Raw genomic sequence first — 57671 nt, 5'->3', positions numbered from 1 at the left:
CGGCTCTGGCTGGGATTGTACTGCAGCGCGCTGTCGAAGCCCCAATGCTCGGAGATGCGGCCGTTGGCGGCGAGCAGGATGTCGGAGCGGGCCTCGCTGACCGGCGTGGTCGAGGCCAGCTGGACGCGCTGGTCCTCGAAGTAGAAGCGCTGGCCGAACGCCAGGCGCAGCTGCTCGGCGCCGGCGGCGTCGAGGAAGCGCGACACCAGCGCGGCGGTGAGCTGGTTGGCGTCGCCGATGCGGTCCGAGCCGACGAAGCGGTTCTCGCTGAAGATCTGGCTGAAGTTGAACGTGGCCGCATCGGTGTCGAAGGTCGGGAACGCGCTCTGGTCGCGGTACGGCGTCTTGACGTAAAACAGCCGCGGCTCGAGCGTTTGCGTCATTTCCTTGTTCTGGAACGTGACGTCGCGCTCGAACACCAGGCCCGAATCGAGCGAGACGGTCGGCACCGCGCGCGACAGGTTGCGCGACGATTGCGCGCCGTAGCTGTCGAGCGAGTAGCTGGCCAGGTTGACCATGACCTTGGGCGTGATGAAGTAGCTGGGGCCGACGATCGGGTAGCTCAGCTGCGGAATGCCCACCAGGCGCGTGCCGTTGATTTCGGTCGGGTGGCTAAAACGGGTCAGTTCGCTGTCGAAGGCCCAGTCGAAGCCGCCCAGCACGTCGTACTGGCCGGCGTGGAAATTGATCGCCGGCAGGCGGTCGTACGGGCGCGTGACGAACAGCGAGCGGTCGGTCACCGACGCCGGATCCTGCAGCACCTGGTATTTCTGCACGCGCGCGGTCAGGGTCCAGATGTCGCCGTGGTAGTCGGTGCGCAATTCGCGCAGCAGCTGGCGCTCGGTCGAGCTCGAGACGGTCTTGGAGAAGTCGTTCGGATAGTTGTTGTCCGACGACGCGCGCAGGTTCCACGAGAACGCCCAGTCCTCGGTGATGTCCTGCTTGTGGCTGGAGCGCACGGTCCAGCGGTCGGTCGAGCCGCCCGGCTTCTCCGGCACGTATTTCTTGTCGTGCGGCAGGTACTCGGCGTAGGTGTCGCCCTGGTACAGGCCGCCGTCGGTCTCGCCCATGTAGCGCCCGTGCGCGCCGAGCTGGAAGCCGCGCCGCGTGATGATCTTGGGGAACAGGGTTAGGTCGCGGTTGGGGGCGATGTTGAAGTAATACGGCACCACCAGCTCGGGGCCGGTGCGCGAGCCGACGCCCGGCGTCGGCGAGAGCCAGCCGGAGCGGCGCGCGCCCGACAGCGAGAACGACAGCGCCGGCGTGCCGAGGATCGGCACGTCCTTGAAATACACCACCGTGTGGCTGGCGGTGCCGACGTCGCGCCCGGAATCGAGGTTGAGCGTGCTCGAGCGCAGGTACCAGTCCGGATTGGTGCCCTCGCAGGTGCTGTAGGTGCCGTTGACGACCTGCGCCTCGTCCTCGTTGATGAAATTGATGCGCTCGGCGCTGCCCTGGGCGTTGTTGGCCGCCATCCGGTAGGTGGGGCTGAGCATGTAGCCCTTGCCGCTGTCCATGTTGAGCTTGAGCTCGGTGCCGGTGTAATAGTCGCCCCAGCGCCAGATCTTGACGGCGCCCTGGGCCTCGACCTCGTTCTCGACCTGGCGGAAGCAGGCGTAGTCGGACTGCACCTTGGTCTGGTCCTTGACGATCTCGGCGTTACGCTCGAGCACGACCTCGCGCTCCGGGCGCCCGCTGATGTCCTCGGCCATGACGGTGGTGACGGCGTTCGGGTCCTCCACCCGCGGCGCGCGCGGCTTGGGCGCGGCGGCCTGGGCGTAGGCGTACGACGGCACCGCCGAGACGGTGACGATGGCGGTCAGGGCGTACGCCCAGCGGTGCGTAGTTGGGGGGGCCAGTAGCCAGCGCATGCAACTCATGAAAAGAAGGGAGGAAACACCATGAAAGGCGATTTTTTGATTTGAATCCCTTATTATATGGGAATCTTCACCTTACGCCGGTTTCCACGGTTCGCTTAATGTCTTTATTACAGAATTTAACTTCAGATACATCTGGAGCAACCCCCTCCACCGCAAACGCCGCCGATGTCCGCCTGGACGCGCTGGCCGCCTGGCTGTCGACGTTGGACGTGGTCGATGTGGCAACGGCGCGTCCGGCCTCGGCCGATGCCAGCTTCCGCCGCTACTTCCGCGTCGACGTGCTGGCCGCGCACCGCGCGTCGCTCGGCGCCACCTTGATCGTCATGGACGCGCCGCCGGAGCGGGAAAACGTGCTGGGCTTCGTCAAGGTTGACGAAATGCTCACGCAGGCCGGCGTCACCGTGCCGCGCATCGTCGCCACCGACTACGAACGCGGCTTCATGCTGATGTCCGACCTGGGCGTGACGACCTACCTGCAGGTGCTCGACCACGACAACGCCTCGACCCTGTATGCCGAGGCGCTCGAGTCGCTGGTGCGCTTCCAGGCCACCAGCGCGCCGGACGTGCTGCCCGAATACGACCGCGCCTTCCTGCTGCGCGAAATGAACCTGTTCCCCGAGTGGTACATCGGCAAGCACCTGGGCGCCACGCTGACCGACAAGCAAAGCGCCGAGCTGCAGGGCGTGTTCGAGGCGATCCTGGCCAACGTCACGGCGCAGCAGCAGGTGTTCGTGCACCGCGACTTCCACTCGCGCAACCTGATGTGGATGGACGCCGGCAACCCGGGCGTGCTCGACTTCCAGGACGCGCTGTACGGCCCGGTCACCTACGACCTGGCCTCGCTGCTGCGCGACGCCTACGTGCAATGGGACGAGGAACTGGTGCTGGACTGGGCGATCCGCTACTGGCAGCACGCCAAGTCGGCCGGCCTGCCGGTCAACCAGGACATCGACGCCTTCTACAAGGACTTCGAGTACATGGGCCTGCAGCGCCACCTGAAGATCCTCGGCCTGTTCTGCCGCCTGTACCACCGCGACGGCAAGCAGCAATACCTGGGCGACCTGCCGACGGTGATGGACTACGTGCGCAAGACGGCCAACCGCTACAAGGACCTCAAGCCGCTGGTGCGCCTGCTCGACACGCTCGAGGACAAGCAGCCGCAAGTCGGCTACACGTTCTGATGAAAGCGATGATCTTCGCCGCCGGGCGCGGCGAGCGCATGCGCCCGCTGACCGACAGCTGCCCCAAGCCGCTGCTCAAGGTGCGCGGCCGCCCGCTGATCGTCTGGCACATCGTCAACCTGGTGCGCGCCGGCATCACCGAAATCGTCATCAACACCGCCCACCTGGGCGACGTGATCGAGCGCGAGCTGGGCGACGGGAGCAAGTACGGCGCCACGCTGCTGTACTCGCGCGAGGCAACGGCGCTGGAGACGGCCGGCGGCGTCGCCACCGCGCGCCACCTGCTGGGCGAGGAACCGTTCGTGGCCGTGTCGGGCGACATCTATTGTCCGTACTTCGACTTCGAGCAGGTCAAGGACGTGCTCAAGGACGAGGACATGTGGGGCAAGCCCTACCCGGCCGACCAGCGCGACGTCTGCTGGCTGTACCTGGTGCCCAACCCGGACTTCCATCCGCAGGGCGACTTCGGCCTGACGATGTATTCGCTCACCAACGACAGCGCCGACGGCGCGCCGAAGTGGACCTTCGGCAATATCGGCGTCTACCGGCCGGACATGTTCGACGGCATCGCGCCGGGCGAGCACGCCAAGCTGGGGCCGCTGATCCGTTCGTTCATCGACAGCAAGCAGGTCGGCGGCGAAGTGTACCAGGGCGAATGGCACAACGTCGGCACCGTCGAACAGCTCGAGAAGCTGAACGCGCCGCCGGCCCCGATCGCGCCCGGCGCCAGGGGCGCGCGCTGATGGCGGCGGCGATGGCAACCGCGATGGCAACCCGGATAGCGACCTACGGCGCGCGCCGCGCGCGCGTGCTGGCGGCGATGCCGGCCGGCGCGGTGGCCGTGCTGGGCACGGCGCCGGAAGTGGCGCGCAACAGCGACAGCGACTATCCGTACCGGCACGACAGCTATTTCTACTACCTGACCGGCTTTACCGAGCCCGAAAGCGTGGTGGTGCTGGTGGCCGCGCGCGGCGACGATGCGCCGGCGCGCTCGATCCTGTTTTGCCGCCGCAAGAACGTCGAGCGCGAGATCTGGGAAGGCTTCCGCCACGGTCCGGAAGGCGCGCGCACCGCCTTCGGTTTCGACGCCGCCTACCCGGTCGAAGACCTCGACGGCGAGATCACCAAGCTGCTGGCCGACGCGCCGGCGCTGTACTGCGCGCTGGCCAGCAAGCCGGCGCTCGACGCCCAGATCAAGCTTTGGCTGGGCAACGTGCGGCGCATGGCGCGCACCGGCGTCACGCCGCCCGCCAGCGCGGTCGACCTGCTGCCGCTGCTCGACGAGATGCGCCTGTTGAAGGACGACGGCGAGCAGGCCATCATGCTGCGCGCGGCCACCATCTCCAGCGCCGCGCACGCGCGGGCGATGCGCGCCTCGCGCCCCGGCATGTTCGAGTACGAGATCGAGGCGGAGCTGCTGTACGAATTCCGCCGCAGCGGCGCCCAGGCGCCGGCCTACAACTCGATCGTCGCCGCCGGCAGCAACGCCTGCGTGCTGCACTACAGCGCCAACAACGCGCAAACCCAACACGGTGACCTGGTGCTGATCGACGCCGGCTGCGAGCTCGATGGCTACGCCTCCGACATCACCCGCACCTACCCGGTCGACGGCCGCTATTCGGCGCCGCAAAAACGGCTGTATGAACTGGTGCTGGCGGCGCAATCGGCGGCGCTGGCGGCCATCGCCCCCGGCCTGCCCTATTCCGGCGCGCACGACGCGGCGCTGCGGGTGCTGTCCGAGGGCATGCTCGACCTGGGACTGCTGAACAAGGATGCCCACGGCGGCGTCGACGACGTCATCGCCAACAAACACTATCTGCGGTTCTATATGCACGGCACCGGGCACTGGCTGGGCATGGACGTGCACGACGTCGGCCTGTACCGCGACGTGAACGCGGACGGCAAACCTTCGCGCGCGCTGCAACCGGGCATGGTGCTGACGGTGGAACCGGGCATCTATGTGCGCCCGGCCGACGGCGTGCCGGAGGAGTACTGGAACACCGGCATCCGCATCGAGGACGACGTGCTGGTCGGAGCGGACGGCCACACCATCCTGAGCGCGGCCGCGCCGAAGACGGTGGCGGAGATCGAAGAGGTAATGCGGCAGCGATGACGGATTTTCAAAACAATAGCGACGTCGCCATCTGCGGCGCCGGCCCGGCCGGCATGGCGCTTGCCGCGCTGCTGGCCAAGCGCGGCGTGCCCGCCGCACGCATCACGCTGGTCGACGCCAAGTCGCTGGCGCAGGCAAGCAAGGACCCGCGCTCGATCGCGCTGTCCTACGGCAGCCGCCAGATACTTGAAGAAATCGGCGCCTGGCCCATGCCCGTCGCGGCGACGGCGATCCACCAGATCCACGTCTCGCGGCGCGGACAATTCGGCCGCAGCCTGATCGACCGCGACGAACACAACCTGCCGGCACTCGGCTACGTCACCCGCTACGGCGACCTGGTGACGGCGTTGGGCGCCGTCTGCGAACGGGCCGGCATCGCGACGCTGCGTCCCGCCCGCGTGGAGGCGCTCGACGAGCTGGCCGATTCGGTGGTGCTGACCGTCACCGACACCGCGAGCGGGGCAGCGAAGTCGCTGAGCGCGTCCATCGTCGTGCAGGCTGAAGGCGGTTTGTTCAACGATCAGGAAAGCCGCTCGCAACGGCGGGACTACCGGCAGACCGCCATCATCGCGCAGGTGCGCAGCAGCCGGCCGATCGCCCACCGCGCCTTCGAACGGTTCACCGAACAAGGCCCGCTGGCGCTGCTGCCGCAGGGGGACGAGTACTCGCTGGTGTGGTGCGTGCGGCCGGAGTTCGCGGCCGTGCTGCAGGCCTTGGACGACAAGGCGTTCCTTGCCGCGCTGGGCGCAGCGTTCGGCGAGCGCGTCGGCCGCTTCACGCACGCCTCGCCGCGTCTGGCCTTCCCGCTGGGGTTGAACGCCGATCCGCGCGCCACCGCCCGCACGGTCGCCATCGGCAACGCCGCGCAGACCTTGCATCCGGTCGCGGGACAAGGATTGAATCTGGGCCTGCGCGACGTCACGGTGCTGGCGCGCCTGCTGGCGCAAGGCGCCACGCCGGCGATGCTGGCGCAGTTCACCGCGCTGCGCCGGCAGGACCGGAGCACCACGGTGCGCCTGACCGACACGATGGCGCGCGTGTTCGCCAACGATTCGCCGGCGCAGGCGCTGCTGGGGCTGTCGCTGGCAGCGATCGACATGGCCGGCCCGGCGCGCGGCGTGCTGGCCGAGCTGATGATGTACGGCCGCCGCTGAGGGTGCCCTCCCCCGCACCGCGCCCTGTGGCAAACCTTCTATTTCGACTTCTCTTTTCTTCTATTTTTCTCGCTTTCTCCCTCTTCTCTGAATTTGCGATGGAAAGAGGAAGAAATAGAAGAAAAGAGAGGAGAAAAGCGAAGCTTTACCACAGCGGACGCTTTAGGTGCGGGTGATTAGGTGCGGGTGATGGACGCGCCGCCGTCGATCAGCGACGCGGTGCCGGTGACGAACGACGCATCGTCCGACGCCAGGTACAGCACCGAGCGCGCCAATTCCTCCGGCTGCGCCACGCGTTTCAACGCATGCAGGTTGGTGATGAAGGACGTCGCCTCCGGGGTGTCGTTCATGTCGCGGTACATCTGCGTATCGACCGCGCCGGGCAGCACCGAATTCACACGCACGCCTTTTGGACCGTATTCGGCCGCCAGCGCCTGCGTCAAACCGATCAAGCCCGCCTTGCTGGCCGCGTACGCCGCCACGCCTGGGAACGCGAAGCTGTAGCCGACAAAGGTCGAGGTGAAAATCACCGAACCGCCGCCATGCTTGATCATCTCCGGAATCTGATGTTTGGCGCCGAGGAAGGCGCTGGTCAGGTTGGCGGCAAGCGTGTCGTTCCAGCCCTGCTCCGAGACGCCGGTCGTCTCGCCCATCTCGCCCAGGGTGCCGGCGTTGTTGTAGGCGATATCGAGGCGGCCGTACGCCTCGACGGCGGCGGCGACCAGTTGCGCGTTGAACGATTCCGAGGTCACGTCGCCCGCCAAGGCGATGGCCTGTCCGCCGTCGGCTTCGATCTCCGCGACCAAGGTGGCCAGTTCGGCCTGGCGGCGCGCCGCGACGACGACCTTGGCGCCTTCGGCGGCGAACAGTTTGGCGGTGGCGCGGCCGATGCCGGACGATGCGCCAGTGACGATTGCGACTTTGTTTTGTAAGCGATTCATTTTGAGGCTCCTTGTGGTGGGTTAGTGAAGCCATCATAAGATTCACCAACCCAACCATCAATCGGCCAAACAGCAATAGACCATTCACAAAATGTGAATCGAACCCTTACTCGACGGCTTTGACCATGTCTTCGATGACCTTCTTGGCGTCGCCGAACACCATCATCGTATTGGCCTGGTAAAACAGCTCATTGTCCAGACCAGCGTAACCCGACGCCATCGAGCGCTTGTTGACGATGATGCTCTTGGCCTTGTACGCCTCCAGGATCGGCATGCCGGCGATCGGCGACTTGGGGTCCTTGGCGGCCGGATTGACCACGTCGTTGGCGCCCAAAATCAACACCACGTCGGTCTGGCCGAATTCGCCGTTGATGTCCTCCATCTCGAACACCTGGTCGTACGGCACCTCGGCCTCGGCCAGCAGGACGTTCATGTGGCCCGGCATGCGCCCGGCCACCGGGTGGATCGCGTACTTCACGCTCACGCCCTTGTGCGTCAGCTTCTCGACCAGCTCCTTGAGCGAGTGCTGCGCGCGCGCCACCGCCAGGCCGTAGCCCGGCACGATGATCACGCTTTCCGCGTTGGCCATGATGAAGGAGGCGTCGTCCGCCGAGCCGGATTTGACCGGGCGCTGTTCCTTGGCTCCGCCGCCGCCCGCCTCCGCCGGCGCGCCGCCGAAGCCGCCCAGGATCACGTTGAAGAACGAACGGTTCATCGCCTTGCACATGATGTACGACAGGATCGCGCCGCTTGATCCGACCAGCGAACCGGCGATGATCAGCATCGCGTTGTTGAGCGAAAAGCCGATCCCCGCCGCCGCCCAGCCGGAGTAGGAGTTCAGCATCGACACCACCACCGGCATGTCGGCGCCGCCGATCGGGATGATGATCAACACGCCCAGCACGAAGGCGATGGCGGTCATGACCAGGAACGGCGTCCATGCCGGCGCGACGCCGCCGGCGAAGCAGAACACCAGCCCGAGGCCGACCATGACGACGGCCAGGATCAGGTTGAGCATGTGCTGGCCGGCGAAGCTGACCGGCGCGCCCTGGAACAGGCGGAACTTGTATTTGCCCGACAGCTTGCCGAAGGCGATCACCGATCCGGAGAAGGTGATGGCGCCGACGAAGGTGCCGATGAACAGTTCGATGCGGTTCCCGAACGGCAGCGGCGTGCCCACCGCCGCGATGCCGAAGGCGTGCGGCTCCGACACCGCCGCCACCGCGATGCACACGGCGGCAAGACCGATCAGCGAGTGCATCGCCGCCACCAGCTCCGGCATCTTGGTCATCTCGACCTTCTTGGCCAGCAGCGCGCCGATGCCGCCGCCAACCACCACGCCGACCAGCACCAGGCCCAGGCCCATGCCACTGCCCGCGCCAACGCCGGCCGCCACCGCGTCCGCGCGCAGCTTGAGGATCAGCGCGATCGTCGTCACCACGGCGATGGCCATGCCGGACATGCCGAAGGCGTTGCCGGTGCGCGCCGTGCCCGGCGACGACAGCCCTTTGAGCGCCTGGATGAAGCACACCGACGCGATCAGATACATCATCGTCACCAGGTTCATGGAGATGAAGTTCATGCGTGGCCTCCCGCTTTCTCGTCCACCTTCGCGGCTACCGGCTTGGCCTTCGGCTCCTTCTTGCGGAACATCTCCAGCATGCGCTGCGTGACCAAAAAGCCGCCGAACACGTTGACCGCAGCCAGCGCCACGGCGACGGTGCCGGCGACCTGCCCGATCACGCCCTCGGTGAGCGAGGCGGCCAGCATGGCGCCGACGATGATGATCGCCGAGACGGCGTTGGTCACCGCCATCAGCGGCGTGTGAAGCGCCGGCGTGACGGTCCAGACCACGTGGTAGCCGACGTAGATCGCCAGCACGAAGATGATGAGATTGATGATGGTATGACTGACTTCCATGATGTTCTCCGTTGTATTGTCTTCGTTATTTTCTTAAGAGTTCGCCGCCGGCGCACAGCAAGGTCGCCTTGATGATCTCGTCCTCGCGGTCGATCGCCAGCTTGTCGTCCTTGTCGATGATCAGCTTGAGGAAGTCGAGCACGTTGCGCGCGTACAGGGCGGAGGCGTCGGCCGCCACCAGGGTCGCCAGATCGGGCTCGCCGACGATGTGCACGCCGTGCTTGACCACCGTTTTATTCAGTTCCGACAGCGGGCAGTTGCCGCCCTGCGACACGGCCAGGTCGACGATCACGGAACCGGGCTTCATCGCCTTGACGGTCTCCTCGGAGATCAGCACCGGCGCCGGCCGGCCCGGTATCAGCGCGGTGGTGATGACGATGTCGGCCAGCTTGGCGCGTTCGTGCACCAGCGCCGCCTGGCGGCGCATCCAGTCGGCCGGCATCGGCCGCGCGTAGCCGCCCACGCCCTGCGCGATCTCTTTTTCCTCGTCGGTGATGAAGGGCACGTCGATGAACTTCGCGCCCAGCGATTCGACCTGTTCCTTGACCGGCGGGCGCACGTCGGACGCCTCGATCACGGCGCCGAGCCGCTTGGCCGTGGCGATCGCCTGCAACCCGGCCACGCCGACGCCCATGATCAGCACCCGCGCCGCCTTGACCGTGCCGGCCGCCGTCATCAGCATCGGCATGAAGCGCTGGTAGGTGTTGGCCGCCACCAGCACCGCCTTGTAGCCGGCGATGTTGGCCTGCGACGACAGCACGTCCATCGACTGCGCGCGCGTGATGCGCGGCACCGCCTCGAGCGCGAAGGCTTGCAGCCCCGCCGTGGCCATGGCCGCGTTGTTGTCGGCGTCGAAGGGGTTTAGCATGCCGATCACCACGGTGCCCGGTTTGATCCGCGCGCGTTCTTCCGCATTGGGGGCGCGCACCTTGAGCACCACGTCGGCGCCGTAGGCCTCGGCCGCGTCGACGATCTTCGCACCCGCCGCCACGTAGGCCTCGTCGGTGACCGAGGCGGCCAGCCCGGCGCCCGCTTGCACCAGTACCTCGTGTTTGGCTGCCAGCTTCTTGACTGTTTCGGGTGTGGCCGCGACCCGGGTCTCCCCCGGCCTTGTCTCGGCCGGTACGCTTATTCTCATGGTGCCTCCAATGATTAACAAACTGACTAGAATCTAACACGGAAATGCGGGCCTGCGGCCGCCCGGGGGACCCATCATACGGAATGTGTATTAATCAATACATGACGCTTTTATCACATCATTTATGACTATTTATCATGAAATGCCGTCGAAAATGCTGGATCCGGCGCAAACCACACAGTCAATCACGGTTTATCCGACCAAACCTTGTTTTTGTTCAACACGAACCCATCTTTTAGCGACCCCGGTTTCAAACCAAACGTCCGGAACAGGCTAAAATGTCGGCTCTTTCAAGGATGACTCATGCCGCGTATCTGGAAACCCTCTGTTACTGTTGCCGCCATCGTCGAAAAAGATGGCAAATTCCTGCTGATCGAAGAAGAAACCAGCGACGGCATCCGCATCAACCAGCCGGCCGGCCACCTCGACCCGCACGAATCGCTCGAGCAGGCCGTGATCCGCGAGACGCTCGAGGAGACGGCCTACGACTTCACGCCGACGGCGCTGGTCGGCATGTACATGTCGCGCTACACCTCCAACCGCACCGGCGAGGAAGTGACGTATTTGCGCTTCACGTTCTGCGGCACGCCCGGCGCGCAGCACGACCGCCCGCTCGACGAGGGCATCCTGCGCACGATGTGGCTCACGCGCGACGAACTGGCCGCCTGCGCCGACCGCCACCGCAGCCCCACCGTGCTGCAATGCGTCGACGAATACCTGGCCGGGCGGCGCGCCCCGCTGGAACTGATACAAACCCACGCCTCCGTGTTCAAGGAGGCGGTGAGCACCGCTAATGGATAGAAGGCTGGAAAAGTAATGAGCAAGAAAAAAGTCGTGATCGGCATGTCGGGCGGGGTCGATTCCTCGGTCGCGGCCTGGATGCTCAAGGAGCAGGGCTACGACGTGGTCGGCCTGTTCATGAAGAACTGGGAGGACGACGACGACTCCGAATACTGCTCGACGCGCCAGGACTGGATCGACGCGGCCAGCGTGGCCGACGTCATCGGCGTCGACATCGAGGCGGTCAACTTCGCCAGCGAATACAAGGACCGCGTGTTCGCCGACTTCCTGCGCGAGTACCAGGCCGGCCGCACGCCGAACCCCGATGTGCTGTGCAACGCCGAGATCAAGTTCAAAGCCTTCCTCGACCACGCGATGCACCTGGGCGCGGACCTGATCGCCACCGGCCACTACGCGCGCGTGCGCCAGAACGGCGACAAGTTCGAACTGCTCAAGGCGGTCGACCACACCAAGGACCAGAGCTACTTCCTGCACCGCCTGAACCAGGCGCAGTTGTCGAAGACCCTGTTCCCGCTGGGCGAGATCCCGAAGACCGAAGTGCGCCAGATCGCCGAAAAGCTCAAGCTGCCCAACGCGGCCAAGAAGGATTCGACCGGCATCTGCTTCATCGGCGAGCGCCCGTTCCGCGAGTTTTTAAACCGCTACCTGTCGTACAAACCGGGACCGATGAAGACCGACGACGGCAAGACCGTCGGCGAGCATGTCGGCCTGTCGTTCTACACGCTGGGCCAGCGCAAGGGCATCGGCGTGGGCGGCATGAAGGCGTACAAGAATCCGGACGGCAGCAGCGACGCCTGGTACGTGGCGCGCAAGGACGTGGCCAGCAACACGCTGTACATCGTGCAAGGCCACGAGCATCCGTGGCTGCTATCGTCGGACCTGCGCGCCGACCAGGCCAGCTGGATCGCCGGCGAGGCGCCGTCGCCGCGCGCGATGGCGGCCAAGACGCGCTACCGCCAGGCCGACGTGGCGTGCGAGATCGCGCCCGAAGGCGACTCGGACTTCGCGTTGAAATTCATGGATGCCCAATGGGCGGTCACGCCTGGCCAATCGGCCGTGCTGTACGACGGCGACGTGTGCCTCGGCGGCGGCATCATCGACAGCTCCACCTTCCCCCGGGGTCAAGTCTGACATTCGGACACGGCCTCAACCATATCGATGTGCTACGGCCGGCCTCGTGTCCGAATGACAGACTTGACCCCGGCGGGTGGTCAGGCGTCGCCGGGCTCGCCCGCGTCGGGCGCGGCGTCCTTTTCGGCCATCGCCGCGCGCTGGCGCTTGACCATCGCGATGACGACGTTGCGGATCGTGTTGAGCACCGTGTCGGCCTTGAACGGCTTGACGATGAAGCCGCTCACGCCCATCGCGTGCGCGGCCTGGATGGTGGCGGCGTCGAATTCGCTCGAGACCATGAAGATCAGGGTCTTGGGCCACTTGGTTTTGATCTCCTGCACCACGTCCTCGCCGCTCTCCATCTGCTCGCGGGCGATGCAGACGATGTGCGGGTTGAACTTGATCAGCAGCGCCAGGCCGGCGGCGCAGGTGTGGCTCTGGCCCACCACGTCGTAACCGCCGTCGAGCAGCACCGTGTTGAGCAGGCCGCGCGCGACCGCGCTGGAATCGATAATGACCGCTTTTAACATCTTGCAAACCTTGTTCTGTTAAGTGTGCGCGCCACCGCTTACCGCCGGTCCCAGGCCAGCATATTCCAGGTCACGCCGACCCGCACATCTGTTTTCAATTGCACCAATTGTCTCGAAAGATACAGCATTTCGCGCTCCTTTCGTAGAGTTTCGCCCAGCGTGTCCTTCAGAATGCCGGCCCCGGCCATGATGGCGTCCAGATTGCCGTAAGTACGCAACAGTCGGGCCGCCGTCTTGACGCCCACCTTGGACACGCCGGGGATCGAGTCGGTGACGTCGCCCATCAGGGCCAGCAGGTCCGGCAACTGCTCGGCCGGCACGCCCCACTTCTGCTCGACCCAGGCGTGGTCGTGCCATTCGCTCTTGAAGTGGTCCCACACGCGCGCGCCGTGGGCGATCAGGCCGTGCAAGTCCTTGTCGGTGGTGGCGATGGTGGCCTCGCCGCGGCCGTCGGCCAGCCAGCGCAGCACCACGGTGCCGATGACGTCGTCGGCCTCGACCTCGGGCAGCGAGACGACGTGCATGCCGAAGCCGGCCAGCTTGTCGTAGAACGCCGGCAGCGCCTCGCGCAGCGGGGTGGGCATCGGTGCGCGGCCCTCGCGGTAGCCGGCGTACAGGTCGTGGCGCCAGGTGCGCCCGCCGAAGTCGAAGGCCGGCAGCACGTGGGTCGGTTCGTGGTCGTGCAGCAAGGTGCGGAACGACGACAGCGCGTGGCGCAGCGCGATGTCGGCCTTTTCGGCGCTATCGGGTTCGGGGCTGGCTTCGTAGACGCGGCGCACGATATTGAGGCCGTCGATGGCGAGGAGTCGACCCATGTTCAAATTCATCCGGGCTTGGTCAAGCCGCCATTTTACCCCGCCCGCAAGCCATCGAGAAAGATGGCCGCGCCATCTGCGACCTTACTGTCCCGCCGTCGCCGGGAATAGCTGGTCGACCAGTTCCTTGATTTTCGTGTCGGCGGTGATGAACTTGGCGGTGTTCATGCCTGCGCTTTTGGCGTCGTACACCACCTCGCCGATCGGCTTGCCGTTGTTGTAGACCTTGATGTTGGCGTACACCATATACATGGCCAGATCCCATCGCCAGTTGGCCGTGTAGGTCGAGGTGATAGGGCATTGGATGATCGAAGCGTCGGCGGCGATTTTTTGCGCGGCGAACCCTTTCGCCTCCAGCGCCTGCTTGTAGGCGATTAGAAAACCCTCGCGCACGGCGGGATTGTCGACGATGCACACCGTCTTATCGGCGAAACGCTCGACCGGTTTGACGGTTTGCTGGATCGCGCAGCCGCTGGAAAGGGCGGCGACGGCCGCGAGCAAGGTGATTCGGTTGAACATGTGCGCCCAAGATGTGTTTATTAAAACAATCATCTTACCGCACAACAATTCCAATAGGAAATTTATATTTATTTTAATAACTCATACGGTCCGCCGCGCTCGATGGCGCGCTGGAAGGCCGGGCGCGCGTGGATGCGCTTGAGGAAATCGGTCAGCCTCGGCCGGCTCGCGTCCAGCCCGCCCCGGGCGGCGGCCGCCTCCAGCGGAAAACTCATCTGGATGTCGGCCGCGCTGAACTCGGCGCCGGCGAACCACGGCGCCGCCGCCAGCTCGTTTTCCAGGTACGTCAGCTGCGCGGCGATCTGCGGTTCGATGTAACTGCCCTTGACCTTGCGCGCGATGGCCTTGGCGATCGGCTTGACGAAGAACGGCGCCGGACTGGTCTCGACCCTGTCGAACACCAGCTTCATCAGCAGCGGCGCCATCGCCGAGCCTTCGGCGAAGTGCAGGAAATAGGTCCAGCGGCGGCGCTCGGCGGTGCCGGCCGGCGGCACCAGGCGCCCGTTGCCATAGGTCTCGACCAGGTATTCGACGATCGCGCCCGACTCGGCCACGACGACGCCGTTGTCGGTGATTACCGGCGACTTGCCCAGCGGATGCACCGCGCGCAACTCCGGCGGCGCCAGCATCGTTTTGGGATCGCGCTGGTAGCGCACGATCTCGTACTCCAGCCCCAGCTCCTCGAGCAGCCAGAGCACGCGCTGCGAGCGCGAATTGTTGAGATGGTGGACAACGATCATGGTGGTTTCCCGAAAAAAGAACGGCCGTGCGCCGCGACCGCGCTAGCTTAGCATTAACCGCCGGTCGCCGGCGATCGCGCGTCGATGACCGATGGGTAATGGATTCCTGCAAGAAACAGCGGTACACTCCGCTGTCAGCCGCCGCCATCCGGACCGCCCATGAATCTGTTTTCCCCGCGCTATATCGCCTTTGTCGCCGCCGTCGTCACCCTGCTCGCCGCGCTGGCGCTGGGCGCTCCTTGGTGGATCCCGCTGACCGCCGCCGCGCTCACCGCGGTCGGCGTCGCCGACCTGCTGCAGACCAAGCGCGCGCTGCGCCGCAACTACCCGATCCTGGCGCACTTCCGCTTCTTCTTCGAAGCGATCCGCCCCGAGATCCGCCAATACCTGCTGGAGGACGACACGGTGGCCGCGCCGTTCTCGCGCAACCAGCGCAGCATCGTCTACCAGCGCGCCAAGATGGACACCGACAAGCGCCCGTTCGGCACCCAGCTCGACGTCTACGCGCCCGGCTATGAATGGATCAACCACGCCATCGTGCCGGCGCCCGAACAGGGCCACGACTTCCGCATCGACATCGGCAACCACCCGGACTGCCCGCGCGCGCAGCCGTATTCGGCCAGCGTGTTCAACATCTCGGCGATGAGCTTTGGCGCGCTGTCGGCCAACGCCATCCTGGCGCTCAACGGCGGCGCCAAGGCCGGCGGCTTCATGCACGACACCGGCGAGGGCAGCATCAGCCCCTACCACCGCCAGCACGGCGGCGACCTGGTGTGGGAGATCGGCTCCGGCTACTTCGGCTGCCGCGACGCCGACGGCCGCTTCTCCGAGGCGAACTTCGTCGCCAACGCGGCCTCGCCGCAGGTGAAGATGATCGAATTGAAGCTGTCGCAGGGGGCCAAGCCGGGCCACGGCGGCGTGCTGCCGGGCGCCAAGGTGACAATCGAAATCGCCACCACGCGCGGCGTCGCGCCGGGCGTGGACTGCGTCTCGCCGTCGAGCCATTCGGCCTTCGGTACCCCGCTCGAAATGCTGGCGTTTATCGATAAGCTGCGCGATCTGTCGGGCGGCAAGCCGACCGGCTTCAAGCTCGCCATCGGCCACCCGTGGGAATTCTTCGGCATCGTCAAGGCGATGCTGGCGACCGGCATCACGCCGGATTTCATCGTCGTCGACGGCGGCGAGGGCGGCACCGGCGCCGCGCCGCTGGAATTCGCCGACCATGTCGGCACGCCGCTGCAGGAGGCGCTGCTGCTGGTGCATAACACGCTGGTCGGCGCCAATTTGCGCGACAAGATCAAGATCGGCGCGTCGGGCAAGATCATCACCGCGTTCGACGTCGCCCGCATCATCGCCATGGGCGCCGACTGGTGCAACTCGGCGCGCGGCTTCATGTTCGCGCTCGGGTGCATCCAGTCGCAAAGCTGCCACACCGACAAATGCCCGACCGGCGTGGCCACGCAGGACCAGAACCGCCAGCGCGCGCTGGTGGTGCCCGACAAAGTGCTGCGCGTGACCCACTTCCATCAAAACACCATGGCCGCGCTGGCGCAGCTGATCGCCGCCGCCGGCCTGACGCACCCGTCGCAGCTCAAGCCGCGCCACCTGGTGCGGCGCATCTCGCCCAACCAGGTCAAGCTGGTGTCGCAGTTGCTGCCGTATCTGGAGGCCGGCCAACTGCTCGATCCAAGCCAGCTGGCGCGGCTGCCGCCGGTGTTCGGCCTGTACTGGCCGATGGCGCAGGCGGAGTCGTTCAATCCGTTGTGCTAACCCCCGGGGCGGACGCAAGCCAAGGGGGGGTTTCGATATCGGCTTGCGCAAGTCGTGGTCGTCGACGCGTGTAATCGGCTAAAGTAGCGCGTCCGGCTCGCATCCGCGCGCCGCTTCACAACAGGTTGACCCAACCCGCATGAATCCTGTCACCCTCATCTGCCCGCAGTGCGGCGCGCCGTTGCCACGGCAGGCGCAGTGGCGCACGGTCGTGTGCACCTACTGCTCGGCCGAAGTGACGCGCGCCGCCAAAATCGTCAAGGCCGCGTCATTCAGGGAAGCCTACCTGCGCTCGCGCGCCACCGCGCTGGACGGCGCGGGCGGGGACGCGGTCGCCTGCAATGGCGAACGCTATCGGATACTGCTGCCGCTGGGCCACGGGACCAGCGCGAAGGTGTCGATGGCCCAGCGTTTGGGCGCCATGCCGGAGCGGGTCACGCTCAAGCTGGCGCACGCGGGCAGCCCGCCCGGACGCCTGCGACGGGAGGCCGACATCCTGCGGGAGCTGCAAAATGTCTCGCGCCCGGGCGCCGCCTATTTTTCCCAGCGCCTGCCGCAACTGGCCGGCCATGGCACGGCAAGCGCGAACAGCGCGATCGAGACCGAGGCGCTGCTGTTGCGCAGTCCCGTGGGCTATTGGGGCAGCCTGGCGGCGGTGCGCCGCAATTACCCGGCCGGCGTCGATCCGCGCCATGCGGTGTGGATCTGGCGCCGCATACTGGAAGTGCTGGGCTACGTGCACGACGCGGGCTGGGTGCACGGCCGGCTCGGGCCCGAACATCTACTGGTGCATCCCGGCGATCACGGCGTGCTGATTATCGGATGGGCCGATGCGCGGCGCCGCGACGCACGCGCCACGCCGGCGCGCGACCTGATGCAGGCGGCATGGGCGATCCGCGGCCTGCTGCACGGCGGCGAGGACGAACCGCCGATCGGCGCTGGCCTGCCGGCGCCGCTGGCGGTGCTGCTGAAAAAAGCCAGCGAGGACATCGCCTGGTGCGCCCGCCATGGCGCCGCCGGCATCGACGACGCACTCAAGGCGGCGGCCCGCGAAGCCTTCGGCGCGCCGCGCTTCATTCCATTCACCCCCACTCCATCACCTCAAGCAAAGGAACCATATGGGACACGGTAATTACTCGCACGCCGCGCACGCGGCCATCATCGCCGACCGCGCGTCCGCCTCGCGCGACGAAGTGTTCGCCCAGCGCGGCTGCCATGCCTTGATGGACCCGCACGGAATGGGGGTACGGGAGGCGCGCGACAACGCCGACCACCCGAATTCACTCGGCGTCGTCTTCGCGCTCGACGTCACCGGATCGATGGGCGACATCCCGGAAATCCTCGCCACCCGCGAACTGCCGACCTTCATGAATCTGCTGTCGGCCTGCGGCGTGCGGGACCCGCAACTGCTGTTCATGGCCATCGGCGACGCCACCTCCGACGACGCCTCGCTGCAAGTGGGGCAGTTCGAATCGACGGCCGAACTGATGGACCAGTGGCTGACCTGGACCTACCTCGAAGGCGGAGGTGGTGGCAGCGGCGAAGAAAGCTACGAGCTGGCCTTCTACGTCGCCGCCCAGCACACCGACATGGATTGCTGGGTCAAACGCAAGAAGAAGGGGTATCTGTTCCTGACCGGCGACGAGCTGCCCTACCCGGCCGTCTCCCGCCATCAAGTCAACACGCTCATCGACGACAAGCTCGATAGCGACATCCCCATCGAGGAGGTGATCGCCGCCGCCGCCGAAACCTTCCACATCTTTTTCCTGATCCCGGACCTCAAGCGCCGCCAGCGCTGCGAGCGGCGCTGGCGCGATCTGCTGGGCGACCACGTGATCTGCATGGAGGCGCCGGAACACGCGTGCGCGGTGGCCGCGTCGATCGTGGCCCTGACCGAAAAAACCATCCCCGACATGGACGGCCTGGCCGCAACCCTGGCCGGCAACGGCATCGCCGGTGATCGCGTCTCGGCGATCATGCGCACGCTGAGCCCTTACGCGGCGCTGCTCGACCCGGCGTCGTCGCGCAAGCCGCACGCGTTCAACGGCGCGCCGGACGGACCAAGCCCCTGGTGGAAACGCTTGTTCGGATGACCGTATCAATGGCGACCCGACTTGTCTCGGTGCTCGGTCTCGGCTTCGGTGACTGCGGCAAGGGCCTGTTCGTCGACGCGCTGTGCCGGCAGCTGGACGCGCACACCGTCGTACGGTTCAACGGTGGCGCCCAGGCGGCGCACAACGTGGTGCTGCCCGATGGCCGGCACCACACCTTTTCGCAGTTCGGCGCAGGCAGCTTCAATCGCGGCGTCTACACGCTGCTGGCCTACCCGGTGATCGTCCACCCAACCGCGCTGCTGGTGGAACACGACTATTTGCGGCGCGCCGGCGTGGAAGACGGTCTTGATCGATTGATCATCGACGCCCGATGCAGGCTCACGACACCGTTTCACCAGGCGGCGGGAAGGATGCGCGAGCTTGCGCGTGCGGACGGCCGGCATGGCAGTTGCGGCGTCGGCGTGGGTGAAACGGTCAGGCTCGATATCGCCCGGCCGGAACTGACGCTGCGCTACGGCGACCTGACGCATCGGGCACATGCCCCGGCCAAGCTGGAGGCGATCAGGCGCGACCTGCTTGCGGCGTTCGCCCCGCTTTGCCCGGTCGCCGCCAACGACGCCGAATACCAGCGCGAGCGCGCAGTCCTGAACGACGCCATGATGGCGCGACATTGGCTGGACCGCTCGATGGAGCTGGTGCGGATCGTGCCGCCCGCCAGGCGCGCGGACGTGGCAAGGCGATTGCAGATGCCCGGCGCGGTGGTATTCGAGGGAGCGCAGGGCATCCTGCTCGACGAATGGCGCGGGTTTCATCCGCATACCACGTGGAGCACCATCCATCCGTCATCGGTGCAGGCGGTGGCCGCCGACGCGGGACTCCACGCCAAGATACATCATCTGGGGGCGCTGCGCAGCTACCTGACGCGCCACGGCGACGGCCCGCTACCCACGCACGACACCCGTTTAACCTCCCTTCCCGAGCCGCACAACGCCTCGGGCGGATGGCAGGGAGCGTTCCGCCGCGCGCATCCGGACGCCGTGCTACTGCGTTACGCGCTGTCGGTCGCGGGCCGGCTCGATGGACTGGCGATCAGTCATCTCGACGTTTTCGGTCGCGCTCCCGGCCTGCGATGGTGCAACGCCTACGCGGCGCCGGTCGGCGACGGTGATGGACAGTTGTGCGAGCGTGACGCGGATGGCCGGATCACTGAACTGCGCGCCAGCGCGGGCCACGATTTGGCGCATCAGGCCGCGCTGACGAAGCTGCTGCACGCGGCCACCCCGGTGCTCGATGCCGAGCCGGTCGCCGACGCGGGCCAGTTCATCGAGCAAATGGAAAGGTTGACGCGGCTGCCCGTCGTGCTGGCGGCATTCGGACCGACCTTCGAGGCGGTGAAGGCCCTGCGCCCGCTATGGGGAAGCGAAGAAAATAGAAGAAAATAGAAGAAAATAGAACGCCGAACAGGAGGTTTGCCACACGCACCGCCGTGGCACCGCCCTGCCCTTTAGCGCTGCACGTGCAGCTTGATGACGCGCTTGAGCGGCGTCGACGAATCCGGGGACGATGAAGCGGAAGACGCCGCCGGCGCCGACGAGTCGCACGATCCGCAGCTGCCGCAGCCATCGCCGCAGTTGGCCTGCGTCTTGAACAACTTGGCCATCTTGTTCTGGTCGAACCCGCGCCGCGTCAGGAAATACACGATTTGCTGGCGCCACGCCGCCGGCAGGTACTTGGTGCAAAAGTGCAGCACCGCCGCCGCGACGATCAATCCAACGATAATCTGCTGCCACATATCAGCCTCCTGTCAGCTATCAGCCCATCAGCGCCATCGAGATACGGTACGTCAGGAACGACGCCACGTACGCCAGCGCGAACATATAACCCGCCATCATCAATGGGTAGCGGATGCTGTTGGTCTCGCGGCGCACCACGCTCAACGTCGACAAGCACTGCGGCGCGAACACATACCACGCCAGCAGCGACAAGGCCGTCGGCAGCGCCCACGACGCCGCGATGATCGGCGTGAGCGACTGCGCCAGGTCGTCGCCGCTCTGCGACAACGCGTACACGGTGCCCAGCGCGCCGACCGCCACTTCACGCGCGGCCATGCCCGGCACCAGCGCGATGCAGATCTGCCAGTTGAAGCCGATCGGCGCGAACACGAATTCCAGGGCGCGGCCGATCATGCCGGCGACGCTGTAATAAATAGGCGGATGCGTGGCGCCTTCCGGCGCGCCCGGGAAGGTGCTGAGGAACCAGACCAGAATCATCAACGTCAGAATCACGGTACCGACGCGCGTCAGGAAGATGCGCGCGCGCTCCCACAGGCCCAGGGCCAGGTTGCGCATGTGCGGCCAGTGGTAGGCCGGCAGCTCCAGCATCAGCGGCTGCTTGTGCGTCGAGCCCATGGCGCGCTTCATGAAGTACGCCACCGCCATCGCCGAGATGATGCCGGCGAAGTACAGGATGAACAGCACCAGCCCCTGAAGGCTCATGAAGCCGCCCACCTCGCGCTCCGGAATGAAGGCGGCGATCACCAGCGCGTACACCGGCAGGCGCGCGGAACACGTCATCAGCGGCGCGATCATGATCGTCACCAGGCGGTCGCGCTTGTTCTGGATCGTGCGCGCGGCCATCACGCCGGGGATCGCGCACGCAAAGCTCGACAGCAGCGGAATGAAGGCGCGGCCCGACAGGCCCACGCCGCCCATCAGCCGGTCCAGCAGGAAGGCGGCGCGCGGCAGGTAGCCGCAATCCTCCAGCATCAGGATGAAGAAGAACAGGATCAGAATCTGCGGCAGGAACACCAGCACGCTGCCGACGCCGCCCATGATGCCTTCGACCAGCAGGCTGCGCAGCATGCCGTCGGGCAGATAGGCGCCCAGCACCTTGCCCAGGCTTTCGACGCCGCCGGAGATCATCTCCATCGGCACCGCCGCCCACGTGAACACCGCCTGGAACACCAGGAACATCAGCAGCGCCAGGATGACCGGGCCGAGCACCGGGTGCATCACCACGTTGTCGATTTTTTCGGTCAGGTTGCCGGTGTCGTGGACGTCGTTGCTGACGGCGGCCAGGATGCGGCGCACCTCGCGCTGCGTGTCCTCGACCGAGACGGCGTCGATCGCCGACAGCGGATTCGGCTTGGCCGCCGGCAGCGGCAGCATCAGTTCGAGCGCGCGCACCAGCGACTTCTCGCCGCCGGCCTGCACCGCCACCGTCTCCACCACCGGCATGCCCAATTCGTCGGCCAGCAGGTCGGCGTCGATCTCGATGCCGCGCTTCTTGGCCACGTCGACCATGTTCAGCGCCAGCACCATCGGCAGGCCAAGGCGTTTGATCTCCAGCACCAGGCGCAGGTTCAGGCGCAGGTTGGTGGCGTTGACCACGCACACCACGACGTCCGGCGCGGCCTCGCCGGCGCGCAGGCCGGCGACGACGTCGCGCGTGATTTCCTCGTCCGGCGTGTGGGCCGACAGACTATAAGCGCCCGGCAGGTCGAGCACGCGGAAGCCGTGGCCGTGGGGCGAGCTGAATGAGCCTTCCTTGCGCTCGATGGTCACGCCGGCGTAGTTGGCGACCTTCTGGCGCGAGCCGGTCAGGCGGTTGAACAGCGCGGTCTTGCCGCAATTGGGATTGCCCAGCAGGGCCACGATCGGCGTCCGGGACGGGGAAGTGGTGGGCGCCTGCGGCACCGCGTTTTCTACAGCACCCATTGTTTATTGGTCCGGTTGAATCGAGATCAGCGCGGCTTCGAAGCGGCGCAACGCAAAAGTGGAGTTGCCGACCTTGATGGCCAGCGGCTCGCCGCCGGGCATGCCGCGCTTGAGCAGCCGCACTTTTTCGCCGGGGACGAAGCCCAGCTCCATCAGGCGCCGCGCCAGGCCGGCGCCGTCGTCGGCGAGGTCGCCGGGCGCGACATGCACCACGGTGGCGGCGGCGCCGGTGGTCAGCGCGTCCAGGGTGATCAGGGGAACAGCAGGCGTCATGAGCTAAGTCCGGTCAGGATGCGCCGCCGGTGGGCGGCGACGCGCCCGGCGGTTCGCAAGAGCGCGTTCTCGCCGGAAATAAGATACTAGCATTATAAACGGTAATGCGAATTACTACTATTTACGCTTGCATCGGCCGCCGAGTTGAGGCAGTATACGATTAATGATAATGATTCGCATTAAGTTACTTGCAATCATGTTTTTATTGCTCGTTCGGGGTGCTCGGCCCGGGGTCGAACGGCCTTTTTTCAGCAGCTAGCCAGAAGGTGCGTCAATGATTGTATGTGTCTGCAACAACATATCTGATCGTGAAATCCGTCAAGCCGTGGAGCTGGGCGTGGCCTCGATCGAAGAACTGCGCCGCGACCTGGGCGTGTCGACCTGCTGCGGCCAGTGCTTCGACTGCGCCGAACAAATCCTCAACGAGCATCTGGCAACGATCCAGGCCACCGCAGAGATCAAAGAAACCGTGCTGAAGCGTCCCGTCTTCACCAACTAATTATGAACACCATGACCTATAGCCGGACGGCGCCCTCGCTGTCCGTGAACGATGCTGGACTGCGCCAACTGAAGGCGCGCGGCCGCCGGTTCGCGCCGATGGCGGCGATCGTCGTGGGTCATGCGTTGCTGTTTTATGCGATCAATTCGGGGATGATGAGCAAGATCGCCGTCGCCGTCATGCCCAAGGTCGTCACGGTGACCTTCGTCGCCTCGCCCGAGCCGCTCAAGCCGGCCCCGCCGCCGCCGAAGACGGTGCCGGTGGTCAAGCTGACGCCGACCTATATCCCGCCGATGCCGCAGCTGGCCACGCCGCAAGTGGAGCCGACCATCACGGTCGCGCCGCCGTCGCCGCGCACCAACCAGCCGGCGACGCCGGCCGTCGCCGGCCCGGCGGCACCGCCGACGCCAGCGCCGGCGGCGCCGGCGGCGCCGAAAACCATTACGGGTGTCGAATATATCCGCGCGCCGCAACCGGTGTATCCGAGCATGGCCCGCCGCATGGGCGAGAGCGGCATCGTGATGCTGCGCGTGCTGATCGGGGAAAAAGGCCAGGCGGAGCAGGTGACGATCCAGAAATCGTCGGGCTCGGAGAAGTTGGATGAAGCCGGCCGCCAGGCGGTGCTGCGCGCGCTGTACAAACCGTATATCGAGGACGGCAAGGCCATCCCGGTGTACGCGCTGGTGCCGATCAATTTCCAACTCGGTTGAACCATGCGCCGCCGGCGGCGCATGGCGGTTACTTCATCACAGATCCAGGCGACCCTCGATCGAATCGTCGAGCGTCTTGCCGATGACGGCGCCGATCAGCATCTTCACGCCCGCCACCGCGCGGCCATGCTTGGTATCCCAATAATAGCCATAGGTCGGCGCGAACTTGATCAAGGTGATGCGCGGATCGTCCTCGCCCTCGGTAAACCACGTCTTCATCGTAAAGCTCCACAGCTCCTTGAGCTTGGCGCGGTCGCGCAGCACGGTGGCCACGCCCTCGATGTGCAGGAACTCCGAATGGGCCGAACCCTGGAAGTACAAGGTCGCTGTCGGATCGGCCGCCAATTCCTGGTTCTTCAAACTGTCGCTGGCGCTGACAAACCAGATGTTGCCCAGGTCGTCGACCTGCTGCGCCATCATCGGCCGCGCGTCGCCGGGACCGCCCTCGCCATCGTTGGTGCAGAAGAAGCAGCCCGGCGTGCTGCCGACGAAGTCCTTGATTTTCTTGACGGCGTCCTCGCCGATCAGATCCTGATGGTTTTGTTCCGGCTGGTTGGCATTGATCGAATCCATGGCGCGCTCCTGATAAGTGCTGATAAGTGGAACAGCCATGGTAGCGCTGGCGGCGCCAGCACTCGGTGGGTTGCCACACACTGGCGGCACGACGGTGGTGCGAATGTTAATTGTTTTCATTAACACCAACAATCTCACTCCGGAGATATTGATACAGTTTTACGCCGCCGGGCACGATTTACGGCCGTGCGGCTACGCCTCCCCCGCCCGTTCGTGGCAGAATGCGGGTATTCCACCACCATTTTAGAAAGCCACCCCATGAAGGGCGACCCAGAAGTCATCCGTTTGTTGAACGCTCAGCTGACCAACGAACTCACCGCCATCAACCAGTATTTCCTCCACGCGCGCATGTACAAGCACTGGGGCCTGGAAAAGATCGCGAAGAAAGAATACGAAGAATCGATCGGCGAAATGAAGCACGCCGACAAGCTGATCGACCGCATCCTGATGCTCGACGGCCTGCCGAACCTGCAAGCGATGCACAAGATCATGATCGGCGAGCACACCGAGGAAATGATCGGCTGCGACCTGGCGCTGGAAAAAGGCGCCCAGCTGACCGTCAAGGAAGGCATCGCCACCGCCGAGAAGGCCGGCGACTACGTCTCGCGCGACCTGCTGCTGATGATCCTGGAAGACACCGAAGAGCACATCGACTGGCTCGAAACGCAGCTGGACCTGATCGGCAAGATCGGCATCCAGAACTACCTGCAAAGCCAGATGAACGAAGAGTAAATCCGGGCCTGAGCTGCGGCGCCGTCACGCGGCGCCGGTCGCCTCGGTTTCTTCAAGCCGCAGGCCCTCCGCCTGCGGCTTTTTTAATTTCACGAACAGCACGGCCACCGCGCCGCACAGCATCAGGCCACCGGCCAGCCGGATCACGTTCTCCGGATTCCCGCCCAGCAGGCTGCGGTAGTACAGCGGCAGCGTGAAGATCTGGATGATCATCGGGATCACGATGAACATATTGAAGATGCCCATATAAACCCCGGTGCGCTGCGGCGGAATGCAGCCGGCCAGCATCACGTACGGATTGCCCATGATCGACGCCCACGCCAGCCCGATGCCGACCATCGGCACGAACAGCAGCGCCGGCGAATGTATCATCGGAATGCTCAGCATCGCGAAACCGGCCAGCATCAGGCACACGCTGTGCGTCAGCTTCGGCCCGTACCTGCGCGTGAACGGCACCAGCGCCAGCGCGCCGATGAAGGCGATGAAGTTGTAGAACGCGCCCACCTGCCCGGTCAGCAAACCGGCGTCGCGGAAGCCCTGCGAGGCCGGATCGGTGGTGCCGTACAACGTGGTCGACAGCGACAGCATGATGTACTGCCAGTAGCAGAACATCGCGTACCACTGGAACAGCTTGACCCACGCCAGCTGCTTCATCGTCGCCGGCATCTCGCGCACGGCGCTGACGATGTCGCCCAGGGTATGGCGCCAGCCGGCCGGCCGCGAACGGATCTCGGCCAGCTCCTGCGCCGTCAGCGGATGCTCGGGCGTCGTCTTCAAGGTCCACAGCACGGAGCTGATCGAGAACACCGCGCCGATCAAGAAGGCGACGATGACGATGTGCGGAATATGGCTGGCGTTGACGGCGTCCTTGTTCATGCCCAGCCAGACCAGCAACGACGGCGTCAGGTAGGCCAGCGTCTGCCCCAATCCGGTGAAGGCGCTTTGCGTCAGGAAGCCGAGCGAATGCTGCCTGGGCGCCAGCTTGTCGCTGACGAAGGCGCGGTACGGCTCCATGGTCACGTTGTTGGCCGCGTCCAGAATCCACAGCAGGCTGGCCGCCATCCACAACGTGGGGCTGAACGGCATCGCCAGCAGGCCAAGGCTGCACAGGATCGCGCCGATCAGGAAGTACGGCGTGCGCCGCCCCCAGCGCGTGACGGTGCGGTCGCTCATCGCGCCGATCAGCGGCTGCACCAGCAGCCCGGTCATCGGGCCGGCCAGCCACAGATACGGCAGGCTGGCCTCGTCGGCGCCGAGGTACTTGTAGATGGGGCTCATGCTGCTTTGCTGCAGGCCAAAGCTGAACTGGATGCCGAAGAAGCCGATGTTCATATTGACGATCTGCCAGAACGACAGATGCGGCTTCATGCCGCCCGGTGTGACGCCGCGCGCGCCGCTCATACCACCGCCCCGGCTTTCGACGGCATTACGCCGCCGCTGCGCCAGCAGGCGATCCACGGCTGGTAGAAGGCGATATCGGCCGGCACCGCGCCGGAGATGCCGCAGATGGCGCCGGCGAAGGCGTTGGCGCGCGCCAAGGTAAGCGGCAGCGACCAGCCCTGCGACTGGCCGAACAGGAACACGGCCGAAAAGGCGTCGCCCGCGCCGACCGTGTCGACGATGCGCGCCGGCGCGTGGCATTCCTGGTTGGCGGTGACGGCGCCGTCGGCGCCGAAGTGCAGCGCGCCGCGCTCGCCGAGCGTGACGATCAAACCCTTGAGCGAGAAGCTGCGCATCAACGCCTGGCAGGCGTCCGCCATCTCGGGGCTGTCGATGGCCTTCGTGCCCGGCTTGGTGTGGGTGTACCAGCTGAATAAATCCTTGAGCTCTTCCTCGTTGACCTTGACGATATCGGCCAGGTGCAGCGACTCGAAGGCGCAGCGTTCCGTCACTTGGCCATCGCGCACGTTCAAGTCCAGGTAGCGCGTGGCGTCCGAATTGCGCAGCATCTCCCGCACCGTCTTGCGCGAGCACTCGTGGCGTTGCGCCATCGTGCCGAAGTAGATCACGCCGGGCTTGGCCCCGGCCAGCGCCGCCAGCGCGGGTTCCGTCTCCACATAGTCGTAAGCCTGGTCGGGCAGGATGATGAAGCGGTGGCCTTGCTCGCTGCGCTCGACCACCACGCGGCCGGTGGCCTCGTTCGGATCGATCTGCAAGCCGGCCTGGCTCATGCCGAAGCGCTCGAACTCCGCGCGCATCAGCGCGCCGTTCTTGTCGTCGCCGATGCGCGTGACCATCAGCGTGGCGACGCCGAACGCCGCCAGGTTGCGCGCCACGTTGAACGGCGCACCGCCGACAACCTGCTCGGTGATGAAATCGTCGACCAGCGCTTCGCCGAATACGGCGATGGCTTTATGGGTTGTAGCTGTTGCCATGCATGTCTCCACGCCCTCTCGGGCGATTTTATATTATTCGCGCGCCAGCCAGTGCATCGCGTAGGGTGCCAGGGTGATCGTGCCCTCGACGCGGCCCGGCGCCGCGCAGTCGCTCCACGCGCCTTGCAACGCGTAGTCCTGCGGCTGGCCGGTGAAGTTCATCAACGTCAGGAAGCCGTCGCCGCGCGCCAGCGCCAGCACGCCGTCCGGCGCGTCCGCCAACAGCGTACGCGGCGCGTTGGCGGCCAGCGCCTGGTGTTTGCGGCGCACGCGTATCAGATTGGCCAGGCCCTGGAACATGATGCCCGGCGCGCTGCTTTTATCGTAGCGGTGCTTCCAGCGCTGCTCGTCGAACACGGGACGCTGCAGCCAGCGGCTGTCCATCGCGTGCCGCGGACGATCCAGATAACCGTAGTCGTTTTCCATCGCCAGCTCGTCGCCCATGTACAGCACCGGCAGCGCGCCAAAGCTCAACGCCAGGCCGTGCAGCAGCTGCATGCGGCGCAGCGCCAGCGAACGCTCCTCCTCGGTGGCGGCGGTCTGCAACCCGGTCAGCGACGCGGCCATGCCGTTGCTGCCGTGCGCCGCGTTCGGATCGGTGCTCTGGAAGGCCGCGCCGCTGGCGTAGCTGCCTTCCGCGCCGCTGAAGAAGCGCGCAACGGCGGCCAGGCGCGCCGGCGCGCCGCCCGCCGAAGCCACTTGCGCCTCGGCGCGCAGCACGTTCCAGCCGATGTCGTCGTGGCAGCGCACATAACTGAGCCAGGTCGCGGCCGGCGGCAGCGGCGGCGTTTTGCGGATCACCTCGCGCAGCACGCCGGTGTCTTGCTCGGCCAGCGCGACCCAGCCGGCCGCCATCAGGCTGCTGTGATAGGCGACATGGCATTCCGGCGCCGCCGCGCTGCCCAGGTAGGCGGGCAGCTCGCGCGTCGGCACGATCGCCTCGGCCTTCAGCAGCACGCCCGGCGCGACGATGTCGACGATGGCGCGCAGCGCTTGCAGGATCTGGTGCGCCTCCGGCTGGTTCATGCTGTTGGTGCCTTCGCGCTTCCACAGGAAGGCGGTGGAGTCGAGCCGGAACACTTCGATGCCGCGATTGGCCAGGCGCAGCATGGCCGCCGCCATTTCGGCGAAGACGTCGGGGTTGGACCAGTTCATATCCCACTGGTACGAATAGAACGTGGTCCACACCCAGCCGCCCATCGCTTCGACAAAGGTGAAATTGCCCGGCGCGACTTGCGGGAATACCTGGCCCAGGGTGCGCTCGTGGCGGTCCGGCAGGTCGCGGTCGGGGAACACGTGGAACATCGCGCGCGCCCTGGCGTCGCCGGCTTTCGCGGCCAGCGCCCATTGGTTGTCGTCGGCGACGTGGTTCAGGATGAAGTCGGAGCACAGGCTGATGCCGGCCGTGCGCAGGCGCGTGGTCAGCGCGTGCAGGTCGGCGTTGGTGCCCAGCGCCGGATCGACTTCGTCGAAGCTGGTGACGGCGAAGCCGCCGTCGTTCTCGCCTTCGCGCGGACGCAGGAAGGGCAGCAGGTGCAGGTAGCTGACGCCCAGCTCCTCGAGATATGGAATGCGTTCGGCGACGCCGTGCAAGCTGCCGCCGAAGTTTTGCACATAGGCGCAGTAGCCCAGCATGCGCTGGTTGAGGAACCAATCGGGTTCGGCGGTGCGCTGGAGGTCGAGCGCGCGCAGTTCGGGCGCGCGCTCGGCGTGCAGCTTGCCCAGGGATGCCATCAGATCGCCCAGCCAGGCGTCGAAGCCGGCGCGGTCGCCGTAAAGGCCCGCCAGCAGGCGGCGCAGCACCGGCCCGGCCGTTTTCAGGCGTTCAGCCGCCTGCGGGCGCAAATCTTCGGGAAGGGCCGCGAGCAGGCGGTCCGAGGGTACTTGAGAGGGCATAGTCGAAAGGCTTGGTGATTGATGCGTGGACCGTGATTCGTTGCTAAGGCACGTGGGGCGGATTAGGCGGGACGCCGTAACCGGCCCTACGTGCTTACGTGGTTTGGATGAACACGTGGCCGAGCTTAGAACGCGTACGACAGCGTGACCTTGGCGGCGCGGCCGGTGATCGAGCGCGCGGCGTGGCCGTCGCCTTCCACTTCGGTGTAACCGATCTTGTTGAACAGGTTATTGGCGCTCAGCGACACGGTGGCCTTCTCCGTCACGCGGTAGTTGACGAACGCGTTGACCACCGCGTACGCCGGCATTTCGATGGTGTGCGCATCGTCGCCCCACGACTTGCCGGTGCCGATTACGCTGGCGCCGACCGTCGCGTCGCCGATGGTGTAGGTCGGCGCGACCTGGTAGATCCACTTGGCCTGGCGGCGTGGCGAGTTGCCGATATTCGCCACGTCGGCGGCGGCCGTGCCGGTGATCTTGGCATGCGTATACGTCGCGCCGCCGCTGATGCGGAAGTCGCCGATCGAATACGCGCTTTCCAGCTCCACACCCTTGGCGTCGTAGTTGTTGGAGGTGCTGCGCTGCGTGGTCGCCTCGTAGTTGCTCTCGTCGGTCTTGGCCTGGAACAGCGTGACGAAGGTGCTCAAACCACCGCTGCGCCATTTCACGCCGCCTTCCAGCTGCTTGACGGTGTTGATGTTGATCGGCGCCGAACCATCGAGCGGGGTGCCGAACAGGATCCGGTCCGCATTGAACGCCACGCCATCGCTGACGCGCGCGAACGCCGCCAGGTTGTTGGTGATGCGGTAGTTGCCACCGACCGAATACGACGTGTGGTTGATCTTGTAGTTGACCATCTGCTCGGTGGCAGGATCGTAGCGCAGGCCGCCGGTGGCGATGTTGGCGCTGCCGTTGGCTTCCTGGCGGTCCTGGCGCACGCTCGCGTCCAGGTTCAGCGGACCGGCCTCGTAACCGACGTTCAGATACGGCGACGTCAGTTTGTATTCCATGTCGACCGCGCGCATGCAGCAGCCGCCGAAGGCCGGGCCGACCAGGCCTGGCGTGGCGCTGGCCGTTTGCAGCAGCGCCGGTTTATCGCCGCTCAGCTGCATCAGATACTCGTTGAAGTTCCACGTCAGCGCCAGCTTCTGGTTCGACAGATACAGGCCGGCGGTGGTGGTCAGCTTCGCGCCGTCGGCCAGCTTGAAGGTCTTCGACAGCTTGGTGTCGTTAAGCGTATTGCCGGCGTCGTCGATCGAGGTGTTGAACACCACCGCCGAGAAGGCGGCGCCGTTGTAGGCCTGGCCGCGATTCGGGCCGGTGGCGAAGGTGTAGTTGCCGTTCACGCCGTTGTTGCCGGCGAAGACGCCGGTGAAGCGGCCGCTGTTGTCGGAGGCGCGGAACTTGTTACTCAGGTTCCAGCCGTCGCCCAGGTCGAACGAGCCTTCCAGGCCGATCGAATCGCTCTTCACATGCAGGCCGTCGTTGACGTCGGTCGACACCGGCGTGTTGTTCTTGCCCAGCGTGACATCGCGCACCCAGTTCGGCGAATAGAAGCTTACCGTGCGCGGATCGATGCCCGGGATCTCGGTGATCTTGCGGTTCACCACGCGCACCGGCACCGGCAGCGCGGTCGGCGTCTTGTCGTCGACGTGCTTGAACGACAGGCGGATGAAGCCATTGTCCAGGTCATGCGTGAGATTGCCGCGAATCTGGCCGCCGCTGGCGGTGCTCATGCCGGTATCGCGCACGCCTTCGCCGGTGCGGTAGCTGCCGCCGATGAAGAAGCGGGTCTTGTCCGAGATCGGCGCGCCGTAATCGAAGTCGTAGCGGGTCTCGTCGTAACCGAGGCCGCGGCTGATGCCGATATGGCCGCCCTTCTCCTCGCCGGTCTTGGTGATGAAGTTGATGATGCCGCCCGGCGCGTTGGTCGCCAAGGTGGAGGCCGAGCCGCCGCGCACCACTTCCAGGTGATCGAGCGTGCCGTCGATCTTGACGTAGCTGTCCGGCGTGATGAAGTTGAAGTCGCCCGACTGCAGCACCGCCAGGCCGTCCTCCTGGATCTGCACATAGCGCGCGCCGCCGGCCGATACCGGCACGCCGCGCACGGTGATGTTGGCGTTGCCCTCGCCGCCCGACGACTCGGCGCGCACGCCCGGCACGGCGCGCAGCACTTCGGCCGCGCTGAGCGCCGCCGAATTCTTGATGGCGTCGCCCTCGATGGTGCTGATCGATACGCTGGTCTTCATTTTCGACGAACCGGTGGTGGTGCCGGTGACCACCACGCGTTCCATGTTCAAACCGTCGGCGGCAGCGGCGGCGGTGGCGGGAGCGGCTTCCTGCGCGGCGGCGGCGCCCATGTGCAGGACGGCGGCGGCGACGGCGGCCGACATGGCGGCCAGTTGGATGGTGCGGTGTTTCATGGTGGTCTCCAGATATTGTCGTTTTGCTCTGCTGTTTTGTTGAGCAGGTACGCCATTATTCCTTGAACGGGGATTTAATGCAATCGATTGCATAGATGCGCCGCAATATGTTTTGGAGGCAATTTTTACACAGTAGGACGACGAAGAAATCGGGAAGAAACGCGTGGCACGGTACGATTAATGGTGCGCCGCACCATTAAAATCATGCAATCGGTTGCGCAAATCCGACAATGGTCAAACGGCGCGACTGCTGGACCGCACCACCAGCTTGGTCGGCAACTGCAGCGACGGCGACGGCCGGCCTTCGACCAGTTCCAGCAGCGCCGCCACCAGCGCCCGGCCGGCCTCGCGGATCGGTTGCTGCACGGTGCTCAACGGCGGATGGAAATAGGTCGACAGCTCGATATCGTCGTAGCCGACGACGGCCACCTGCCCCGGCACGTAGAGGCCATGCTCGCGCATCGTGTTAATGGCGGTCATGGCCAGCAAATCGCTGCCGGCGAAGATGGCGTCGAACGGCACGCGCCGCGCCAGCAGCTCCCGCACCGCCTCGCGCCCGCCCTCGGGCAGGAACGACACCGACACCTGCAATGCCGGATCGACCTCGATGCCGGCCTTGCGCAGCGCCGCGCAATAGCCTTCGTAACGCTGCCCGACCTCGGGCAGGTTGATATCGCCGAAGAAGGCGATGCGCTTGCGCCCCTCCTCCAGCAAATGGGCGACGGCCAGCTCGCCGCCGGTCAGGTTGTCGCCGCCGACGGTGCAGTACAACTGCTGCGGCAATTGCGCGCCCCACACCACGATCGGCACGTGGCGCGCCGCCAGCTGGTTCAATTGCTCGTGATGGCGCCACTGGCCGATCAACACGATGCCGATCACGCGGCCGGTGTCGAACGGCCCGGCCGCCGCGTCCAGCTCCTCGGCGTTGACGCGCGAGACCAGCATGTCGAAACCCTGCTCGGTGAGCGCGTCGGCCAGGCTGCCCAGCATCCCCAGGAAAAACGGATCGGACAAATGCTGGCGCGTGGTCGGATCGTACGGGATCACCACGCCGACGGTGCGGTTCTGCTTCATGCGCAGGTTCTGCGCGCCGATGTTGATGGTGTATTTGAGCGAGCGCGCCAGCTCCATGATGCGCACGCGCGTGTCCTCGCTGACCAATTTGCTGCCGGCCAGCGCGCGCGAGACGGTCGACGTCGACACGCCGGCCAGCCGGGCGATATCGGCCATCTGCAACCGCCGCTGCTGCGCGGAGGCGCTGTCCGCGTCGGGCGGCATCGTCTTGGGCATGGTAACTTCAGGCGGATGGCACGGTGTCTTTGAACGACTGGCGCTCCGACAGTTTGTCGAACAGCTTGGCCAGGTTGGCGTGGTCGTCGCGCCAGGTGATCTCGGGGAAGCGGAACGACAGCCAGCCCAGCGTGCAACCGACCGCCACGTCGGCCAGCGAATAGTTCTTGCCGGCGCAGTAGGCCTGCTCGCCGAGCTTTTCCGACAGCGCCGCCAGGCCCAGATGGACCTTGCGCATCTGGCGCGCGATCCAGTCCTCGCTTTGCAGCTCGATCGGGCGCTGGGTGCGCTCCAGGCGCACGGTGATGGCGGCGTCCAGCATGCCGTCGGCCAGCGCCTCCCAGCACTTGACGTCGGCGCGGTCGCGGCCATTCGGCGGCAGCAGCTTGCATACCGGCGTCAAGGTGTCGAGGTATTCGACCATCACGCGCGAATCGATCATCACGCTGCCGTCCTCCATGACCAGGGCCGGCACCTTGCCCAGCGGGTTCAGCGTGCTGATGGCGGTATCGGGGGCCCACACGTTTTCCAGCTCGAACTGGCAATCGAGCTTTTTTTCGGCCAGGACGACGCGAACTTTGCGGACATAAGGACTGGCGAGGGAACCGATAAGTTTCATGGATGCACAGAGTAGAAGGTTAGCGGACAGTATAACATCGGCGGGGTCGCCCTCCGCCAATGGTAAAATCACGTTTTGCCTTCTTCAACTTCCCCTCCTCGATCATGACCACACCTGCTTACTCCACGTTGTCGGCGCTGTCGCCGCTGGACGGCCGCTACGCCGGCAAAACCGACCTGCTGCGTCCCATCCTGTCCGAATCGGGCTTCATGCACCACCGCGTCAAAGTGGAAATCTCCTGGCTGCAGGCGCTGTCGCTGGCCGGTTTCGCCGAGATCAAGCCGTTCTCGGCCGCCGGCAGCGCGCTGCTCGACAAGATCGCCAGCGAGTTCAAGGAAAGCGACGCCGCCCGCATCAAGGAGATCGAAGCGGTCACCAACCACGACGTCAAGGCCGTGGAATACTGGCTCAAGGAACAGGTCAAGGACGTGCCGGAGCTGGTCGCCGCGTCGGAGTTCATCCACTTCGCCTGCACCTCGGAAGACATCAACAACACTTCGCACGGCATGATGCTCAAAGGGGCCCGCGACGGCGTCATGCTGCCGTCGCTGCGCAACGTCATCGCCCGCCTGACCGAAATCGCCATCGCCAACGCCGACGTGCCGATGCTCTCGCGCACCCACGGCCAGACCGCCAGCCCGACCACGCTGGGCAAGGAGATGGCCAACATCGTCGCCCGCCTGCAGCGCGCCATCAAGCGCATCGAGCAGGTCGAAATCCTCGGCAAGATGAACGGCGCGGTCGGCAACTACAACGCCCACCTGTCGGCGTATCCGTCGTTCGACTGGGCGGCGTTCTCGAAGGACGTCATCGAGCAGCGCCTCGGCCTGGTGTTCAACCCGTACACCATCCAGATCGAACCGCACGACTACATGGCCGAACTGTTCGACGCCTTCGCCCGCGTCAACACCATCCTGCTGGACTTGAACCGCGACATCTGGAGCTACGTCTCGCTGGGTTACTTCAAGCAGAAGACCAAGGCCGGCGAGATCGGCTCGTCGACGATGCCGCACAAGGTCAACCCGATCGACTTCGAAAACTCCGAGGGCAACCTGGGCCTGGCCAACGCCGTGCTCAAGCACCTGTCCGAGAAACTGCCGGTGTCGCGCCTGCAGCGCGACCTGACCGACTCGACCGTGCTGCGCAACATCGGCGTCGGCTTCGGCTACACCCTGCTGGCCTACGACAGCTGCCTGCGCGGCCTCAACAAGCTGGAAGTGAACCACGCGCGCCTGGCCGCCGACCTCGACGCCAACTGGGAAGTGCTGGCCGAGCCGGTGCAAACGGTGATGCGCCGCTACGGCATCGAAAACCCGTACGAGCAGCTCAAGGAACTGACACGCGGCAAGGGCATCTCCAAGGACGCGCTGCGCGAGTTCATCCTCGGCCTGGCCATTCCGCAGGACGCCAAGGACCTGCTGCTGGCCATGACGCCGGCCAACTACATCGGCATCGCCCCGGCTCTGGCAAAAGCCATCTGATGTAACTTAGCAAGATGTCATACACTAGCCTCCGCGACACCTGTCCCGGAGGCTTTTTTATTGCCCGCCAGCACACGGCGCGTTTCTTTGGTATATTAGCCCCAACAGTTAGTCCTAACACGTACTATTTTTTGGAGTACCACCCATGCAACGCTATACCAAGACGGCCATGCTGCTGCACTGGCTGATCGCGCTGATGATCGTCTCGGCCTTCTTCCTCGGCCTGACGATGGTCGCCATCCCCGGCTTCACGCCGACCAAGCTCAAGTATTTCTCGTGGCACAAATGGCTGGGCGTGACGGTGCTCGCGCTCGCCGCGATCCGGCTGCTGTGGCGCCTGGCCAATCCGCCGCCGGCGCCGCTGGTCAGCATCCCGTCGTGGCAGCACAAGGTCGCCGACGGCGTCCACTATCTGCTGTATTTCCTGATGTTCGCCGCGCCGATCTCCGGCTACCTGTACGGCAGCGCCGCCGGCGTGCCGGTGGTGTACCTGAAGCTGGTCACCCTGCCGGCGCTGATCGGGCCGGACCCTGAACTTAAGGCAATCTTAAAAACTGTTCATTATGTTTTGGTCATGACGATGGCGGGTGTCGTAGTCGCCCACGCGCTGGCCGCACTCAAGCACCACTTTATCGACCGCGACATCACGCTCAAGCGCATGCTGCCGCGCGTGTAGCCGCGCATGTAGCCTTAAATCCCCCCTACCGGAGCCACTATGAAAACCATGAAGAAAATCGCCCTCGTCTCCCTGATGGGTGTCGCCCTGGCCGCCAGCGCCGCCGTGCTGAAAACCGATCCGGCCAAGAGCTCGGTGTCGGCCACGTTCAAGCAAATGAACGTGCCGATCGAATCGAAGTTCAAGAAATACACGGTCGCCATCGACTACGACGCCGCCAAGCCGGACGCCTCCAAGGCCACGGTCGAAGTCGAGACGGCCAGCCTGGACATGGGCGATCCGGAGTACAACAAGGAAGTGGCCAAGAAGGAATGGTTCAACTCGGCCCAGTTCCCGAAAGCGACCTTCGTCTCGAGCGCCATCAAAAGCGCCGGCGCCGGCAAGCTCACCGTCACCGGCAAGCTGACCATCAAGGGCAAGGCCACCGACATCACCTTCCCGCTGACGGTCAAGACCGAGGGCGGCAAGCAAGTGTTCGACGGCGCGCTGCCGATCAAACGCCTGACCTACAACATCGGCGAAGGCGAATGGAAGGACACCAGCATGGTGGCCGACGACGTCACGATCAAGTTCCACGTAGTAGCCGGCCAATAAGCCCGGTCAACACACCACCCGCAATCCACCCAGGGAGACCCACCGCATGAAACTGCAGATTTTGATCGCCACCTTGCTGGCCGCCTCGGCCTCGTCCGCGATCGCCGCCACCTACAACATCGACCCGACGCACACCTTCCCGAGCTTCGAGGCCGACCACATGGGTCTGTCGGTATGGCGCGGCAAGTTCAACAAGACCAGCGGCACCGTCACGTTGGACGCCAAGACCAAGACCGGCTCGCTGGACATCGCCATCGACCCGGCCTCGATCAACTTCGGTTTCGACAAGATGGACAGCCACGCGCGCGGTCCGGACATGTTCAACGTCGAGAAGTTCCCGACCATCACCTACAAGAGCAAATCGTTCAAGTTCGACGGTGACAAGCTGGTCGGCGTCGACGGCGAACTGACGATGCTGGGCGTGACCAAGCCGGTGTCGCTGAAGGTCGACAAGTTCAAGTGCATCATGCATCCGCGCTACAAGAAGGAAGCGTGCGGCGCCGACGCCACGGCCGAGTTCAAGCGCACCGATTTCGGCCTGAACTACGGCACCCCGGCGTTCGCGCCGGAAGTCAAACTGGCGATCCAGATCGAAGCGATCAAGGCCGACTAAGCAACCTCAACCACCGGGGTCAAGTCTGTCATTCGGACACGGACTCATGTCCGAATGACAGACCTGACCCCGTTTTGCTATGAATTGAACTTGGGAAGCGTGGCGCTATCGACGTATTTCAAATTGAAGAAGTGAACCAACCCGAGAATGCTGTCGTAGTCGGCACTTTCGACGACGAACACAGTGATATTGTCTGAAAAATCTATATCCAACGCCACCAGCCGTTTCTTAGCGTTCAGCTTGGCCAACTGAGTTTCGATACATTCCGCATAGTCGGACCAATTTCCCCTGTCAAAATCAGGTGGGTCGATCTCGATGTCCATGTCGTCGAGAACATCCACGACGGCATCAAAAATCTCGTCTCCCTTGTCGCCAACCACCGCGAAATCATCGATGGCGTCGGCCAGCGCGCATGCGAACAACGCCTCGGCTAATTTCGGATCAGCGAAGTCTTGTTCATATATATCGGCCAACCATGCGTAATCCGGGAAGTCTTCGATATAGGCGCCCGCATCGGTCAACGCCAACATCAGCGTGGAAACCGCGTCTTGCATGTCCTCGTGGTCGGCGCGGTGACAACTCAACATCTGCACGAGGTCGTGGCATTTTTTTTCGACTTGTTCATTCATAGCGGTTGGACTTTTCTGGTGGGTGCACACAAGCCCGCGGGCATCGCTCCGGGCGCCGTTACAAGGCTTGATTATAAGGCAACAACGGTCGACGCCGGCGCACAGGCATGAGCTCGTGTCCGAATGACAGACTTGACCCCGGGGTTGCAATTTTGTATCGTCAAAAATCTGGTTGACGTATACGGCAATGCTGCGGATACTCTCAGCGCTGTCCCCATCACCACTTTGGAAAACGAACTAAATGCATAAGACTCTGATCGCGCTCGCCATCCTGAGCACCGCCGCCCATGCCGACGAAGGCATGTGGATGCCGCAACAGCTGCCACAAGTGGCTAAAGAATTGAAAGCCGCCGGCCTCGAACTGGATCCCGCCAACCTGACCAAGCTGACCGAGTTCCCGGCCGGCGCCATCGTCAGCCTGGGCGGTTGCTCGGCGTCGTTCGTGTCGCCGCAAGGCCTCGTGGCCACCAACCACCATTGCGTCTACGGCAGCGTCGCGCACAATTCGACGCCGGAACGCAATCTGCTGGCCAACGGTTTCCTGGCCAAAAACTTCGGCGAGGAATTGCCGGCCGCGCCCGGCAGCCGCATCTTCGTGACCAAGGCCGTCACCGATGTCAGCAAGCAGGTGGTGACGCCGGCCGTCGCGAAACTGAGCGGCAAGAAGCGCAGCGACGCCATCGAGAAAAACAGCAAGGCCATTACCGCCGAGTGCGAAAAAGACGCCGGCCACCGCTGCACCGTGTCGTCGTTCTACGGCGGCCTGGAGTTCTATCTGAGCAAGCAGCTCGAGATCCGCGACGTGCGCCTGGTGCACGCGCCGCCGGAGGGCGTCGGCAAGTTCGGCGGCGATACCGATAACTGGATGTGGCCGCGCCACACCGGCGACTACGGCTTCTACCGCGCCTACGTCAGCAAGGACGGCAAGGCCGCCGACTACAGCAAGGACAACGTCCCCTACGTGCCGCGGCACTACCTGAAGCTGGCCAAGGAAGGCGTCAAGGAAGGCGACTTCATCATGGTGCTGGGCTACCCCGGCCGCACCAACCGCCACCGCCTGCCGTCCGAGGTGGCGTTCACCTTCGACTGGAGCTATCCGGCCTTCGTCAAAACGTCCGCCGAGAACCTGGCGACGATCGCCGCGATGACCAAGGATGACAAGGATACGGCGCTGAAATACGCGTCGCAGGTGGCCAACATCAACAATTACTACAAGAACCGCCAGGGCATGCTGAACTCGTATGCCAGCAGCGATATGCTGGCCCGCAAAACGGCCGAGCATGAAGCGCTGAAGACCTGGATCAACGCCGACGCGAGCCGCAAGAAGGAATACGCGTCCGACATCGAACTGGTCGAGAAGCTGATCGCCCAGCGCGACGCCGAGACCAAGCGCGACTACTACCTGTCGAGCTCCAAGCCGCGCCTGCTCAACACGGCGCGCGTGCTGTACCGCCTGGCCAACGAGAACGCCAAGCCCGACGTCGAGCGCAAGTCCGGCTACCAGGTGCGCGACGTGCCGCGCATCAAGTCGAGCGTCGCCGCGCTGCTGCGCAACTACGACGAGAAGGTCGACAAGGCGCTGGTCATGAACAGCCTGACCAAGTACGCGGCCCAGCCGGCCGCCCAGCGCAGCGCCGCCTTCGACGCCGTCTTCGGCATCAAGGACGGCATGGGCCGCGCCGACCTGCAAGCGGCGCTCGACAAGCTGTACGCCGGCAGCAAGCTGGGCGACGCGGCCGCCCGCAACGCCTGGCTCGACAAGAAGCCGCAGGACTTCAAGTCCAGCGACGACGCCTTCGTCAAGGCCGCCGTGGCGCTGTACGACAACGACCTGAAGGAAGAGGCGGCCGAGGAGGAACTGGGCGGCAAGCTGCAACAAGCCTACGGCAACTACATGAAGGCCAAGATCGCCTACATGAACAGCCTGGGCCGCGCGGTGTATCCCGACGCTAACAGCACCCTGCGCGTGACCTTCGGCAAGATCGCCGGCCGCGATCCGGGCGCCGACGGTTCGACCTGGAAAGCCTTCACCACCGTGGCCGGCGTCGCCGCCAAGGCCACCGGCGAAGGCGAGTTCAACGCGCCGAAGGCGCAGCTCGACGCGATCAAGGCCAAGGACTTCGGCAAGTATGTCGATCCGGTGCTCAAATCGGTGCCGGTCGCCTACCTGGCGACCCTGGACATCACCGGCGGCAACTCCGGCTCGGCCGCGCTCAACAGCAAGGGCGAATGGATCGGCCTGGCTTTCGACGGCACGCTCGACTCGATCATCTCCGATTGGGACTTCAACAAGGCGATGACGCGCGACATCCAGGTCGACCTGCGCTACATCCTGTGGAACATGAAGCATGTCGACCACGCCGACAATCTGCTCAAGGAAATGAACGCCGAGTAAATTCCGGCCTTCACCACAACCACGCCCCGGCAACGCGGCGTGGTTTTTTTTGCGCCTGCGGTACAGTAACGCTTCCCGTTCCATTCAATACCAGGAGAAGTCATGCCCGCCAAAAAAGTCGCCGTAGTGATCGGCAGTCTGCGCAAGGAATCGATCAACCGCAAGTTCGCGCACGAACTGATCGCGCTGGCCCCGCCGTCGCTGGAGTTCACTATCGTTGAAATCGGCGAGATGGCGCTGTACAACGAAGACCTGGAAGGTGACGGCGCGACGCCGCCGCAGGCATGGACCCATTTCCGCCAGCGCATCAAGGAAGCCGACGCCGTGCTGTTCGTCACGCCCGAGTACAACCGCTCGGTGCCGGCGCCGCTGAAGAACGCCATCGATATCGGCTCGCGTCCGTACGGCGACAGCGCCTGGAGCGGCAAGCCGGCCGGCGTGGTCACCGTGTCGCCGGGCGCGGTCGGCGGCTTCGGGTCCAACCACCATCTGCGCCAGTCGCTGGTGTTCCTCGACATGCCGGTGCTGCAGCAGCCGGAAGCCTACATCGGCGGCGCCGGCGGCCTGCTGGGCGACGACGGCAAGATCAACAACGACCGCACCCGGGAGTTCCTGAAGAAATTCGCCGGCGCCTTCGCGGCCTGGGTGGACACCAACGCCAAGCAGTAAACGACGCGCGCCGCTAGCGCCGAACCGCCCTGAACGCGTAGCCGGCCACGGTCAGCGCGGCCGCCCCGGTGGCCGCCGGCGCCGCGCGCGCCAGCGGCAACAACTGCGGCCCGTCGCGCGCCGGCAATAGCGCCAGGTCGACACCCGGCAGGCGCAGCGGCAGGCCTTCGATCTCGTCGGCGGCCAGCGCCTCGCAGCCGACATACAGCCGGTACGAGGTCCGGCCCTCGCCCATCTCGAGCACAAACCCCGCCACCTGCGCCGTTCCCGGCCGGCCGGGCATGGCCGTCACCCGCAGCCAGGTCTTATCCTTGCTTTTCGCCCGGCCTTTGCGCAGATGCAATGCGTCCCAGGTTTGCATCGGGTAGTACCGCGGACCGTCGTCGCGGCCGGGCGACGCCGGCGGCAAGGGCGGCACCGTGGCGTTGGCGGACGGCTCCACCAGGATCACCGGCAGCCTGCGCAGCGCGGCCAGCGGTGCCAGTCCGCCATAGCGCCCGACGCTGGGCGGCGTCACCAGCACCAGGTCGACCGCCGGCCAGTCGCGCACCGACTCGGCGCTGTAGGCGTCGGCGTCCGCGCCCACGGTCAACAGCCGCAGCCCCTGGAAGCGGATCAGCGCCAGCCCTTTGCCGACCAGCTGCACGCTGCCTTGCGCCGCCCCGACGATGGCGACGCCGGCGGCCGCGTTGACGTCGATCACATAGCGCGGCCCGATCTGCGCCAGCCCCACCCTGCACACCAGCGCCAGCAGCACAGCCACCAGTACCGCACCGTGTCCACTCACGTTCCACATCGCCGGCTCCTGGTTCATCACGAGAAATCCAGTAGACCATCCTGCGGATTTATTTCCTTGAACCAACTCAAACACCCGCTCCGGGCGCCCTGCCCCCGCTCAAAAATCGGGCACGAATGATACAATCGCGCCCTCGACAGCTCGCCCGACGCTCACAAGGCGTGGCGCGCCATTTCACATTGTTCCTCTGAGATCCAGACTGCCATGCACCCAGATATGCCGACGCCTTATGAAAAAGGCAATCAAAACCAAACCACCTTGTGGACCGAATGTATCGCGTTCTACGAGGAGCTGGCCCAGCGCTTCCCGCAGGTGCTGCGGTTCGAGCAGATCGGCGTGTCCGACGGCGGCATCCCGGTGCACGCCGGCATCGTCAGCCCGGACGGCGTGTTCGACCGTTCGCAGATCAAGGCCGAGGGCCGCACCGTCTTCTTCAACAACAACGGCATCCACCCCGGCGAACCCGAAGGCGTGGACGCCTGCATGGCCATCGTGCGCGACCTGTGCTACGAGCCGGCCCGCCTGGCGGCGCTGGGCGACGCGGTGCTGCTGTTCGTGCCGCTCTATAACGTCGACGGCGCGCTGAACCGCGCCAACACCTCGCGCGTCAACCAGGACGGCCCCGAGCAGTTCGGCTTCCGCGGCAACAGCCGCCACCTGGACCTGAACCGCGACTTCATCAAGTGCGACACGCTCAACGCCCGCCTGTTCAACCAGCTGGTGACCAGCTGGGACCCGGACGTCATGGTCGACACCCACACGTCGAACGGCGCCGACTATCCGTACACGATGACGCTGATCCACACCCAGGCGGACAAGCTGGGCTACGGCCTCGGCCCCTTCCTGCGCCAGACGATGCTGCCGCACATCTACGCGCAGATGGAAGCGAAGGGCTGGCCCACCTGCCCCTACGTCAACCCCGTCAAGGACAGCCCGGACGACGGCATCGCCGAATTCCTGGAAGTGCCGCGCTTCTCGACCGGCTTCGCGGCCCTGCACCACGTCATCGGCTTCATGCCGGAGACGCACATGCTCAAGCCGTTCAAGGACCGCTACGAATCGATGCGCGCGCTGCTGGACGTGACGATGGCCTTCACCGTCGCCCACGGCGCGCAAATCCGCGCGCTGCGCGCCGACGCCAAGGAGCGGGCGGCCAACGCCAGCGAATGGACCGTCGCCTGGAAAATGGACGAAGCCAATCCGTCGACCTTCCGCTTCAAGGGCTACGCCGCCAAGCGCAGCGCCAGCCTGCTGGGGAACTACCAGCGCCTGTCGTACGATCGCGGCCAGCCTTGGGAAAAGGACATCGCCTACTACAACAGCTTCGTGCCGGCGGCCACCGTGCGCGCGCCGAAAGGCTACATCGTGCCGCAAGCCTGGCGCGAGGCCATCGAGCGCCTGCAGTGGAACGGCGTCGAGATGGCGGCCTTCGACGAAGCGTCGACCATCGAGGCGCAGTACTATCACATCGCCTCCGTGACGTCGCGCCCGCACGCGTACGAAGGCCATATGTACCACGACGCCGTGGAGCTGGAAGCGCGCACCGGCAGCTTCACCGTGCAGCCGGGCGACTGGTTCATCCCGCTCAAACAGGCCAACGCCCGCTACGCCGTCGAAACGCTGGAGCCGCAGGGCCACGACTCCTTCTTCCGCTGGGGCTTCTTCAACAGCGTGCTGGAGAAAAAGGAGAATTTCTCCGACTACGTGTTCGAAGACCTGGCGCTGGATATGCTCGAAACCGAGCCGGAACTGAAAGCCAGGTTCGAAGCGTGGAAGGCCGCCAATCCGGCGCTGCTGTCGGATCAGGAAAAGGTATTGGGCTTCATCTTCGAAAACGGCAAGCGCCACGCCGAGCCGGAATGGCGCCGCTACCCGGTGCTGTCGGTCTTCTGACGACGGCCTGACAATTTAACTTCGCGTTCCCCGTGCGCGCGGCGGCGATCCCGCCGCGCGCACATGAGCATCTGAGCACCCGCTGCCCACAAGGTCACAGCCATGCACTACGCACTCAATCTGCGCACTTTCTTCTACAGCCACTATTTTTATCTTGGGCTGCGCTTCGCCGCGGGCCTGGTCGGCGTCACCGTGATCACCTTGCAGTTCGCCGACATGGCCACCGCCATGACGGTCTGCATCGGCGCCCTGTGCACCGCGCTGATGGACATGCCCAGCCCACTGCGCCACAAGTTCAACGAGATGAGCGCCTCGGTGCTGCTGTGCAGCGCCGTCACCTTGCTCATCAGCCTGTGCGCGCCGCTGCATTGGCTGCTGCTGACGATGCTGGTGATAATCAGCTTCCTCGCCTGCATGATGGTCGTCTACGGCAAAAAGTCGATGCCGCTGCAACTGGCCACGCTGTTCATCATGACCATGTCGATGGAGCACTCGATGACGGTCAAGCAGTCGTTCATCCACACCGGCCTGTTCACCCTGGGCGCGGTGGCATATTTGGCGTACGCGATGGGGATCTCGTGGATACTGCGCCACCGCATCAAGCAGCAGGTGCTGGCCGAGGCGCTGTTCGAACTGGCCGCCTACATCGACATCAAGGCCGACTTCTACGACACCCGCTACAACCTGAACGAGCAATTCAACAAGCTGGTGCGCCATCAGAGCATACTGGCCGACCGCCAGCAAGCCTCGCGCGATCTGATCCTGCGCGCGCACCAGAACAGCAAGGACGCCATCGTCGTCCAGGTCCACGTCTGCATGCTGGACCTGTATGAGCTGATCCTGTCGACCCATACCGACTACGCGCAACTGCGCATGCACCTGGCCGATTCGCCGGTGCTCAAGACGCTGCACGACCTGGCCTACAAGGCCGCGCGCGATATCGAATCGGTGGCCTACGACGTCACCCGCAAGAAGGCCTCGTACGCGGAGATCAGCTACACGCCGGAACTGGACGCCGTGGAAGAGGAACTGGCCGCGATCCAGCGCCGCATCGACGAGGGCAAGCCGCAGCAGGAAGCGCTGGCGGTGCTGCGCGCCCAGCGCAACAAGATCCGCGCCATCATCAAGATGATCGGCGAGCTGCACCAGGCCAGCCAGAAAATCTACGACACCACGCCGTTCTGGGTTGACGCCGACATGGGCCCCTTCCTGTCGCAGCAAAAGTACGAGCTGCGCATGATCCTGTCGCACCTGCGCATGGATTCGCCGATCTTCCGCTTCTCGCTGCGCGTGGCGATGGCGATCTCGGTCGGCCTGGCGGTGGCCGCGTGGCTGCCTTACGCGGCGCACAGCTACTGGATCGTGCTGACCATCGTGATCATCCTCAAGCCCAGTTTCAGCATGACCAAGCAGCGCCGCGGCGACAGGATCATCGGCACCATCATCGGCTGCGTCATCACCGCCGTGATCATCCGCTTCCTGAACCACCCCGCCGCCATCCTCGGCATCCTGGTGCTGGCGACGGTGGCCACGCCCACCTTTATCTACCTGCGCTACCGCTACGCCGCCATCGCGGTCAGCATCATGATCCTGCTGCAAATGCACCTGATCGCGCCGGGGAACGATGACCTGATCATGGAACGCCTGGTCGACACCTTCATCGGCGCGGCGGTGGCGACGGCCTTCAGCTTCGTGCTGGCCAACTGGGAATACCAAACCCTGCCGCGCCTGATCCGCGAGGTGCTGGACGTGAACCTGCGCTACATGCAAGCCAGCTTCGATCTGCTGCAAGGCAAGGGCAAGGACGATTTCGCCTACCGCATCGAGCGCAAACGGTTGATGGACAGCCTGGCCTCGCTCAGCTCCGCGCTGGTGCGCATGCTCGACGAGCCATCGAGCAAGCAGCGCGCGGTGGAGGACATCAACCTGTTCATCGTGCAGAACTACCTGCTGGTGGCGCACGTGGCGGCCTTGCGCTCGATCCTGCGCCGCCATGTGACGGAGCTGCCGAAGGAACCGGTCAACGCCATGCTGGACGAGAGCCACGCCCAGGTGGTCGGCATCCTGTCGCAGGCGCTCGACCGGCACGCGCGCAAACCGCCGGCGCCGGCGTCCGCGCTGGCGCACGCCGCCACCGACACCGCCGCCGTGCCGTGGTCCGGCTGGCCCCTGGTGCAGCGCCGCATCCGCCTGTTGCAGGCCGACGCCGCAAAAATCATCGTCCACAGTGAAGCCATCGTTCGCAACGTGGCCTAACACTGCTAACATGGGGCGATGAGTTCATCGTCCGCCCCGTTCAGCACCCGCGACCTGGCCTCGGCCCTGGCCGTGGTGCTGATCTGGGGCACCAACTTCGTCGCGATGAAGATCGGCCTCAGGGACCTGACGCCGTTCCAGCTGGGCGCGGCCCGCTATTTGTTCGCGGTGCTGCCGCTGATCCTGGTCGTGCGTCCGCCCAAACTCCCCGTCAAATGGATCGTCGCCTATGGCCTGTGCCAGGGTGTCGGCCAGTTCGGACTGCTGTTCCTGTCGCTCAAGGTCGGCATGTCGGCCTCGCTGGCGTCGGTGATCCTGCAGACGCAGGTGTTCTTCACCGCCCTGTTCGGCTTCGTGCTGCTGCGCGAGCGCGCCAGCCGCGCGCTCAAAGGCGGCCTGCTGCTGGCGGCCGTGGGGCTGGTCTGCTTCGGCATGAACTACGTGGAGCCGGGCCACGCCGGCGGCACCACCGCCGGCGGCTTCGTGCTGACATTGATGGCGGCGGCGATGTGGGCCGCCTCCAATATCGTCGTGCGCCGCGCGCAGCAGGCCACGCCGGAGTTCGACGTGGTCGGCTTCATGGTCTGGTGCAGCCTGGTGCCCATCCTGCCGTTCATCGGCCTGTCGCTGGCGTTCGACGATCCGGCCACCCGCTGGCACTGGACCGGCGCGCCGTGGACCACGTGGGCGGCCATCGCCTACCTGGGCTGGATGGCCACCATCCTCGGCTACGCCATGTGGACCCGGCTCCTCAAGCGCCACCCGGTCAACCGGGTGGCGCCGTTCAGCCTGGGCGTGCCGGTGGTCGGCATCAGCGCCGGCATGCTGCTGCTGGGCGACGTCGTCACCGGCTGGCAATGGGCCGGCATCGCGCTGATCGTACTGTCGCTGATGTGCACCATGTTCGGCGGTCGCTGGCTCGACCGCCGCGGCTAAACTGCGTCATTGATTTTTTGACCAGAATCGATATCCAATATCACCAGCCTGAATAGCACGGCACGTTTCGCGGCCCGTCAGCGGTCATTATTGCCATTCGGACATTCAACGTGACCGGGTGCAGCAGTCAGCCCAAAAAAATACACACTATTTTGTTGCCCTTCAGAACCGATGTTTCATAGGGAAAACATCGAGTTATACGGTCTACCTATGGCACGTATCACAAATCAAAATTTTTTTTATTTCTGAATACGGCGCATACTGCACTGCATCAAACGAACATTTAACAGGAGCTTCTCATGAACTCGACTACTTTCAACACTCACACCAACGCCAACTACGCAGGCAATGTCGCCAACGCCGTACGTCAACTGTTCGCTGCGCTGTTTGCCCGGAAGCCAGCCGCTGTTGCAGAAGCGACCACCCAGCGCGCCGATGAAACGATCTGGTGGCTGAGCAGCACCGCAAAGGACGTGGAAGCCCACTCGCCTAACCTGGCTGCCGAACTGCGTTACATCGCAGCCCGTTTCGGTTAATCGCGGTTCACTCAACTACCTCACTACTGGAGAATCACCATGCTGACCATCATCGAAAACCTGCCCGCCGCCATCGCCGTATCCGGTCTCGTCCTGCGCCTGTACCTGGGCTCGAAGCCAACCAAAGACGTAGAATAAGCCGTGCGCGCTGTAGCAAAAAGCCCCGGCCGCTAACGCGGTGCCGGGGCTTTTTAGTTTGTAGCGAACTAGGCGGATTACTTCACCAGATTCAATTTCGAATTGCGCATCCCGTACAGGAAGTACGTGATGACCGCCGCCGACATCCAGATGATAAAGATCGTGTAAGTCGTCAACGACAGACCGAACATCAGATACAGGCAGGCGCTGATGCTCAGGCCCGGCACCACATACGGACCGAACGGCACGCGGAAGCCCTTCACGCCCTTGCCGTTTTCCTTCTTGCGCATCACCGGCACCGCCAGCGACACCACGATGAAGGCTGTCAGCGTGCCCATGCTGACCATGTCCCACAGGAAGGTCGCATCGACAAACCCCGCCACCAGCCCGACGACGATGCAAACGATCAACGTGTTCTGCACCGGCGACGCCGTCTTCGCGCTCACCTTCTGGAACGACTTCGAGATCAGGCCGTCCTTGGAGATGGCGTACAGAATGCGCGTCTGGCCATAAATCGTCACCAGCGTCACGCTGAACACGGAAATCACCGCGCCCGCCGCCAATACCAGCGCCGGCCAGGTTTTGCCGGTGACGTTTTGCAGGATCACCGCGAGGCCGGCTTCCTGGCCGGCGAATTTCGACGCCGGCTGCGCGCCCATCGCCGCCACCGCCACCAACATATAAAACACCGTCACGATCGCCAGCGCCGACAAGATGCCGATCGGTACGTTGCGCTTGGGGTTGCGCACCTCTTCGCCGGCCGTGGCGACCGTGTCCAGGCCGATGAACGAGAAGAACACCGTCGCCGCCGCCGCCGTCACCCCGGCCATGCCGGTGATGTGCACGCCGTTGTCGGGGCTGAAGAACGGGTGGAAGTTGTTGATGTCAAAGCCGGAAAACGCGATGACGATGAAGAAGATCAGGATCGCCAGCTTGATCAGCACCATGATGGCGTTGGTGGTGGCCGATTCCTTGGTGCCGCGTATCAGCAGCAGGCCGCACAACACCACCAGCATGATCGGCGGCAGGTTGACGTGGCCGCCGCGAAGCTCGATGCCGTGCGCGGTCGAGACGATCATCGGCGAGCGCAGCATCTCGGGGATGTGCCAGCCGAAGGCGTTGTTGAGGAAGTTGTTCAGGTAATCGGACCAGCCGATGGCGGTGGCGCTCGCCGCCAGCCCGTATTCGAGCAGCAGGCAGGCGGCCATGATGAAGGCGGCAAATTCGCCGACGGTCGCGTACGCGAACGAGTACGACGAGCCAGACGCCGGAATCCGGAACGACAATTCGGCGTAGCACAGCGCCGTCAGTCCGGCGGTGATGGCGGCGATCAGGAAGGACAGGATGACCGAGGGCCCGGCCTTGGGCACGGCTTCGACCATCGTGAAGAAGATGCCGGTGCCGATGGTGGCGCCGACGCCGATCATCGTCAGCGGGAACAGGCCGATCGAGCGGTGCAGGCCATTGCCGGTAGGCGGGTGCTCGGTTGCTGCGGAGTGAACTGTAGTATCGACCGGCTTGGTACGGGTCAGTTTCTGGACCAGCGTTTGGTTCACAGGCTATCCTTGTGGGAGATGTGTGGGCAAAAAAACTAAGCGATTATAGGGCCTTACGGCTTTACCGCTATAAAGTAATTTGTGCCACTTATACAACTTTATTCGAACTCGCCACACAGCCTGGTTACAGTTGCTTACTTTTGATACAGCGCGACGTATAGATTGGAAACAGGACGCACGCTAATCTTGAGCCAACATTACAGTCTGACAAGAAGGAGCATCCATGCCGGTTCAAAAAATTCCCACCGTCTCGCGCCGTTTTCATCCCGCCATCGGCGCGGCGGTCGCCGTGATCGGCGTCGCCGCCACGATTCTTGCGGTGCTCATCGCCCGCAATTAAAGACTGGACGGGATTACGCGATCTCGTCGATATTGCCGCCGATTTTGCTCGGGTCGGAGGCGCTTTCGGAGGGATGTGAGATGCTGTAGACCAGCTCCTCCTGCTGCGACACGGTGCCGTCTTCGTTGGTGTCGGCCGCCTCGTAGGTTTTGGCCGCGCTGCTGGCGGCGCCAGCCCCACCTGCCCCGCCGCCCGCGCCTTGCGGCTTGCCGCCACCCTGCGCGGCGGGCGCGCCGCCTTCGGCAGGCTTCGGCGGCGCGAAATCGCCGCTCTTGATCGCCGTCTCCAGATCCGTTTTCGTGATCGACCCGGTCTTCTGCTTGTCGATCGCGTCGAACTGCTTGGCCGCGTCGTCGGCCGACACGCCTTTCGACTCAAGGCCGGAAACGAATTCCTCCTTCTTTACCTTGCCATCCTTGTCGGCGTCCATCTCGCCGAAAACCTTGTTGGCAAGGCGTGCCGCCCCTTTCGCAGGGTCGAATGCCGGCGCGCCGGCGCTTGCCGAAATACCGCTGATTGCTGTCGTCATAGTGCTTACTCCATAGTTAAGGACAATGCTGTACCTGTTAACGTACTTAATCGTCCAGCAATGAGAGCGCGGGATGTAAAGGGAGGTAAAGCGGTGTTAAGACGGTAGCGCTAGTCGATCCGCACCACCATCAGGCCCGCCCGCAGGCCGACCCGGACGTCGGGATTGGGAAACACCACCAGTTCCTCCGGATGCTGGACCGTGTAGATGGTGTCGCCATCGCGGGCGATCTCCTCGCCCTGCTTCAGCGCCGTGAAGTTGTGCGTGTCCTTACCGAACGCCATCTGGAACTTGTCGCTCAACTTGATGATCTGGCGCGCCGTGTTGAACACATGCGGCGCCTGTTTCGCTTCGCGCTTGGGCGCGCCGCGCAGCAGGTCGTCCAGCGCCAGCGAGGCGTCGGCGAACTGCGCCAGATCGTTCTGGCCCAAGGTGCCGATGCGCCCCAGTTCCACCGTGGTGCCGGCGGCGCCGTGATGCTCCGCCGAGTAGTAACTGTAAGTGCCGACCGAAGCCGGATTCATGATCACCGCGCCGATGCCGGCAAGGCCCAGCCACTCGATCAGCGCGCGCCGCGTATGCTCGGCGATGATTTCGGGGACGATCGCGAAGGTCGGATACACCGACGGCCGGATGGCCGTGTGCAGATCCAGATGCCAGCGCACCGGTCCCGCGTCGCTGAAGAAGGCCGTGGTGGCGGCGATCATCACGTCGGCACGCGCGGCTTCGGCGGTGCCGGCCAGGGTGCCGCGTTCGGCGCGGAACATGCGGTTCAAGTCGGCGTCGATGAAGCGCCTGCCGGCGCGGATGGCGCTGATGTTACCAACGCAAAGCATCAGGTTGACGGCCAGCGCCCGCGGTTGCCGCGACAAGGCGTCCAGCAGGTAGGCGACCATCTCGATCGGTCCGGTCTCGTCGCCATGCACGCCGACGGAGATCAGCATCGCCGGACGATCACCCGCCCCCTTGATGGTCAGGATGCCGTCGGCCGGCTGCGTGACCGCGAAACCGGCCGCCGAAAAGCGCTGCGCGACGGCGCTGAAATCCGCTTCGGCGAGCGCACGCACCGCCTCCGGCAAGGCTGTCGGCAAAGTGTCGATACGCTCGCTCATACGCTTACACCACCAGCGTCGTGTTGCCGGAGTTGGTCGCCTCGGACAGCGCCCACACGTCCAGCATCGCCTGTTCCAGGTCGGTCGGCACCGCGTAACCGGTCAGGCCCAGCGTGTTGGCGACCAGCTCGACCGCCTCCACGCCGGAGTGGCTGCCGGTGGCATGCAGCAGCACCTGCGACAGCAGGCGTTGCTGCGTGCGGCGCAGCGCGTTCTGCGCATAGCTGCGCAGCTGTTCCTGCGAACGGCTGGTGGCCGGCAGCTTCAGGCCGCGTTCCAGCGTGTCGATGCCGACTTGCGCGCGCAGCGCCAGGCCGACTTGCAGGAAGGCCGGCAAATCCATGCCGGCCGGACGCGTGACCGACAGCGCCGCGAACACAAACGCCGCCACCGATTCGATCGCGTCGACAGCCTTCCAGGCGGCGACGAATTCCGGACGCAGGCCGGCGGTCAGTTCGGCGTCGGACTGGCCGTCGTCGGAACTCAGGTGGGCCAAGGTCTCCGGCTTGGCGAACAGGCGGGTCAACTCGGCCACGCCGTCCTTCAGCTGGTCGGCTGGCACGGTCAGCGCGCCTTCGATGACGGCCTTCTGCAGCACGCGGGTGCGGCCATCGACCTTGATCGAGACGGCGCGCGGCACTTTCAGCGCGTCGGCGTCCAGGGTCGAGAAGACCGGCGCCAGGTTCAGCGCCGACCAAGCCTGGCCCCACGCCAGGATCACGTCCGCTTCGTCGACGCCATGTTCGCCGGCCAGCTGGCGCAGCATCAGCGGACCGCAACGGTTGACCGATTCGTTGGCCAGCACGGTGGCCAGGATGGCGTTGGCCAGCGGGTGCGCCAGCGCCGGACGGGTCGCCACCAGCAAATCAGGGAAGTACGGCTTGAGCACCGACTCGGCCCAGCTGTTTTCCGTCAGCGGCAGCGCCGACAGGATGCGCTTGTAGCGGTTCTTGACGTTGGCGATGACGACCGCCAGTTCCGGCGTCGTCAAACCGCGGCCGTCGGACTTGCGGCGCGCCAGTTCGGCCACCGATGGCAGCTGTTCCAGATCGCGCGACAGCGCGCCCTCTTCTTCCAGGAAGGCGATCAGCGAGGCGTAACCGTCTTGCACGGCGGCGTCGGTCTGCGCCTGCGCTTCGCGCACCAACAACTGCGTTTGCAGCGTATTGTCGCGCAGGACCAGGCGCTCGATGTCGGCGGTCATGTCGTTCAGGGTGCGGTTGCGGTCGGCCTCGGTCAGCAGGCCGGCGTTCATTTCCACGTCCAGCCACATTTTCGCGTTCACTTCGTGGTCGGAGCAATCCACGCCGGCCGAGTTGTCGATCGCATCGGTGAAGATGCGGCCGCCGGCCAGCGCGAATTCGATACGCCCCGCTTGCGTCGCGCCCAGGTTGCCGCCCTCGGCGACGACCTTGCAGCGCAGCTGGTTGCCGTCGACGCGGATGTTGTCGTTGGCGCGGTCCTTGACCTGCGCGTGCGATTCGGTCGACGCCTTGATGTAGGTGCCGATACCGCCGTTGTAGAACAGGTCGACCGGCGCCTTCAGGATGCGGTGCATCAGTTCTTCCGGCGGCAGCGAGGTTTCCTCGATGTCCAGCGCGGCGCGGATCTGCGGCGACAGCTCGATCGTGCGCGAGGTGCGTGGATAAACGCCACCGCCGGCCGAGATCAGCTCCTTGTTGTAGTCGTCCCACGAGGAGCGCGGCAACGCGAACATGCGCTCACGCTCGACGAAGGATTTTTCCATGTCCGGCGTCGGATCGAGGAAGATGTGGCGGTGGTCGAACGCGGCGATGATCTGCAGTTTGCGCGACAGCAGCGCGCCGTTGCCGAACACGTCGCCCGACATGTCGCCCACGCCGACCATCGTTACCGGCGTGGCGTGGATGTCGTGGTCCATTTCGTAGAAGTGGCGCTTGACGGCTTCGAACGCGCCCTTGGCGGTGATGCCCATCTTCTTGTGATCGTAGCCGTTCGAGCCGCCCGACGCGAAGGCGTCGCCCAGCCAGAAGCCGCGCTGCACGGCGATGCCGTTGGCGATGTCGGAGAAGGTCGCGGTGCCTTTGTCGGCCGCCACCACCAGATACGGGTCGTCGCTGTCGTAGCAGACGGTGTCCGCCGGCGGCACGATTTTGCCCAGCACGCGGTTGTCGGTCATTTCCAGCAGGCTGGCGATGAACAGGCGGTAGACCGCTTCGCCTTCGGCGGCGATGGTCTCGCGCACGGCGTCCTTCGGCATCTGCTTGCAGACGAAGCCGCCCTTGGCGCCGGCCGGCACGATGACGGCGTTCTTCACCATCTGCGCCTTCACCAGGCCGAGGACTTCGGTGCGGTAGTCTTCCATGCGGTCCGACCAGCGCAAGCCGCCACGGGCGACCGGGCCGCCGCGCAGGTGCACGCCTTCGAAGCGGCGCGAGAACACGAAGATCTCGCGGAACGGACGCGGTTCCGGCACCAGCGACAGATTGCTGGTATCGAACTTGAAGATGATCTTGTCGCCCTTTTGATTGTTCTGGAAGTAGTTGGTGCGCAGGGTCGCGGTCATCAAATCGGTCAGGGCGCCCAGCACTTCCTCGCTGTCGGCGTGGTTGATCGACGGCAGGCGGCCCTTGATGGCGGCCAGCGACTCCAGCGCGGCGTCGCGGGTGGCCTGGTCCAGCGCGGGATTGAAGCGCTGCAGGAAGGCGTCCACCAGCTGCTTGACGATGGCCGGCTGCTTGCGCAAGGTCTCGGCGATGTAGCGCACCGAGAACTGGGTGCCGGTCTGGCGCCAGTAGCTCATATAGGCGCGCACCAGTTGCACCTGGCGCAGGCTCAAGCCGCCTTCGATGACCAGCCCATTCAGGCGGCCGTCTTCGGCTTCGTTGTTGAACAGCGACGCGAACAGCTCCTGCGCGACCGGAATCACTTCCGGCTTGGCCAGGCTGGCGGCGCTGGCTTCATCGACCGACAGGCTGGTGACGAAGTGGCGCTTGCCGTCCATGCGGATCGAGTGCGCCTGTTCGCGGTCGATGGCCACGCCGGCGTTGTGCAACGCCGGCAGGATGGTCGACAGCGACGGCACGCGGTCCACCGAATACAGGCGGATGGTGGTGGCGTCGGCCGCCGCGTCCACGCGCACGTCGACGCGCGACGGATCGGTGTTCTGCAAAATGGTTTGCAGGTCGTAGAAGGCGGCGACCGGCGGCGTCGAGGCGACATAATCGGTCGGCAGCGTGGCGCACATCTTGCGCAGGTGGGCGCGCATCGGCACGTTCGACACGGCGTCGGCCAGTTTCGAGAAGCTGTCGTGCCAGCCGTCCAGCACCGCCGTCAGCGGCTGCTGGATGTCGGTTTCCAGATCCAGCGGATAGCGCGCGCCGTGCGCGATCAGGTAGACGCGGGCCAGCGGGCCGTCGGCCACCAGGGTTTGCGAGCTGACGTGGTGGGCGCCGGAGCTCGCTTGCAGCGCCTTGGCCAACGCGGAGGCGACGCTCGCGCTGTAACGCTCGCGCGGCAGGTACACCAGCACGTTCAGGTGGCGCGCGTAAACGTCGCGGCGGGCGAACACCTTGGTGCGCGGCTGCTTGTACAGCGAGACGACCGCGCCGCACACTTCGGCCAGCCATTCCGGCTCCGCTTCCAGCGCCTCGGTGCGTGGCAGCGATTCGAGGATCTCGATGAATTTCTCGGCGCGGAAGCCTTCCTGGCGCACGCCGGCGATGCTCAGCACCTTGGCGATGCGGCCGCGCGCGAACGGCAGGCGGTTCAGCGGCGTGGCCGTGGCGGCGCGGGTGAACAGGCCGACGAAGCAGTATTCGCCGAGGATCGCGCCTTGCGGGTCGGTGTGGCGGATGCCGATGAAGTCCAGCGCCTGGTCGCGGTGCAAGGTGCCTTCGACGTCGGCCTTGACGATCGACAGCGTGTGCGCGCGTTTCGACAGCGTGTCGAAGTCGCCCGGGATGTTGGCCAGGCAGGTGCCGTAGACCGGGTGCGCGGTGTCCTGCAATACGCCGATGCGGCTTGGGATGTCGCGTTCCAGCTCGCGCACGCCCGGCTTGACTTGATAGTAGGCGTAGCCGAACGGCTCGAAGCCTTCGGTGCGCGCCCATTCCAGGAAGGCGGCGACTTCCTTGCCCTCTTCGCCGTTGGCGGCGGCTTCGGCGCCGATGCGGCTGAAGTGTTCCTGCATCGCGGCTTTGTCGCGGCGGACCACGGCGGCGTCGCGCGAAACCATCTCGACGCGGTCGACCAGCATGCCCAGTTCCGCGTCCGACAGGTCGTCGGCCAGCAGGCACAGGACGTAGGACTCGAGTTTGTCGCCGGATTGGCCAACCGCGGTGACCACGCCTTCGCCGTTGCGGGCGACCGGCAGCACCGAGTTCAATACGCCGTTGGCGACGATGCGCAGCTTGCGCATGGCCATGACGATGGAATCGACCAGGTAGGGCATGTCGTCGTTGAGGATCAGCAGCGCGGTGGCCATGCCGCCGCGGCCATCTTCGTAGCGCAGCTTGGCGATCTGCGCGCCGCTGCCGGAGCGCTTGGAGGCTTGCGTGAAACCGTCCCACAAAACCGGCGCCAGGCTACCGGGCACGGTGCCGCTCAGGTCTTCGTCGTCCAGTGAACCGAGCCAGGCGCTGATCAGCGCCGGGACCTGGCTGGTTTCGCTGGCGGGCTTGCTGGCGTTGATCAAATCCAGCGTCTGAGCGCGCAGGTCTTGTGGCATTTGTTTCATCTTTGCTTCTCCAATACGTTATGAGTATTTTATGTTGCAGGACGCCGCGCCGGCTTATGGCTAGGCGGCGAAGGGTCGGGCGATACGGGCACTATTAAACCAGATTGGGGCGAAATAGTGCATTACAAATCGAATCAATGGAGCACGGTTACCCGGGCGTCTCGATTTCAAAAATCGTAGAGGTTCGGCAGTCCAAGAATCCGGCTCAAATCCTCCAGCGCGGTGTGCACTTCGATCGCCAGCGCCGGATCGGCCAGGTCGGACGGATCGAGGCGGTCGCGGTAGTGCTTCTCCACCCACGCCACCAGCGTGTGGTACAGCGCCTCGGTCATCACCACGCCTTGATGCATGGCTGCCGCCTCGGCATCGGTCAGCGCCACGCGCAGGCGCAGGCACGCCGGCCCGCCGCCATTGCGCATCGACTGGCGCAGATCGAAGTGAATCAGCTCGTCGATCGCATTCCCGCTGGCGACCAGCCCTTGCAGATACGCGGCGACGGCGGCGTTCTCCTCGCACTCCTGCGGGATCACCAGCGCCATCTTGCCGTTGTCCTTGGACAGCAGCTGGCTGTTAAACAGATAGCTGGCCACCGCGTCGGCCACCGACACCGCGCCGGTATCGACGCGAATCGCGTTCAACTCCGCGCCCACGCCCGCCATCGCGCGGCGCAGCGTATCGAGGCTGCCCGCTTCGTCGGCGAACGCCTGGTCGTGATAGAACAGCACATTGCCGTTGCCGACCGCAATGACGTCGTTGTGGAACACGCCCTGGTCGATCACGTCCGGGTTCTGCTGGATGTAGACGGTGCGCTCCGCCGACAGGCCGTGCAGGCGCGCGACGGCCTGCGAAGCCTCCAGCGTTTGACGCGCCGGATACTTCCTCGGCGCCGACGCCGACGCGTCGAACTCGGTGCGTCCGTAGACGAACATCTCGACCGCCGCGCTGCCGTGGTCCTTGCACAGGCGGGTGTGGTTGGCCGCGCCCTCGTCGCCGAAAGCCGGCGTGCCGGGCAGCGCTTCGTGCACCGCGAAGTGGTCGATATCGTGGAAGATGGCGCGCAGGCTGCGCGCCGACTGCTCGTGCTCGAAGGCGCGGTGCAGCTTGTTGTTCAAATTGGCGGCGGTGAAATGCGTGCGGCCGTCGGCACTATCGGCGGACGGGCTGACCGTCGCCGCGTTGGCGGTCCACATCGGCGAGGCCGAATACGCGCACGCCAGGATCACCGGCGCTTCCCTGGCAGCTTTCGCCAGCACGTCGGCGTCGCTGCCGGTGAAGCCGATGCTGCGCAGCAGCCGGAAGTTGGGCCGGTCCTGCGGCGGCAGCAAGGCCTGGCCGAAACCGCGCGCGGCCAGCGCCCGCATCTTGGCCAATCCCTGCAACGCCGCCAGCTTGGGATTGGACGCGCTCTTGACGTTGCTGAACGACGCCACATTACCGAACGACAAACCGGCGTAGTTATGCGATGGACCTACCAGGCCGTCGAAGTTGAATTCGCGTGCGCGCATTTCAGATCCTTAGAAGTGCATGCCGGGCGAAAGCTTCGCAGGCATTTCAAGTACATTGTTTTCGATCGACGCCACCGGGTAGGCGCAGTAGTCGGCCGCGTAGTAGGCGCTCGGACGGTGGTTGCCGGACTGGCCGACGCCGCCGAACGGCGCGGTGCTGGCGGCGCCGGTGGTCGGACGGTTCCAGTTGACGATGCCGGCGCGCGCGCGCACCTGGAAAATCTTCCACAGGTTCTCGTCGTTCGAGATCAGCGCCGACGCCAGGCCGAAGGCGGTGGCGTTGGCGGCCGTGATGGCGCTGTCGAAATCGGCCACGCGGATCACCTGCAGCAAAGGACCGAACCACTCTTCATCCGGAATGTCCTGGGCGGCGGTGACATCGACGATGCCGGCCGAGACAAAGCCGCTGGCGGCGTCCAGATGGCGCATCTCCAGCAACAGCTTGCCGCCCTTGGACACCATGTCCTCCTGCGCCTGCACCAGGCGTTTGGCCACCACCGACGAAACCACGGGCCCCATGAACGG

General features: G+C 65.0%; 50 protein-coding genes (2 of these 50 cut by a window edge). 23 read left to right on the top strand and 27 right to left on the bottom strand.

The annotated features are described in order from the left end of the window. Positions 1 to 1871: the 5' portion of an LPS-assembly protein LptD gene (locus BMX85_RS24475; RefSeq protein ID WP_090325052.1), read on the bottom strand. It extends 394 nt beyond the left edge of the window; only the first 1871 of its 2265 coding nucleotides appear in the window; it begins with the start codon at positions 1869 to 1871; its stop codon lies off the left edge, out of view. 107 nt (positions 1872 to 1978) lie between these two features. On the opposite strand from BMX85_RS24475, the gene BMX85_RS24470 reads away from it, so the two are divergent. Genes BMX85_RS24470 through BMX85_RS24455 form a run of 4 tightly spaced genes read left to right on the top strand, consistent with a single transcriptional unit; the run spans position 1979 to position 6328 of the window. Further along, entirely contained in the window at positions 1979 to 3061 is a 1083-nt protein-coding gene (locus BMX85_RS24470; RefSeq protein ID WP_090325048.1) for an aminoglycoside phosphotransferase family protein, read from the top strand. Then, the gene (murU, locus tag BMX85_RS24465; protein WP_090325046.1) at positions 3061 to 3804 is read left to right on the top strand and encodes an N-acetylmuramate alpha-1-phosphate uridylyltransferase MurU; all 744 of its coding nucleotides are present in this window, start codon (positions 3061 to 3063) and stop codon (positions 3802 to 3804) included. Before BMX85_RS24470 ends, murU begins: the two co-directional genes overlap by 1 nt. A 23-nt stretch (positions 3805 to 3827) precedes the next feature. Then, a complete protein-coding gene (locus tag BMX85_RS24460; RefSeq protein ID WP_090325425.1) occupies positions 3828 to 5174 on the top strand; it encodes an aminopeptidase P N-terminal domain-containing protein in 1347 nt (448 codons plus the stop codon). Then, positions 5171 to 6328, top strand: a complete 1158-nt coding sequence (locus BMX85_RS24455; protein ID WP_090325043.1) for an FAD-dependent monooxygenase — start codon at positions 5171 to 5173, stop codon at positions 6326 to 6328. The genes BMX85_RS24460 and BMX85_RS24455 overlap by 4 nt, the downstream gene beginning before the upstream one ends. A 176-nt stretch (positions 6329 to 6504) precedes the next feature. Here the strand turns inward: BMX85_RS24455 and BMX85_RS24450 are convergent, their stop codons facing one another. From BMX85_RS24450 to BMX85_RS24435, 4 genes are all read right to left on the bottom strand, one after another. Then, entirely contained in the window at positions 6505 to 7269 is a 765-nt protein-coding gene (locus tag BMX85_RS24450) for an SDR family oxidoreductase (RefSeq protein ID WP_090325040.1), read from the bottom strand. A 106-nt stretch (positions 7270 to 7375) separates the two neighbouring features. Further along, positions 7376 to 8851: an NAD(P)(+) transhydrogenase (Re/Si-specific) subunit beta gene (locus BMX85_RS24445; RefSeq protein ID WP_090325037.1), complete on the bottom strand. Its 1476-nt coding sequence runs from the start codon at positions 8849 to 8851 to the stop codon at positions 7376 to 7378. After that, a complete protein-coding gene (locus BMX85_RS24440; protein WP_090325035.1) occupies positions 8848 to 9189 on the bottom strand; it encodes an NAD(P) transhydrogenase subunit alpha part 2 in 342 nt (113 codons plus the stop codon). The genes BMX85_RS24445 and BMX85_RS24440 overlap by 4 nt, the downstream gene beginning before the upstream one ends. A 25-nt stretch (positions 9190 to 9214) precedes the next feature. Further along, on the bottom strand, positions 9215 to 10327 hold the full coding sequence (locus tag BMX85_RS24435) for a Re/Si-specific NAD(P)(+) transhydrogenase subunit alpha (RefSeq protein WP_090325033.1): 1113 nt from the start codon (positions 10325 to 10327) through the stop codon (positions 9215 to 9217). A gap of 303 nt (positions 10328 to 10630) precedes the next feature. Between BMX85_RS24435 and BMX85_RS24430 the strand changes: the two genes are divergently transcribed. Both BMX85_RS24430 and mnmA read left to right on the top strand, forming a co-directional pair. Further along, complete coding sequence (locus BMX85_RS24430; protein WP_090325030.1) at positions 10631 to 11128, top strand: NUDIX hydrolase; 498 nt, start codon at positions 10631 to 10633, stop codon at positions 11126 to 11128. Between the two features lie 15 nt (positions 11129 to 11143). Continuing rightward, a complete protein-coding gene (gene mnmA, locus BMX85_RS24425) occupies positions 11144 to 12259 on the top strand; it encodes a tRNA 2-thiouridine(34) synthase MnmA (protein WP_090325027.1) in 1116 nt (371 codons plus the stop codon). Between the two features lie 80 nt (positions 12260 to 12339). On the opposite strand, the gene BMX85_RS24420 is transcribed toward mnmA, so the two are convergent. From BMX85_RS24420 to BMX85_RS24405, 4 genes are all read right to left on the bottom strand, one after another. Beyond that, complete coding sequence (locus BMX85_RS24420; protein WP_090325025.1) at positions 12340 to 12771, bottom strand: response regulator; 432 nt, start codon at positions 12769 to 12771, stop codon at positions 12340 to 12342. 38 nt (positions 12772 to 12809) lie between these two features. Beyond that, complete coding sequence (locus BMX85_RS24415) at positions 12810 to 13586, bottom strand: 5'-3' exonuclease (protein ID WP_090325423.1); 777 nt, start codon at positions 13584 to 13586, stop codon at positions 12810 to 12812. A gap of 84 nt (positions 13587 to 13670) precedes the next feature. Next, positions 13671 to 14105: an Sbal_3080 family lipoprotein gene (locus BMX85_RS24410; protein ID WP_090325023.1), complete on the bottom strand. Its 435-nt coding sequence runs from the start codon at positions 14103 to 14105 to the stop codon at positions 13671 to 13673. A 68-nt stretch (positions 14106 to 14173) separates the two neighbouring features. Continuing rightward, positions 14174 to 14845, bottom strand: a complete 672-nt coding sequence (locus tag BMX85_RS24405; protein WP_090325020.1) for a glutathione S-transferase — start codon at positions 14843 to 14845, stop codon at positions 14174 to 14176. Between the two features lie 159 nt (positions 14846 to 15004). Here BMX85_RS24405 and BMX85_RS24400 point away from each other — a divergent pair, with 159 nt between their 5' ends. The 4 genes from BMX85_RS24400 to BMX85_RS24385 all read left to right on the top strand — a co-directional run bounded on the left by BMX85_RS24400 (position 15005) and on the right by BMX85_RS24385 (position 20111). Further along, positions 15005 to 16615 (top strand): FMN-binding glutamate synthase family protein, encoded by a 1611-nt coding sequence (locus tag BMX85_RS24400; RefSeq protein ID WP_090325017.1) that lies wholly within the window; start codon positions 15005 to 15007, stop codon positions 16613 to 16615. Between the two features lie 139 nt (positions 16616 to 16754). Further along, positions 16755 to 17747: a serine/threonine protein kinase gene (locus tag BMX85_RS24395; protein WP_090325014.1), complete on the top strand. Its 993-nt coding sequence runs from the start codon at positions 16755 to 16757 to the stop codon at positions 17745 to 17747. Then, the gene (locus BMX85_RS24390) at positions 17734 to 18708 is read left to right on the top strand and encodes a hypothetical protein (protein ID WP_090325012.1); all 975 of its coding nucleotides are present in this window, start codon (positions 17734 to 17736) and stop codon (positions 18706 to 18708) included. The genes BMX85_RS24395 and BMX85_RS24390 overlap by 14 nt, the downstream gene beginning before the upstream one ends. Further along, positions 18705 to 20111 (top strand): adenylosuccinate synthetase, encoded by a 1407-nt coding sequence (locus BMX85_RS24385; protein ID WP_177196875.1) that lies wholly within the window; start codon positions 18705 to 18707, stop codon positions 20109 to 20111. Before BMX85_RS24390 ends, BMX85_RS24385 begins: the two co-directional genes overlap by 4 nt. Before the next feature lie 62 nt (positions 20112 to 20173). Here BMX85_RS24385 and BMX85_RS24380 read toward each other — a convergent pair whose 3' ends face one another. Genes BMX85_RS24380 through BMX85_RS24370 form a run of 3 tightly spaced genes read right to left on the bottom strand, consistent with a single transcriptional unit; the run spans position 20174 to position 22658 of the window. Next, the gene (locus BMX85_RS24380) at positions 20174 to 20461 is read right to left on the bottom strand and encodes a DUF6587 family protein (RefSeq protein WP_090325007.1); all 288 of its coding nucleotides are present in this window, start codon (positions 20459 to 20461) and stop codon (positions 20174 to 20176) included. Positions 20462 to 20480: 19 nt separating this feature from the next. Then, a complete protein-coding gene (locus BMX85_RS24375; RefSeq protein WP_090325004.1) occupies positions 20481 to 22385 on the bottom strand; it encodes a ferrous iron transporter B in 1905 nt (634 codons plus the stop codon). 3 nt (positions 22386 to 22388) lie between these two features. Further along, entirely contained in the window at positions 22389 to 22658 is a 270-nt protein-coding gene (locus tag BMX85_RS24370) for a FeoA family protein (RefSeq protein ID WP_090325001.1), read from the bottom strand. Positions 22659 to 22932: 274 nt separating this feature from the next. Here BMX85_RS24370 and BMX85_RS24365 point away from each other — a divergent pair, with 274 nt between their 5' ends. Both BMX85_RS24365 and BMX85_RS24360 read left to right on the top strand, forming a co-directional pair. Then, a complete protein-coding gene (locus tag BMX85_RS24365; protein WP_090324999.1) occupies positions 22933 to 23157 on the top strand; it encodes a (2Fe-2S)-binding protein in 225 nt (74 codons plus the stop codon). Positions 23158 to 23168: 11 nt separating this feature from the next. Beyond that, positions 23169 to 23867 (top strand): energy transducer TonB, encoded by a 699-nt coding sequence (locus BMX85_RS24360; protein ID WP_307174163.1) that lies wholly within the window; start codon positions 23169 to 23171, stop codon positions 23865 to 23867. Positions 23868 to 23903: 36 nt separating this feature from the next. Here BMX85_RS24360 and BMX85_RS24355 read toward each other — a convergent pair whose 3' ends face one another. Beyond that, positions 23904 to 24440 carry a pyridoxamine 5'-phosphate oxidase family protein gene (locus BMX85_RS24355; RefSeq protein WP_090324993.1) on the bottom strand — a complete coding sequence of 179 codons (537 nt, stop codon included), beginning with the start codon at positions 24438 to 24440 and terminating at the stop codon, positions 23904 to 23906. Between the two features lie 258 nt (positions 24441 to 24698). Here BMX85_RS24355 and bfr point away from each other — a divergent pair, with 258 nt between their 5' ends. Then, positions 24699 to 25172, top strand: coding sequence for a bacterioferritin (gene bfr, locus BMX85_RS24350; protein ID WP_090324990.1), 474 nt, complete (start codon positions 24699 to 24701; stop codon positions 25170 to 25172). 24 nt (positions 25173 to 25196) lie between these two features. On the opposite strand, the gene BMX85_RS24345 is transcribed toward bfr, so the two are convergent. The 6 genes from BMX85_RS24345 to BMX85_RS24320 form a co-directional block, all read right to left on the bottom strand. Further along, positions 25197 to 26573 carry an MFS transporter gene (locus tag BMX85_RS24345; protein ID WP_229210655.1) on the bottom strand — a complete coding sequence of 459 codons (1377 nt, stop codon included), beginning with the start codon at positions 26571 to 26573 and terminating at the stop codon, positions 25197 to 25199. Next, positions 26570 to 27547, bottom strand: a complete 978-nt coding sequence (locus BMX85_RS24340) for a PfkB family carbohydrate kinase (RefSeq protein WP_090324987.1) — start codon at positions 27545 to 27547, stop codon at positions 26570 to 26572. Before BMX85_RS24340 ends, BMX85_RS24345 begins: the two co-directional genes overlap by 4 nt. A gap of 33 nt (positions 27548 to 27580) precedes the next feature. Beyond that, positions 27581 to 29443 (bottom strand): alpha-amylase family protein, encoded by a 1863-nt coding sequence (locus BMX85_RS24335; RefSeq protein ID WP_090324984.1) that lies wholly within the window; start codon positions 29441 to 29443, stop codon positions 27581 to 27583. Between the two features lie 125 nt (positions 29444 to 29568). Further along, a complete protein-coding gene (locus BMX85_RS24330; RefSeq protein WP_090324981.1) occupies positions 29569 to 31866 on the bottom strand; it encodes a TonB-dependent receptor in 2298 nt (765 codons plus the stop codon). Between the two features lie 234 nt (positions 31867 to 32100). Then, on the bottom strand, positions 32101 to 33156 hold the full coding sequence (locus BMX85_RS24325) for a LacI family DNA-binding transcriptional regulator (RefSeq protein WP_090324978.1): 1056 nt from the start codon (positions 33154 to 33156) through the stop codon (positions 32101 to 32103). Positions 33157 to 33163: 7 nt separating this feature from the next. Then, positions 33164 to 33775 (bottom strand): glutathione S-transferase N-terminal domain-containing protein, encoded by a 612-nt coding sequence (locus tag BMX85_RS24320; RefSeq protein WP_090324976.1) that lies wholly within the window; start codon positions 33773 to 33775, stop codon positions 33164 to 33166. 104 nt (positions 33776 to 33879) lie between these two features. On the opposite strand from BMX85_RS24320, the gene purB reads away from it, so the two are divergent. The 4 genes from purB to BMX85_RS24300 all read left to right on the top strand — a co-directional run bounded on the left by purB (position 33880) and on the right by BMX85_RS24300 (position 37139). Then, positions 33880 to 35256, top strand: coding sequence for an adenylosuccinate lyase (gene purB / locus BMX85_RS24315; protein WP_090324973.1), 1377 nt, complete (start codon positions 33880 to 33882; stop codon positions 35254 to 35256). A gap of 145 nt (positions 35257 to 35401) precedes the next feature. After that, positions 35402 to 35932 carry a cytochrome b gene (locus BMX85_RS24310; protein WP_090324970.1) on the top strand — a complete coding sequence of 177 codons (531 nt, stop codon included), beginning with the start codon at positions 35402 to 35404 and terminating at the stop codon, positions 35930 to 35932. Between the two features lie 39 nt (positions 35933 to 35971). Further along, on the top strand, positions 35972 to 36526 hold the full coding sequence (locus tag BMX85_RS24305) for a YceI family protein (RefSeq protein WP_090324967.1): 555 nt from the start codon (positions 35972 to 35974) through the stop codon (positions 36524 to 36526). A gap of 46 nt (positions 36527 to 36572) precedes the next feature. After that, positions 36573 to 37139, top strand: a complete 567-nt coding sequence (locus BMX85_RS24300) for a YceI family protein (RefSeq protein ID WP_090324964.1) — start codon at positions 36573 to 36575, stop codon at positions 37137 to 37139. A gap of 77 nt (positions 37140 to 37216) precedes the next feature. Here the strand turns inward: BMX85_RS24300 and BMX85_RS24295 are convergent, their stop codons facing one another. Beyond that, on the bottom strand, positions 37217 to 37768 hold the full coding sequence (locus BMX85_RS24295) for a hypothetical protein (protein WP_090324962.1): 552 nt from the start codon (positions 37766 to 37768) through the stop codon (positions 37217 to 37219). 241 nt (positions 37769 to 38009) lie between these two features. On the opposite strand from BMX85_RS24295, the gene BMX85_RS24290 reads away from it, so the two are divergent. Both BMX85_RS24290 and BMX85_RS24285 read left to right on the top strand, forming a co-directional pair. Next, complete coding sequence (locus BMX85_RS24290; protein ID WP_090324960.1) at positions 38010 to 40163, top strand: S46 family peptidase; 2154 nt, start codon at positions 38010 to 38012, stop codon at positions 40161 to 40163. Positions 40164 to 40265: 102 nt separating this feature from the next. Further along, positions 40266 to 40832, top strand: coding sequence for an NADPH-dependent FMN reductase (locus BMX85_RS24285; RefSeq protein WP_090324957.1), 567 nt, complete (start codon positions 40266 to 40268; stop codon positions 40830 to 40832). Positions 40833 to 40845: 13 nt separating this feature from the next. Here BMX85_RS24285 and BMX85_RS24280 read toward each other — a convergent pair whose 3' ends face one another. Then, positions 40846 to 41646, bottom strand: a complete 801-nt coding sequence (locus tag BMX85_RS24280; protein WP_229210654.1) for a hypothetical protein — start codon at positions 41644 to 41646, stop codon at positions 40846 to 40848. 186 nt (positions 41647 to 41832) lie between these two features. Between BMX85_RS24280 and BMX85_RS24275 the strand changes: the two genes are divergently transcribed. The 4 genes from BMX85_RS24275 (at position 41833) to BMX85_RS24260 (ending at position 47249) form a co-directional block, all read left to right on the top strand. After that, complete coding sequence (locus tag BMX85_RS24275) at positions 41833 to 43521, top strand: M14 family zinc carboxypeptidase (protein WP_090324955.1); 1689 nt, start codon at positions 41833 to 41835, stop codon at positions 43519 to 43521. Between the two features lie 102 nt (positions 43522 to 43623). Next, positions 43624 to 45777 carry an FUSC family protein gene (locus tag BMX85_RS24270; protein ID WP_090324953.1) on the top strand — a complete coding sequence of 718 codons (2154 nt, stop codon included), beginning with the start codon at positions 43624 to 43626 and terminating at the stop codon, positions 45775 to 45777. 18 nt (positions 45778 to 45795) lie between these two features. Next, entirely contained in the window at positions 45796 to 46713 is a 918-nt protein-coding gene (locus BMX85_RS24265) for an EamA family transporter (RefSeq protein ID WP_090324950.1), read from the top strand. 299 nt (positions 46714 to 47012) lie between these two features. Further along, positions 47013 to 47249 carry a hypothetical protein gene (locus tag BMX85_RS24260; protein ID WP_090324947.1) on the top strand — a complete coding sequence of 79 codons (237 nt, stop codon included), beginning with the start codon at positions 47013 to 47015 and terminating at the stop codon, positions 47247 to 47249. Between the two features lie 215 nt (positions 47250 to 47464). Here the strand turns inward: BMX85_RS24260 and BMX85_RS24255 are convergent, their stop codons facing one another. The 6 genes from BMX85_RS24255 to astD form a co-directional block, all read right to left on the bottom strand. Then, the gene (locus BMX85_RS24255; protein ID WP_090324944.1) at positions 47465 to 48943 is read right to left on the bottom strand and encodes an APC family permease; all 1479 of its coding nucleotides are present in this window, start codon (positions 48941 to 48943) and stop codon (positions 47465 to 47467) included. Between the two features lie 353 nt (positions 48944 to 49296). Further along, complete coding sequence (locus tag BMX85_RS24250; protein WP_090324941.1) at positions 49297 to 49812, bottom strand: EF-hand domain-containing protein; 516 nt, start codon at positions 49810 to 49812, stop codon at positions 49297 to 49299. Positions 49813 to 49922: 110 nt separating this feature from the next. Further along, on the bottom strand, positions 49923 to 50924 hold the full coding sequence (locus tag BMX85_RS24245; protein ID WP_090324939.1) for a succinylglutamate desuccinylase: 1002 nt from the start codon (positions 50922 to 50924) through the stop codon (positions 49923 to 49925). 4 nt (positions 50925 to 50928) lie between these two features. After that, on the bottom strand, positions 50929 to 55641 hold the full coding sequence (locus tag BMX85_RS24240) for an NAD-glutamate dehydrogenase domain-containing protein (protein WP_090324934.1): 4713 nt from the start codon (positions 55639 to 55641) through the stop codon (positions 50929 to 50931). A gap of 167 nt (positions 55642 to 55808) precedes the next feature. Next, entirely contained in the window at positions 55809 to 57146 is a 1338-nt protein-coding gene (astB, locus tag BMX85_RS24235) for an N-succinylarginine dihydrolase (protein ID WP_090324932.1), read from the bottom strand. A gap of 9 nt (positions 57147 to 57155) precedes the next feature. After that, a protein-coding gene (gene astD / locus BMX85_RS24230) for a succinylglutamate-semialdehyde dehydrogenase (protein ID WP_090324928.1) crosses the window boundary here: on the bottom strand, positions 57156 to 57671 show its 3' portion. Its footprint extends 981 nt past the window's final position; only the last 516 of its 1497 coding nucleotides appear in the window; the start codon falls outside the window, past its right edge; its stop codon occupies positions 57156 to 57158.

This window comes from Duganella sp. CF517, from assembly GCF_900110275.1.
GTDB lineage: Bacteria > Pseudomonadota > Gammaproteobacteria > Burkholderiales > Burkholderiaceae_D > Rugamonas.
Note: the sequence above shows the minus strand (reverse complement) of the source record. Positions and strands in the feature narration are given on the sequence as shown.

Coding starts and splice junctions, on each gene's coding strand:
- BMX85_RS24470 (WP_090325048.1), top strand. CDS start 1,979: ATGTCTTTATTACAGAATTTAACTTCAGATACATCTGGAGCAACCCCC.
- murU (WP_090325046.1), top strand. CDS start 3,061: ATGAAAGCGATGATCTTCGCCGCCGGGCGCGGCGAGCGCATGCGCCCG.
- BMX85_RS24460 (WP_090325425.1), top strand. CDS start 3,828: ATGGCAACCCGGATAGCGACCTACGGCGCGCGCCGCGCGCGCGTGCTG.
- BMX85_RS24455 (WP_090325043.1), top strand. CDS start 5,171: ATGACGGATTTTCAAAACAATAGCGACGTCGCCATCTGCGGCGCCGGC.
- BMX85_RS24450 (WP_090325040.1), bottom strand. CDS start 7,269: ATGAATCGCTTACAAAACAAAGTCGCAATCGTCACTGGCGCATCGTCC.
- BMX85_RS24445 (WP_090325037.1), bottom strand. CDS start 8,851: ATGAACTTCATCTCCATGAACCTGGTGACGATGATGTATCTGATCGCG.
- BMX85_RS24440 (WP_090325035.1), bottom strand. CDS start 9,189: ATGGAAGTCAGTCATACCATCATCAATCTCATCATCTTCGTGCTGGCG.
- BMX85_RS24435 (WP_090325033.1), bottom strand. CDS start 10,327: ATGAGAATAAGCGTACCGGCCGAGACAAGGCCGGGGGAGACCCGGGTC.
- BMX85_RS24430 (WP_090325030.1), top strand. CDS start 10,631: ATGCCGCGTATCTGGAAACCCTCTGTTACTGTTGCCGCCATCGTCGAA.
- mnmA (WP_090325027.1), top strand. CDS start 11,144: ATGAGCAAGAAAAAAGTCGTGATCGGCATGTCGGGCGGGGTCGATTCC.
- BMX85_RS24420 (WP_090325025.1), bottom strand. CDS start 12,771: ATGTTAAAAGCGGTCATTATCGATTCCAGCGCGGTCGCGCGCGGCCTG.
- BMX85_RS24415 (WP_090325423.1), bottom strand. CDS start 13,586: ATGGGTCGACTCCTCGCCATCGACGGCCTCAATATCGTGCGCCGCGTC.
- BMX85_RS24410 (WP_090325023.1), bottom strand. CDS start 14,105: ATGTTCAACCGAATCACCTTGCTCGCGGCCGTCGCCGCCCTTTCCAGC.
- BMX85_RS24405 (WP_090325020.1), bottom strand. CDS start 14,845: ATGATCGTTGTCCACCATCTCAACAATTCGCGCTCGCAGCGCGTGCTC.
- BMX85_RS24400 (WP_090325017.1), top strand. CDS start 15,005: ATGAATCTGTTTTCCCCGCGCTATATCGCCTTTGTCGCCGCCGTCGTC.
- BMX85_RS24395 (WP_090325014.1), top strand. CDS start 16,755: ATGAATCCTGTCACCCTCATCTGCCCGCAGTGCGGCGCGCCGTTGCCA.
- BMX85_RS24390 (WP_090325012.1), top strand. CDS start 17,734: ATGGGACACGGTAATTACTCGCACGCCGCGCACGCGGCCATCATCGCC.
- BMX85_RS24385 (WP_177196875.1), top strand. CDS start 18,705: ATGACCGTATCAATGGCGACCCGACTTGTCTCGGTGCTCGGTCTCGGC.
- BMX85_RS24380 (WP_090325007.1), bottom strand. CDS start 20,461: ATGTGGCAGCAGATTATCGTTGGATTGATCGTCGCGGCGGCGGTGCTG.
- BMX85_RS24375 (WP_090325004.1), bottom strand. CDS start 22,385: ATGGGTGCTGTAGAAAACGCGGTGCCGCAGGCGCCCACCACTTCCCCG.
- BMX85_RS24370 (WP_090325001.1), bottom strand. CDS start 22,658: ATGACGCCTGCTGTTCCCCTGATCACCCTGGACGCGCTGACCACCGGC.
- BMX85_RS24365 (WP_090324999.1), top strand. CDS start 22,933: ATGATTGTATGTGTCTGCAACAACATATCTGATCGTGAAATCCGTCAA.
- BMX85_RS24360 (WP_307174163.1), top strand. CDS start 23,169: ATGACCTATAGCCGGACGGCGCCCTCGCTGTCCGTGAACGATGCTGGA.
- BMX85_RS24355 (WP_090324993.1), bottom strand. CDS start 24,440: ATGGATTCGATCAATGCCAACCAGCCGGAACAAAACCATCAGGATCTG.
- bfr (WP_090324990.1), top strand. CDS start 24,699: ATGAAGGGCGACCCAGAAGTCATCCGTTTGTTGAACGCTCAGCTGACC.
- BMX85_RS24345 (WP_229210655.1), bottom strand. CDS start 26,573: ATGAGCGGCGCGCGCGGCGTCACACCGGGCGGCATGAAGCCGCATCTG.
- BMX85_RS24340 (WP_090324987.1), bottom strand. CDS start 27,547: ATGGCAACAGCTACAACCCATAAAGCCATCGCCGTATTCGGCGAAGCG.
- BMX85_RS24335 (WP_090324984.1), bottom strand. CDS start 29,443: ATGCCCTCTCAAGTACCCTCGGACCGCCTGCTCGCGGCCCTTCCCGAA.
- BMX85_RS24330 (WP_090324981.1), bottom strand. CDS start 31,866: ATGAAACACCGCACCATCCAACTGGCCGCCATGTCGGCCGCCGTCGCC.
- BMX85_RS24325 (WP_090324978.1), bottom strand. CDS start 33,156: ATGCCCAAGACGATGCCGCCCGACGCGGACAGCGCCTCCGCGCAGCAG.
- BMX85_RS24320 (WP_090324976.1), bottom strand. CDS start 33,775: ATGAAACTTATCGGTTCCCTCGCCAGTCCTTATGTCCGCAAAGTTCGC.
- purB (WP_090324973.1), top strand. CDS start 33,880: ATGACCACACCTGCTTACTCCACGTTGTCGGCGCTGTCGCCGCTGGAC.
- BMX85_RS24310 (WP_090324970.1), top strand. CDS start 35,402: ATGCAACGCTATACCAAGACGGCCATGCTGCTGCACTGGCTGATCGCG.
- BMX85_RS24305 (WP_090324967.1), top strand. CDS start 35,972: ATGAAAACCATGAAGAAAATCGCCCTCGTCTCCCTGATGGGTGTCGCC.
- BMX85_RS24300 (WP_090324964.1), top strand. CDS start 36,573: ATGAAACTGCAGATTTTGATCGCCACCTTGCTGGCCGCCTCGGCCTCG.
- BMX85_RS24295 (WP_090324962.1), bottom strand. CDS start 37,768: ATGAATGAACAAGTCGAAAAAAAATGCCACGACCTCGTGCAGATGTTG.
- BMX85_RS24290 (WP_090324960.1), top strand. CDS start 38,010: ATGCATAAGACTCTGATCGCGCTCGCCATCCTGAGCACCGCCGCCCAT.
- BMX85_RS24285 (WP_090324957.1), top strand. CDS start 40,266: ATGCCCGCCAAAAAAGTCGCCGTAGTGATCGGCAGTCTGCGCAAGGAA.
- BMX85_RS24280 (WP_229210654.1), bottom strand. CDS start 41,646: ATGAACCAGGAGCCGGCGATGTGGAACGTGAGTGGACACGGTGCGGTA.
- BMX85_RS24275 (WP_090324955.1), top strand. CDS start 41,833: ATGCACCCAGATATGCCGACGCCTTATGAAAAAGGCAATCAAAACCAA.
- BMX85_RS24270 (WP_090324953.1), top strand. CDS start 43,624: ATGCACTACGCACTCAATCTGCGCACTTTCTTCTACAGCCACTATTTT.
- BMX85_RS24265 (WP_090324950.1), top strand. CDS start 45,796: ATGAGTTCATCGTCCGCCCCGTTCAGCACCCGCGACCTGGCCTCGGCC.
- BMX85_RS24260 (WP_090324947.1), top strand. CDS start 47,013: ATGAACTCGACTACTTTCAACACTCACACCAACGCCAACTACGCAGGC.
- BMX85_RS24250 (WP_090324941.1), bottom strand. CDS start 49,812: ATGACGACAGCAATCAGCGGTATTTCGGCAAGCGCCGGCGCGCCGGCA.
- BMX85_RS24245 (WP_090324939.1), bottom strand. CDS start 50,924: ATGAGCGAGCGTATCGACACTTTGCCGACAGCCTTGCCGGAGGCGGTG.
- BMX85_RS24240 (WP_090324934.1), bottom strand. CDS start 55,641: ATGAAACAAATGCCACAAGACCTGCGCGCTCAGACGCTGGATTTGATC.
- astB (WP_090324932.1), bottom strand. CDS start 57,146: ATGCGCGCACGCGAATTCAACTTCGACGGCCTGGTAGGTCCATCGCAT.